This window comes from Undibacterium sp. TC4M20W (genome assembly GCF_049340245.1).
Lineage (GTDB): Bacteria > Pseudomonadota > Gammaproteobacteria > Burkholderiales > Burkholderiaceae_D > Undibacterium.
Genome location: NZ_JBMPPI010000018.1, coordinates 57,672 through 115,342 on the forward strand (window position 1 = coordinate 57,672; position 57,671 = coordinate 115,342).

At 51.1% G+C, this 57,671-nt stretch carries 42 protein-coding genes and 1 tRNA gene (2 of these 43 cut by a window edge); 22 read left to right on the forward strand and 21 right to left on the reverse strand.

What is annotated here, in order from left to right:
- A protein-coding gene (locus ACO0LL_RS19845) for a M3 family metallopeptidase (RefSeq protein WP_422952549.1) crosses the window boundary here: on the forward strand, positions 1 to 904 show its 3' end. The gene continues 1,265 nt to the left of window position 1, outside the view; the window shows 904 of its 2,169 coding nt (coding positions 1,266–2,169); its start codon lies off the left edge, out of view; the stop codon is at positions 902 to 904.
- A gap of 65 nt (positions 905 to 969) precedes the next feature.
- Here the strand turns inward: ACO0LL_RS19845 and ACO0LL_RS19850 are convergent, their stop codons facing one another.
- Positions 970 to 1,782, reverse strand: coding sequence for an AraC family transcriptional regulator (locus ACO0LL_RS19850; RefSeq protein ID WP_422952550.1), 813 nt, complete (start codon positions 1,780 to 1,782; stop codon positions 970 to 972).
- Between the two features lie 150 nt (positions 1,783 to 1,932).
- Here ACO0LL_RS19850 and ACO0LL_RS19855 point away from each other — a divergent pair, with 150 nt between their 5' ends.
- Complete coding sequence (locus tag ACO0LL_RS19855; RefSeq protein WP_422952551.1) at positions 1,933 to 3,153, forward strand: MFS transporter; 1,221 nt, start codon at positions 1,933 to 1,935, stop codon at positions 3,151 to 3,153.
- 205 nt (positions 3,154 to 3,358) lie between these two features.
- Here ACO0LL_RS19855 and ACO0LL_RS19860 read toward each other — a convergent pair whose 3' ends face one another.
- From ACO0LL_RS19860 to ACO0LL_RS19890, 7 genes are all read right to left on the reverse strand, one after another.
- On the reverse strand, positions 3,359 to 3,643 hold the full coding sequence (locus tag ACO0LL_RS19860) for an energy transducer TonB (RefSeq protein WP_422952604.1): 285 nt from the start codon (positions 3,641 to 3,643) through the stop codon (positions 3,359 to 3,361).
- Between the two features lie 190 nt (positions 3,644 to 3,833).
- Positions 3,834 to 5,603, reverse strand: a complete 1,770-nt coding sequence (locus ACO0LL_RS19865; protein ID WP_422952552.1) for a methyl-accepting chemotaxis protein — start codon at positions 5,601 to 5,603, stop codon at positions 3,834 to 3,836.
- Positions 5,604 to 6,137: 534 nt separating this feature from the next.
- Positions 6,138 to 8,990, reverse strand: coding sequence for a TonB-dependent receptor domain-containing protein (locus ACO0LL_RS19870; RefSeq protein WP_422952553.1), 2,853 nt, complete (start codon positions 8,988 to 8,990; stop codon positions 6,138 to 6,140).
- An 879-nt stretch (positions 8,991 to 9,869) separates the two neighbouring features.
- Positions 9,870 to 10,886 carry an AraC family transcriptional regulator ligand-binding domain-containing protein gene (locus tag ACO0LL_RS19875; RefSeq protein ID WP_422952554.1) on the reverse strand — a complete coding sequence of 339 codons (1,017 nt, stop codon included), beginning with the start codon at positions 10,884 to 10,886 and terminating at the stop codon, positions 9,870 to 9,872.
- 31 nt (positions 10,887 to 10,917) lie between these two features.
- On the reverse strand, positions 10,918 to 11,982 hold the full coding sequence (locus ACO0LL_RS19880) for an NAD-dependent epimerase/dehydratase family protein (RefSeq protein ID WP_422952555.1): 1,065 nt from the start codon (positions 11,980 to 11,982) through the stop codon (positions 10,918 to 10,920).
- A 337-nt stretch (positions 11,983 to 12,319) separates the two neighbouring features.
- Entirely contained in the window at positions 12,320 to 15,100 is a 2,781-nt protein-coding gene (locus ACO0LL_RS19885; RefSeq protein ID WP_422952556.1) for a TonB-dependent receptor, read from the reverse strand.
- A 574-nt stretch (positions 15,101 to 15,674) separates the two neighbouring features.
- Positions 15,675 to 16,232 carry a c-type cytochrome gene (locus ACO0LL_RS19890; RefSeq protein WP_422952557.1) on the reverse strand — a complete coding sequence of 186 codons (558 nt, stop codon included), beginning with the start codon at positions 16,230 to 16,232 and terminating at the stop codon, positions 15,675 to 15,677.
- A 269-nt stretch (positions 16,233 to 16,501) separates the two neighbouring features.
- Between ACO0LL_RS19890 and ACO0LL_RS19895 the strand changes: the two genes are divergently transcribed.
- The 4 genes from ACO0LL_RS19895 (at position 16,502) to ACO0LL_RS19910 (ending at position 20,986) form a co-directional block, all read left to right on the forward strand.
- A tRNA-Arg gene (locus ACO0LL_RS19895) sits at positions 16,502 to 16,578 on the forward strand.
- 188 nt (positions 16,579 to 16,766) lie between these two features.
- Positions 16,767 to 19,541 (forward strand): M16 family metallopeptidase, encoded by a 2,775-nt coding sequence (locus tag ACO0LL_RS19900; RefSeq protein ID WP_422952558.1) that lies wholly within the window; start codon positions 16,767 to 16,769, stop codon positions 19,539 to 19,541.
- A 111-nt stretch (positions 19,542 to 19,652) separates the two neighbouring features.
- On the forward strand, positions 19,653 to 20,156 hold the full coding sequence (locus ACO0LL_RS19905) for an HD domain-containing protein (protein WP_422952559.1): 504 nt from the start codon (positions 19,653 to 19,655) through the stop codon (positions 20,154 to 20,156).
- A gap of 56 nt (positions 20,157 to 20,212) precedes the next feature.
- Entirely contained in the window at positions 20,213 to 20,986 is a 774-nt protein-coding gene (locus ACO0LL_RS19910; protein WP_422952560.1) for a substrate-binding periplasmic protein, read from the forward strand.
- 22 nt (positions 20,987 to 21,008) lie between these two features.
- Here ACO0LL_RS19910 and ACO0LL_RS19915 read toward each other — a convergent pair whose 3' ends face one another.
- Positions 21,009 to 22,166, reverse strand: a complete 1,158-nt coding sequence (locus ACO0LL_RS19915) for a DNA polymerase Y family protein (protein WP_422952561.1) — start codon at positions 22,164 to 22,166, stop codon at positions 21,009 to 21,011.
- 345 nt (positions 22,167 to 22,511) lie between these two features.
- Between ACO0LL_RS19915 and ACO0LL_RS19920 the strand changes: the two genes are divergently transcribed.
- Positions 22,512 to 22,979 carry a thioredoxin family protein gene (locus ACO0LL_RS19920; RefSeq protein WP_422952562.1) on the forward strand — a complete coding sequence of 156 codons (468 nt, stop codon included), beginning with the start codon at positions 22,512 to 22,514 and terminating at the stop codon, positions 22,977 to 22,979.
- Positions 22,980 to 23,013: 34 nt separating this feature from the next.
- Positions 23,014 to 25,347, forward strand: coding sequence for a PAS domain-containing protein (locus ACO0LL_RS19925; protein WP_422952563.1), 2,334 nt, complete (start codon positions 23,014 to 23,016; stop codon positions 25,345 to 25,347).
- Here ACO0LL_RS19925 and ACO0LL_RS19930 read toward each other — a convergent pair whose 3' ends face one another.
- On the reverse strand, positions 25,348 to 26,367 hold the full coding sequence (locus ACO0LL_RS19930; protein WP_422952564.1) for a helix-turn-helix domain-containing protein: 1,020 nt from the start codon (positions 26,365 to 26,367) through the stop codon (positions 25,348 to 25,350).
- A gap of 129 nt (positions 26,368 to 26,496) precedes the next feature.
- Between ACO0LL_RS19930 and ACO0LL_RS19935 the strand changes: the two genes are divergently transcribed.
- Positions 26,497 to 28,095: a GMC family oxidoreductase gene (locus tag ACO0LL_RS19935; protein WP_422952565.1), complete on the forward strand. Its 1,599-nt coding sequence runs from the start codon at positions 26,497 to 26,499 to the stop codon at positions 28,093 to 28,095.
- Between the two features lie 14 nt (positions 28,096 to 28,109).
- Here ACO0LL_RS19935 and ACO0LL_RS19940 read toward each other — a convergent pair whose 3' ends face one another.
- Together ACO0LL_RS19940 and ACO0LL_RS19945 are read right to left on the reverse strand one after the other, a co-directional pair.
- Positions 28,110 to 29,681, reverse strand: a complete 1,572-nt coding sequence (locus tag ACO0LL_RS19940) for an amidase (RefSeq protein ID WP_422952566.1) — start codon at positions 29,679 to 29,681, stop codon at positions 28,110 to 28,112.
- A gap of 26 nt (positions 29,682 to 29,707) precedes the next feature.
- Positions 29,708 to 30,091, reverse strand: a complete 384-nt coding sequence (locus ACO0LL_RS19945; RefSeq protein ID WP_422952567.1) for a SirB2 family protein — start codon at positions 30,089 to 30,091, stop codon at positions 29,708 to 29,710.
- Between the two features lie 154 nt (positions 30,092 to 30,245).
- On the opposite strand from ACO0LL_RS19945, the gene ACO0LL_RS19950 reads away from it, so the two are divergent.
- From ACO0LL_RS19950 to ACO0LL_RS19960, 3 genes are all read left to right on the forward strand, one after another.
- Complete coding sequence (locus tag ACO0LL_RS19950; protein ID WP_422952568.1) at positions 30,246 to 31,082, forward strand: D-hexose-6-phosphate mutarotase; 837 nt, start codon at positions 30,246 to 30,248, stop codon at positions 31,080 to 31,082.
- Between the two features lie 189 nt (positions 31,083 to 31,271).
- A complete protein-coding gene (locus ACO0LL_RS19955; RefSeq protein ID WP_422952569.1) occupies positions 31,272 to 34,028 on the forward strand; it encodes a M16 family metallopeptidase in 2,757 nt (918 codons plus the stop codon).
- A gap of 67 nt (positions 34,029 to 34,095) precedes the next feature.
- Positions 34,096 to 36,807, forward strand: coding sequence for a M16 family metallopeptidase (locus tag ACO0LL_RS19960; RefSeq protein ID WP_422952570.1), 2,712 nt, complete (start codon positions 34,096 to 34,098; stop codon positions 36,805 to 36,807).
- 28 nt (positions 36,808 to 36,835) lie between these two features.
- Here the strand turns inward: ACO0LL_RS19960 and ACO0LL_RS19965 are convergent, their stop codons facing one another.
- Positions 36,836 to 37,489 carry a YcbK family protein gene (locus ACO0LL_RS19965; RefSeq protein ID WP_422952571.1) on the reverse strand — a complete coding sequence of 218 codons (654 nt, stop codon included), beginning with the start codon at positions 37,487 to 37,489 and terminating at the stop codon, positions 36,836 to 36,838.
- A gap of 194 nt (positions 37,490 to 37,683) precedes the next feature.
- Here ACO0LL_RS19965 and ACO0LL_RS19970 point away from each other — a divergent pair, with 194 nt between their 5' ends.
- Positions 37,684 to 38,883 carry a GIN domain-containing protein gene (locus tag ACO0LL_RS19970; protein WP_422952572.1) on the forward strand — a complete coding sequence of 400 codons (1,200 nt, stop codon included), beginning with the start codon at positions 37,684 to 37,686 and terminating at the stop codon, positions 38,881 to 38,883.
- A 186-nt stretch (positions 38,884 to 39,069) separates the two neighbouring features.
- Entirely contained in the window at positions 39,070 to 39,876 is an 807-nt protein-coding gene (locus tag ACO0LL_RS19975; RefSeq protein WP_422952573.1) for a substrate-binding periplasmic protein, read from the forward strand.
- A gap of 30 nt (positions 39,877 to 39,906) precedes the next feature.
- Here ACO0LL_RS19975 and ACO0LL_RS19980 read toward each other — a convergent pair whose 3' ends face one another.
- The 6 genes from ACO0LL_RS19980 to ACO0LL_RS20005 all read right to left on the reverse strand — a co-directional run bounded on the left by ACO0LL_RS19980 (position 39,907) and on the right by ACO0LL_RS20005 (position 46,063).
- Entirely contained in the window at positions 39,907 to 40,320 is a 414-nt protein-coding gene (locus ACO0LL_RS19980; RefSeq protein WP_422952574.1) for a hypothetical protein, read from the reverse strand.
- 147 nt (positions 40,321 to 40,467) lie between these two features.
- Positions 40,468 to 40,806 (reverse strand): energy transducer TonB, encoded by a 339-nt coding sequence (locus ACO0LL_RS19985; protein WP_422952575.1) that lies wholly within the window; start codon positions 40,804 to 40,806, stop codon positions 40,468 to 40,470.
- A gap of 516 nt (positions 40,807 to 41,322) precedes the next feature.
- A complete protein-coding gene (locus ACO0LL_RS19990; protein WP_422952576.1) occupies positions 41,323 to 42,228 on the reverse strand; it encodes a TraB/GumN family protein in 906 nt (301 codons plus the stop codon).
- 244 nt (positions 42,229 to 42,472) lie between these two features.
- Positions 42,473 to 43,117 (reverse strand): pyridoxamine 5'-phosphate oxidase family protein, encoded by a 645-nt coding sequence (locus tag ACO0LL_RS19995; protein ID WP_422952577.1) that lies wholly within the window; start codon positions 43,115 to 43,117, stop codon positions 42,473 to 42,475.
- A gap of 4 nt (positions 43,118 to 43,121) precedes the next feature.
- The gene (locus ACO0LL_RS20000; protein WP_422952578.1) at positions 43,122 to 43,910 is read right to left on the reverse strand and encodes a substrate-binding periplasmic protein; all 789 of its coding nucleotides are present in this window, start codon (positions 43,908 to 43,910) and stop codon (positions 43,122 to 43,124) included.
- Between the two features lie 122 nt (positions 43,911 to 44,032).
- Positions 44,033 to 46,063 (reverse strand): UvrD-helicase domain-containing protein, encoded by a 2,031-nt coding sequence (locus ACO0LL_RS20005; RefSeq protein WP_422952605.1) that lies wholly within the window; start codon positions 46,061 to 46,063, stop codon positions 44,033 to 44,035.
- 287 nt (positions 46,064 to 46,350) lie between these two features.
- Here ACO0LL_RS20005 and ACO0LL_RS20010 point away from each other — a divergent pair, with 287 nt between their 5' ends.
- From ACO0LL_RS20010 to ACO0LL_RS20040, 7 genes are all read left to right on the forward strand, one after another.
- A complete protein-coding gene (locus ACO0LL_RS20010; RefSeq protein WP_422952579.1) occupies positions 46,351 to 47,412 on the forward strand; it encodes a response regulator in 1,062 nt (353 codons plus the stop codon).
- On the forward strand, positions 47,405 to 48,202 hold the full coding sequence (locus ACO0LL_RS20015) for a hypothetical protein (protein ID WP_422952580.1): 798 nt from the start codon (positions 47,405 to 47,407) through the stop codon (positions 48,200 to 48,202). The genes ACO0LL_RS20010 and ACO0LL_RS20015 overlap by 8 nt, the downstream gene beginning before the upstream one ends.
- Positions 48,203 to 48,266: 64 nt before the next feature.
- Entirely contained in the window at positions 48,267 to 51,476 is a 3,210-nt protein-coding gene (locus ACO0LL_RS20020) for a response regulator (RefSeq protein ID WP_422952581.1), read from the forward strand.
- A 1-nt stretch (position 51,477) separates the two neighbouring features.
- Positions 51,478 to 51,843: a response regulator gene (locus tag ACO0LL_RS20025; protein ID WP_422952582.1), complete on the forward strand. Its 366-nt coding sequence runs from the start codon at positions 51,478 to 51,480 to the stop codon at positions 51,841 to 51,843.
- 81 nt (positions 51,844 to 51,924) lie between these two features.
- Complete coding sequence (locus ACO0LL_RS20030; RefSeq protein WP_422952583.1) at positions 51,925 to 52,407, forward strand: SRPBCC family protein; 483 nt, start codon at positions 51,925 to 51,927, stop codon at positions 52,405 to 52,407.
- Positions 52,408 to 52,449: 42 nt separating this feature from the next.
- Positions 52,450 to 53,592: a hypothetical protein gene (locus tag ACO0LL_RS20035; protein WP_422952584.1), complete on the forward strand. Its 1,143-nt coding sequence runs from the start codon at positions 52,450 to 52,452 to the stop codon at positions 53,590 to 53,592.
- 258 nt (positions 53,593 to 53,850) lie between these two features.
- The gene (locus tag ACO0LL_RS20040; protein ID WP_422952585.1) at positions 53,851 to 54,426 is read left to right on the forward strand and encodes an outer membrane beta-barrel protein; all 576 of its coding nucleotides are present in this window, start codon (positions 53,851 to 53,853) and stop codon (positions 54,424 to 54,426) included.
- A 60-nt stretch (positions 54,427 to 54,486) separates the two neighbouring features.
- On the opposite strand, the gene ACO0LL_RS20045 is transcribed toward ACO0LL_RS20040, so the two are convergent.
- Both ACO0LL_RS20045 and ACO0LL_RS20050 read right to left on the reverse strand, forming a co-directional pair.
- Positions 54,487 to 55,287, reverse strand: a complete 801-nt coding sequence (locus ACO0LL_RS20045; RefSeq protein ID WP_422952586.1) for a lysostaphin resistance A-like protein — start codon at positions 55,285 to 55,287, stop codon at positions 54,487 to 54,489.
- Positions 55,288 to 55,320: 33 nt separating this feature from the next.
- A complete protein-coding gene (locus ACO0LL_RS20050) occupies positions 55,321 to 55,518 on the reverse strand; it encodes a DUF1737 domain-containing protein (RefSeq protein WP_422952587.1) in 198 nt (65 codons plus the stop codon).
- Positions 55,519 to 55,782: 264 nt separating this feature from the next.
- Here ACO0LL_RS20050 and ACO0LL_RS20055 point away from each other — a divergent pair, with 264 nt between their 5' ends.
- Positions 55,783 to 57,671 carry the 5' portion of a bifunctional diguanylate cyclase/phosphodiesterase gene (locus ACO0LL_RS20055; protein ID WP_422952588.1) on the forward strand. 892 nt of this gene lie beyond the right edge of the window, so 1,889 of the gene's 2,781 nt are visible here — the first part of the coding sequence; its start codon is at positions 55,783 to 55,785; its stop codon lies beyond the right edge, outside the window.

The following is a 57,671-nucleotide window of genomic DNA, read 5'->3' on the forward strand; positions in this document are numbered from 1 at the left end:
ACGCACTGACTTGCCGGTGTATAACCCCAGCGTCAAGGTGTATGAGATATTTGATGCAGATGGCAAGAGCATGGCCTTGTTCATCGCGGACATGTATGCGCGCGACACCAAGCGCGGTGGTGCCTGGATGAATGCTTATGTAGAGCAATCCACGCTGTTTGGTACTCACCCTGTGCTTGCCAACCATCTCAATATCCCGCAACCGCCAGCAGGCCAGCCTACCCTGCTGACCTTTGATGAAGTACGCACGGCTTTCCATGAATTTGGCCATGCCCTGCACGGACTGTTCTCGAATGTGAAGTACCCGCGTTTTTCTGGCACCAATGTACCGCGTGACTTTGTCGAATATCCATCCCAGGTTAACGAGATGTGGGCAACCTGGCCTGAGGTATTGAAAAACTATGCCAGACACTATCAAAACGGCGAAGTGATACCACAGACCTTGGTAGATAAAATCACCGCAGCCAATAAATTCAACCAGGGTTTTGCGACGACAGAATACCTGGCAGCATCTTTGCTGGATCAACGCTGGCATCAATTGACACCGGCGCAGATACCAAAAGATGCCCTGGCCTTTGAAGCAGATGCATTGAAACAGTCGGGTGTTGATTTTGCCCCGGTGCCGCCACGTTACCGCAGCACTTATTTCTCGCACATCTTTGGTGGTGGTTATTCAGCCGGTTACTACGCTTACCTGTGGAGTGAAGTGCTGGATGCCGAGAGCGTGGAATGGTTCAAGGAAAACGGTGGCCTGAACCGCAAGAATGGCGACTGGTTCCGTCAGCAATTATTATCCAAGGGTGGCAGCATGGACCCGTTGGAGTCTTTCCGTAATTTCCGTGGACGTGAAGCAAAGATAGAACCATTGCTGATACGCCGCGGTTTGCAATCAGCCCCTAAATAAGCAGTGTAGACAGTGCTCGTTCAGTGCTGAAATAAGCACTGGATTTTTCTCACTGACGAGCCCGGTCAGTTTTCAGCAAAGAACTGGCTGGGTGTCTGGTCAAACTGTTTGCGAAACATGGTAGAGAAGGCGCTGGGGCTGTCATAGCCCAGTGCCAGGGCGATGTCGATGACTTTCTCGCCGCTTGCCAGCAATTCCAGCGCCCGTAGCAAGCGGGCCTGTTGCCGCCATTGACCAAAGGTCATGCCGGTTTCTTTCACGAACAGGCGCTGTATGGTCTTCACATCCACGGCCAGGCGTTGCGCCCAGTCAGCCATGGTGGAAGTATCATCGAGTTGCTGCTGAAGCAGCTCGCAAATTCTCAGCAGACGCGGGTCGGACGGCATTTGCAAATGCAAGGGCAACACGGGCAGGACACGTATTTCATCGAGGATCAATCGCATGACACGGCCATCGCGGCTGTCGGGTATATAGTGCAAATCGGACAACTCGGGCTGACTTAATTCCATGGCAGCGCGGATCAGCTCGCGTAATAAAGGCGAGATACCGACTGCCTGGGTAAAGCCCGGTAAACCGGAGGCCGCATCCGTTGCTACTGTCACGCTACGCATGTGCACTTCTCCTATGCAGCGTATCTCATGCGTCATGCCAGCCACCATCCAGATGGCGCGGGTGGGCGGCACCACCCAGCGACCGACCTCAGTCTGCACCACCATCACGCCACGTACTGCATAAATCAGTTGATGCCTGGCATGCAGGTGCGGCGCAATGTGCCAGTTGGCTGGATAGTCAGTAGCCCTGCCGCTGACAGGTGAAGGCAGCTCATCAATTTCTTGAAGCGCTTGAGCCAGGGCCTTGGGCTTGCGGGATGTATCCATGTCCTTTTCTCAAGGGTTGTTGGCGGATTGGCGCGAGACAGGCTATCCAGTACGGGGGATAATTCTGCCATACCGGTAACAAGGCAGCAGCACAGATAGCCCGTTTTACTGTCGGCAGCCTGGTCCCATTCTAAAGTGAAAGCCATCTCCATGACAATTTCCGCAACAACATCTGACACTGGCCAGCCCACCGCGCCCCCTGCAAAGAGCAAACCTGCTTTCGGCATCCTGGGTGCCATCAGCAGTGCGCACATGATCAATGACATGATGCAATCACTGATACTGGCGATGTATCCTATCTTGAAGGGTGAGTTCTCGCTGAGCTTCAGCCAGGTGGGGCTGATTACCCTGACCTACCAACTGACGGCCTCGCTGCTACAACCGCTGGTGGGTGTTTTTACCGATCGCCGGCCACAACCGTATTCACTGCCCTTTGGCATGACATCAACGCTGATCGGGTTGATACTGCTGGCCTTTGCTCCCAGCTTTGGCTTCGTGCTACTCGCAGCAGCCTTTGTCGGCATAGGATCTTCCATCTTCCATCCCGAATCTTCGCGCATTGCGCGGCTGGCTTCGGGCGGGCGGCATGGGTTTGCGCAGTCGGTGTTCCAGGTCGGCGGTAATATGGGTACGGCGATAGGCCCACTGCTGGCGGCCATCGTTATCGTGCCTTTCGGCCAGCGCAGCGTGGCATGGTTCGGATTGGCCGCCATACTGGGCATAGGTCTGCTGCTGCAAGTGAGCCGCTGGTATGCAGTACACCACATTGCTTTTGCTGGCAACAGGAAACCTGTTAACGTCGCACCTTACCCCCGCAATGTGGTCATGGGTGCTATCGCGATCTTGCTGATATTGATTTTTTCAAAGTATTTCTACGTTGCGGGCATCAGCAGTTTTTATACCTTTTACCTGATGGAACGTTTTGGCCTGACGGTACAAAATGCGCAGTTGCATCTTTTTTTCTTCCTGTTTGCCTCTGCCTTGGGTACGGTACTGGGTGGACCTGTTGGTGACCGCATAGGTCGCAAGCCTGTCATCTGGGTGTCGATACTGGGAGTGGCGCCGTTCGCGCTGATGCTGCCGTATGCCAATCTGTTCTGGACAACGGCGCTGACGATTGTGATCGGGCTGGTGCTGTCTTCAGCGTTCTCAGCCATCCTGGTATATGCGCAGGAACTCATGCCGGGCAAGGTGGGCATGGTGTCTGGCCTGTTCTTCGGTTTCGCCTTCGGCATGGGTGGGCTCGGTGCTGCGGTGCTGGGTATTTTTGCGGACAGGACAAGCATTGCCTTTGTCTATCAGACCATAGCCTACCTGCCGCTGCTGGGCGTGGTGGCTGCGTTGTTACCCAGGGAGGTACGACGCGTCTAGACTGGCAAGGACAGATTTACCGTTTCAAAACCTGCCGGTTTGCACGACCGCAGAACTGGGTTTCTTTGTCAGCCAGAGTGCTTCTCAAATTTTGATTCAGAATCTTGAATCATAAAATAGGAAGGGGACACGATCATGTGTCCCCTTCCTGTTTGTATATTCTGGTTTGTTGTTCAGTTAATCAAGCTACTGAACTCCAAACTGATTACTCAAGCTTCCAGACAAAATCGACCTTGGCCCATAATTGATCAGCTTTGCCATCCTTGGTGCCTGGTTTGAATTTGCATTGGCTCAGGGCTGTCAGTGCAGCCTTGTCCAGGCTCTTGGAGCCGCTGGATTTTTCTACTTTGGATTCAACGACCTTGCCATCTGCCGCAATCAGGAAACCCATGGTAACAGTGCCGGTTTCTTCATTCATCAATGCTGCTTTTGGATACTTGGGTGGTTCGCATGACTTGCTGTCCATGACAGGAGAAGTTTCTGCGGCCATGACGGAGGCACTGGCACATAACAACAAGGACGAGATGAGTAAGGATATTTGTGGTTTCATAGGACTCTTCTTATGCATTTTCTATTCAGTATAAAAAACTTCCAACAGATTTCAAGGCCAGACACTATTCTCAACAATTGCGGTTTTCAGTGATATGGATTGATCCCCTCATCACTGAAAACCGGCGACATCAGAATTCTTCCCATTCATCAGCGCTTGCAGAAGCCGCCTTTTTGGGAGTTGCCTTGGGTGCTGCTTTGCTTACCGTTTTAGCGGCAGGCAATGATTTGACGGCACTGCTTCTGGATTTGCTTTTGATCGAGGCCACAGGTTCGACACGGCGCACCGGCATTTGCGCCATCGGCGGAGCAATATACTGGCTGCGTTCACCTGCCTGCAGTTTAAAGACACTGACCACTTTCGCCAGTTCAGAAGCCTGGTCCTGCAAACTCTGGGCAGCGGCTGCAGCCTGTTCAACCAAGGCAGCATTTTGCTGGGTCATGCCATCCATTTCTATGATGGCGTGATTGACGTGCTCAATGCCCACGCTTTGTTCCTGGCTCGCTGCACTGATTTCGGCAATGATGTCGGTCACATGTTTAACACTGGAGACTACCTGGTCTATCGTAACGCCAGCCTGACCCACCAGCTTGGTGCCGATTTCGACTTTCTCGACCGAGGTACCGATCAGGGTTTTGATTTCTTTGGCGGCAGCAGCGCTGCGTTGTGCAAGGTTACGCACTTCTGCCGCAACCACGGCAAAACCACGGCCTTGTTCACCGGCACGGGCCGCTTCTACCGCCGCATTCAAGGCCAGGATATTGGTTTGGAATGCGATGCCATCAATGACGCTGATGATATCGACAATTTTCTTCGACGACTCATTGATGGAACCCATGGTATCCACCACCTGGGCAACTACTACACCACCCTGGCGCGCTACTTCAGATGCAGAAGCTGCCAGTTGATTGGCTTCACGTGCATTGTCGGCATTTTGTTTGACCGTGGTCGTCAGTTCTTTCATCGACGACGTGGTTTTTTCCAGCGAGCTGGCTTGCTGCTCAGTACGGGAAGACAAATCCAGATTACCGGTCGTGATTTCACTCGATGCCGTGGCGATAGTGTCAGTACCATTGCGTACCTGCGCAACGATATTCACCAGGCTGTCGCGCATGTTTTTCATTTCATACAGCAGGCTGGAATCGTCGCCATGCTTCAAATCGATAGGTGCAGTCAGGTCACCAGCTGCAATCTGGCCAGCAATAGTGGCAGCATAATCTGGCTCGCCACCAAGTTGCCTGAGTAAGCTACGGCTGATCACAAAGGCTGCAAAAACACCGGCAGCAACTGCCAGCACACCCAGTATTGTCATCATGCTGGTCGCAGCTTTAAAGGCTGAACTTGCCTCTTCTGCGGTCTGCGTATTGAGTTTATCTTCCAGCGTGACGAGCTCATCCAGCGTATCCAGCCATTTTTTCTGTACCGGGCGCAGTTTCTTGATCAGGGTGATGGTTGCAGCTTCTGCATTGTTTGCCAGACCCAGCTCCTGTGCTTTGGCAGGCAGGGCAGCGGCGGCGGTTTCGGTTTCCTTCAACTTCGCCAGCAAGGTTTTCTTCTCTGCAGAGACATTACCTTCTTCAGTTGCTATCTTGCTCAGTTTTTCGTCGGCGGCGGCATACTGTTTGGTTTGCTCGGCAATCTTTTTCAGTTCCGGCTCCATATCGCCAGCATCGTTGAGCAGGGTCAGATTTCGCAGGGAGACCATGCGGTCATACACGATCGCACGCATGTCCAATGCCAGACGGGTCTCGGCATTGCTGACGTTCACTATCTTTTCCAGCCGCCCCTGAATCTGCGACATTCTTGAAATGCCGACGAGGGTCACGGCAATTAAAAACGTCAAAACCAGAGCAAAGCCCAGTCCCAGACGCCTACTTACTGTCATTTTTGATAAATTCATTTGCTTGGCTGGTGTGAAAAATGGTTGAGGAAGATGGGAACAAAGATGTTACAAATTACTACTTCACTTGCTTATCATTGCCGGAAAAATTACCATCAGGCTACTTTATCTTATTAATGCATGATATAGCGTGCATTTATTGAAAGTACCGTGCTTATTCAACGGAAAAGCAATAGATAAAGTTAGAAATATACTCGAATTTTGCTCGGTAGCAAGGGCTTTTTGCGTGCGTTTTCGCTCAAAAAACTGACTACAAGCGGCAATTTATTTCCATTTAGACAGGTATAAAAGTTTGCTTATTTTTTACGCAGCTTAACTATACTTGCCACAGTTGTCCGACGACTGAATTTTGTTCACAAATTTCACGATTTCTCCATGGCAATATCGCTTTATTGAAAAATCATTACGCCTCTGAAGTAAAAGGAAAAATTTCGTTAAAGAAAGAAAATTTATTTTCAGGATTTTGGTCAAATAGCAAAATTTGAAAAAAAACCCGGACAAGTCCGGGTTTTTTTTATGACTGAAATTGGGGTATCAGTATTTGTATTGCGCTGTTACATAGAAGGTACGGCCCAGAGGGTCTGTATAGCGACCATCGTAACCAACCTGATTACCACCACCAGTATTGCGGATAGTGAATGGAGGATCAACGTTGAACAAGTTGCGGATACCGCCAGTGATGGTCAGGTTTTTGATGACCTTGGCTTGCAACTGGTAATCAAAAGTCGTGTAGTTGCTGACATCACGGTTCATATCTACATAACCACCAACGCTGCCATCAGCATTCACGGAACGGACATAGCCATCATCAGCAGATGCGACTTTGTCATGGTAACCGGAACGGTAGTTCATGGTAACGCTATGAGTGTATTGCTCTGATACTTTCAGAGAAGCGACCAGCCTGGAAATGATACGGAAAGTCACATCATCATAAGAATCAAAACGACCTATGCTGCTTTCTTTCTTGGCACCTGGTACGTCTTTTTCTGCTGTCAGCATATAAGTACCGGACCAGTTCACACTCAGCTTGCCTATAGGTGTCGCTGATTTGAGTGTCGCATCCCAATCCACACCGGAGTAACGGGAGCTGGCCAGATTCACAGGGCTACGGTTAGCTACCAGAACTTTGGATTTCTGGATAGGATCGTAGTACAGGGAAATGTATTGATCAGCCAGTGAAGGTGTCGTGAAAATCAGATCCTGAGACAATTTCTGGATTTGGTTTTTCAGTTTCACATCCCACCAGTCCAGACCCAGAGACAGGTTGCTGGTTGGTTCGAGGCGGAAGCCGAATGCTGCCTGTTTGGATTCTTCTGCTTTCAGTGCATCTGCACCTGTGCTTGGATTACCTTTTTTCAACAGACCGTATTCAGACGTGCCACGGCAGTATGGGAAACGTGGATCAGTTGCTTTGGTAATAGGGCAAGGGAAGAAGTTCGAAGAACCATCGTTTTTCAATGGATCAGAAATATCATTCAGCGTTGGTGCCTTGAAGCCTGTACCGTAAGAGCCGCGCAGCATCAGGCTTTGGACAGGCTGATAACGTGCCGACAATTTGTAGGTTGCCTTGGAAACCGACACACCCTGGGTACCAGGTTGTGAAGCATTGCCATTGACGTCATAGCTGACATTGTCTTTCTTGACGGCGTCGTAGCTGTCATAACGCACAGCTGCTGTGACATCCATGTTCTTGATGACAGGCATCAGCAATTCACCGAAAGCACCCCAGCTCTTGCGGGAAGCAACCAGACCCTGTGAACCAGTAGAACCACCGATGATCACGTCTGTCCATGCCGGATGTTGAGGGCCAGGACCTTGTACCAGCTCGCTAGGCGCATCATTGAATGACTGCTTGGTGGTATCCGCACCCAGACCCAGTTGTGCTTTGCCGCCACTCATATCAAAGAGTTCTTTGGATGCATGTGCGCTCAGGACATCAATCTTGGATTTGGTGACACTAAGGTTTTCTTGCAGTACCGCTGGTGCCAGGATGGCAGAAGCATTGGCATTGACGATGTAAGGATTATAAGCACCGGATTTGACCAGGGCATCAAAACGGTTAGCACTCATGTAACCGGAAACAGCGTCATCTTTCTCTGTATTTTCGGAATGCGTATAGCTGGCGCTCAAATCCCAACCCAGGTAATTGCTGTCTATACCCAGAACCAGATGACGGGCTTCAGTTTTATAATCATCAGCACGGCCACCTGCATCACGTGCGCGGTAATAGAAGAAAGCATCCGTCACGTCATTCGGATTGATACCTTGTCCAGCCAGCAGCGGCACAACAGACTTGTTATACGCACCGATGTAGTTCGGGTTGATGACCTTCTGACCTGTGACCGGATCTGTACTGAACGTCGTCAAAGGCTGGGCTGGCGCTGCATAGCGTGCCTTGTTAGAGAAGTTGGACATGACCAGTTCACCGAACAGGGTAGTGTCCTTGCCTATCTTCAGGTTACCGGAAGCAAAGAAACTGTCACGTTTCAGTTCTGGCAATAATTGTACTGTCGATGCATAGTCATAACGGCATACACCACCACGCTCGAAAGTGCTAGGGCCATTACATTTGCCAGTATTCACCAGGTCAGGCGAGAAGGTCGCATTATTGCCCTTGGAGTCATAGATGTCAGCATTGGCAGGTGTCGAGTTGATACTGGTCTGCCAGGTGGCGTACATCTTGCCATCTTTCATGAACTTCTGGACACCAGAATTGGCGAAGCTGCGCTGAGTTGCTTCCAGCGGCTTTTGTTCGTCATGGCTATACGCGAACAAGACATTGAAGCCGTCTTTTTCAGGATCACCAAAGCCTTTGGAAATAGAGAAGTTACCGCTACGGCCACCGCTTTGTTGCGGGCTGGTCAGGGTTGCTTCTACATTCAGGTCAGTCTGGTTCTTTTTGAGAATAAAGTTGACGACACCGGCAATCGCGTCTGAGCCATACAGTGTAGAAGCACCGTCAGTCAAAATCTCGACGCGTTCAACTGCAGACAAAGGAATACTGCCAAGGTTGACGGCACTACCTGTGCCATATGGTGCCATGCGGCGGCCATTCAACAAAACCAGGGTGTAGTCAGTACCAATCGCATGGATGGAGGCAGATTGACGACCGGCACCACCACCATTGACGGAAGTGGATGCAGTGATAAAGCCCTGCATGGCAGGAAGGGCAGCGACGAGGTCGGCCACATTATTTGCACCACTTTGCTCGATGTCTTTACGGCTCAGAGTTTGCACAGGCAATGCGCCTTCTTGTGCTATCCGTTTGATCGAGGAACCTGTGATTTCCACTTTTTGTACGTCTTGCGACATCGCTGGTTGTGCCAGCAAACCTGCACCGACCGCGACACCACCCAGGAACATCAGGCGTACGGATCGGGCCAACATTTTTTCTACCATGACTAAACCCCCAAAAATGTAACTAATGAGCGAGGCCGCCTGGACAAGATCCCGGTTGGTAACCAGAACCCCCTATTTGCCCACAGCAGCCAAATTTCTTTTTTAGATTTTTTCTGCCGGAAAATGATCAAAAGCAATTCGTCGCAATTTGTTCATCATTTGTCTGTTTCAATTACCGTTACATTTTCCGAAAAAAAATCTCCTTGTCATGGAACCATTTGAAAACTTTGATGTCAAGACTGCTTATTTCGTTTCGAAAACGTAAATTTTCTCGCCATCAAGTTAAATTGTTAAAAATGTGCAGGTCATAAAATTACGCAAGATCAACTGTTGTGTAATAACGTCGGCCTGCGATATTTATATTTAATTTAGCCAATTATTCATATCCAAGAATTTGCACGCGGCTAAAAGCTGAAATGACAGGATAAAAAATGGGCATTTATAGACCGTGCACCATTTTGGACTTTAAATGTTATTGCTTTTTTCATCATCTGAAATTTGTATGTACAATTTCGACTAATTTCGACAAATTGAAATGAGGAATAATCTTTCCGACAAGAACTATAGAGCGCCTCATTCAATGACTTGGGCTGTCTCTTAATGACAACAGGTTATGCGTCAGCTATAAAATGTTATGTGTTTTAATCACAATTTCCTTTCCCGGAACACCATCGTCAAATTGCAATATGCGTGTTTAAACTGGCAATAAGTCACCAAAAAGCCATAAATCCCACCTATGCTTAGTCGAAAATGTGTGCCAGCCTCAGCAATTGCGGAGGGACAGGCCGTTGGAAGCGCTTGAGACTTCATTGAGACTTTATTGAGACTTCGGGCAGATTTGCCAGTCCAACCGGCACTCTTGCAAACTCAATGCGTAGTGCTGACGAGGACATTCAAGTCATGCCGGTAGGCCGCAGGGGTATTACCAGTCCAGTCCTTAAATGCCCTGATAAAGGAATTCACTTCCTGAAATCCCAGGAGGTAAGCAATTTCCCCCTGAGAAACAGAGGCGGTACTCAGGTAATGCTGCGCCAGTTGCTGGCGAGTGGCGTTGAGTATGTCCTTGAAACTGGTAGATTCCTCACTCAGTTGTCGCTGCAGGCTACGCTTGCTGAGGGCAAGATGCCGGGCGACAGTCTCTACCGAATACTCGCCTGCCGGCAGGCCCTCAAGCAATACTGCCCTTACACGTTCACTGATCTTTGCCGTCGCATCCAGTGTAGATAGCCGCTTGCGCAAACCCGGTTCGAAATATCCCCACATGGCTTCATTGGCAGTAAGGAAGGGTCTGGCTGCATCATGCGCAGAAAATGTCAGCCGTATGAGCGCCCCTTTTTTTGGCGGGAGGCCAAAGTATGCGGCATAGTCATCCAGGTTTGCGGGCATTTCCGGCAGCATCACCTCCAGTGGAATGACACGATAGCGTGTCCCCAGGCGGATGAGTTGCGTGAGAAAGACCAGTTCTGTCATCGCCAGGCTCTTGGGAATATGGCCTTCATTGCCATAGCATTCCAGCGTTATGACAGTCTTGGCCTGCCCGGCCTGCACGTTCAGTGTCATTGGCCCGACCAGCTTCTTGAATGCAGACAAGCGCTGCATGGCGACATTTAGGTTGGGGCTGCACAAGCTCGCGAAAATCGGCGGGTCAAATGCTTCAACCGAAATGGCCGCGCCAACCAGCAGCGGCAGTGATGCTACTCCAGCCGAGGTCTCTATGGCTTGCCACAAGCCGAAATACTGGGCTGCCGTAATCGTGCCGTCCTTGCGCGTGAACAGGTCTGCCGGCAACTGCGCCAGACGCAGCAAGTGATCGGGGTTGAGGCCCATGTCGCTGAGCAGCAGTCGCCAGCCAGGCTGGACAGAGAAATGGGTCGCTCGTTTCATTTTTTTCAGTTCACCCTGCTCAGGTTGACGCTCAAGGCTTGGGAATCTGCCCACTGTCTATCATTTGCTGAAACATATCCTGAATTGTAACTTGCAAGGGACGGTAAGACATTCCAAGCTCATGGATGCTCTTGCCATTGTCTGCCCGCCAGACATAAGCAACATTTCTGGAAATCATTTTACGTGTAATGCTTTTATCAGCAAGAGGTGCGACCAGCCAGACCAGCCATTTTGGCAGGACACGGCGCGGTAGCGGATAGGCTTTATACTTAGGCAGCAAAGCCTGGGCTATCATGGGCAGGGAACTGTCATGCCCGGAAACAATGTGACGTCCTTTGGCATCTGGCAGATAGGCGGCGCGCAGATGGGCTTCGGCCACATCGCGCACATCGACTGCACCGCAACCTATATCTGGGATACCCGCTTTCATGCGTCCATCCCCCAGTTGGCGGACGAAATTGAAACTTTCCGAGGAAGTGGCTTGCGTACTCAAGCCGGGACCAAGAATGAAGCTGGGGTTGATGACAACCAGGTTCCAGCGAGTCTGCTGCTTTGCAATTTCCCATGCCACCTGCTCTGCCACGGTCTTTGAGTAGGAATAGGGCACATGTTGCAATGAAGAGCTGGTATTCCAGATGTCTTCGGTCAAAACCTGGCGGGGCGTGTTGGCAACATCTGCACAGTCGCCATAGATGGCGGCACAACTGCTGGTCAGCACCACGCGTGTTACTGAAGCGGTCTTGCTGGCTGTTTGAAGCACATTTTGTGTCCCCAGTTTTGCCGGATCGACGAGATCCTTCTGGGCATCGCTGACGTCCAGCCTGAATGGGGATGCGGTATGGAAAACGATTGAGCATCCCTGCATGGCTTCTGCATAAGAGCCCTCTTCAAGCAAGTCAGCCTTGAAATAACGTATGCTGCCCGGCAATTTAAGAGCCATCTGGTCCAGATGAGCAAGTTTTGCTACATCGCTGGGGTTACGGACGGCAGCATGGACGGTCACACCTTCTTCCAACAGCCGTTTCACTATCCAGCCAGCGACATAGCCGGTGGCGCCAGTCACCAGTACAGGTTTGGTCTTATCTATGTTCAGCATGCTTTGCTCTCACAGGTTTCAATGTTTCAATTCATGGGAATGCCTGCCATGCAACAGCTCTGGCGGCAGCTTTGATTGATATTTTCCCCTGTGGCGTGCAGACAAGCGCCATCAAAACGCGCCACATGATATGCAATGCGCGCCATGGACATGACAGCCATAGCCATAGCCATATCCAAGCCGCATACATATACACATACGCATGCCGCACGTCATAAATAAAAACCCCCACAAGCAAGCTTGCGGGGGTTTTGTCTTTCAACCTGCCTTGGTACTGGCATCACCGGTGCAAACTGGTGATGCTGGAACTCAGGCCATGCTGTCAGTTACGTCAACATTAGAATGTGTAACGTCCACCGATATTCCAGTAACGGCCAACTGCGCCGGACTGATGCAGGGATGGGTTGTAGTTGATACGGCCATAAGTCTGGACGTCCAACGGTGCCATCTTGTCGAACAGGTTAGTGATGGATGCTGTGAATTCCAGGTTTTTGGAATATTTCCATTTACCAAACATATCGACTGTTGTGAAGGAAGCAATACGGCAACCGAGGTAAGGCTTACCGTTGGCATCAACGTCCAGGCAATCGCCACCGATTTCATTGGTGTCGCTGATACTGGATACATGGTTCACGTTGCCGGACAATGTCCAAGGACCACGTTCCCAACCCAGGCTAACGCTGACTTTAGTACGTGGAGTACCGCCGTCACCAGACAAGTTCACGTCACCGTGAGTACCAGCAAATTCATGCGTAGTACCATCAGCATCAGTTCTCTTGAACTCGTTCATGTAGGTCACAACCAGACCGGCATTCAACTTGCCGTTGCTGCCCATGTCGTACTTCGCACGCATATCCAGATCCAGACCGGAAGTTTGTGTCTTACCAGCATTCAGGTAAGGCGCTTTCACCATCAGGATAGGACCAACCAGGCCAGGGAAGTTGGTTGTTGGTTCGCCGCGCACGATTTGTGCATCTGGGTAGCCAGCTGGGTTAGTAACGATCGCACCTGGGTCAGAACCACTGATTTCGCCTTCACGGACGATTTTCCACCAGTCCAGGGAGATGCTGAAGTTCTTGATAGGTTCTACAACCAGACCAAGGCTATAGCTCTTGGATGTTTCAGGCTTGATGTTTTTGTTACCGATCGTGATCGCGCCAACCTGTTGTGAAGAGCAATCAGCAGCCAGTTTAGTCACTGCACAACGGACAGGATCGCTGCCGATATTGGTAAATGCAGCTACAGCGGAATCACCGTTCTCTGCCGCGCTAGGAGCACGGAAACCTTCAGCATACGTACCACGGAATGCGATAGCATTAGTTGGTGTGTATTTGAAGCCAGCTTTAGGTGTAGTGGAACGACCATAGTCAGAGTATTTGTCTGAACGGGCAGCCAGTTGGAATTCCAGGGATTTCAATACCGGGATAGCCAATTCTGTGTAGATCGCGCTAACGTTGCGTGAGCCTTTGGCAGCAGAGTAACCCAGACCAGCGATGTCATTCGTGTTAGTGAATGGTGTTGCTTCGCTGTTGGTTTCTTCTTTACGGTACTCAGCACCTACCGCAATCGCCAATGGGCCGCCTGGCAATTGTGTCAGTTCGCGTGTTGCTTTGAAATCGACGGAAGTGCTCTTCGTCACGCCAGAGTTTTTCAACGTTGGAGAAACCAGTGCCAGTACTTCAGGTGTATTGATACGGCCTTGACCAATACGGAAAGTACCATTCGCCACTGCTGCTTTCAAAGCAGATTGACGATAGTAACCGTTTTGAGTCTTGTCTGTTTTGCTTTCAGCATACAGGAAGCCTGCATCGTAATCCCACTCAGCAACTGTACCTTTTACGCCAGCCAGGAAACGGGTAACTGTTGTTTCCAGATCGGCAGTACGTGGACGTGTTGTATCGATCCAGCGTGGACGCGCGCGGGCATCAGCAAATGGATTGTCTGGATGGCCGATAGGCAACAACAATTGGTCAGGACCTGAACCAGTAATGTTGACACGGGCATTGACCAGATCAAAACCAGAACCGGTCAAACCGGATGGTGTTGTCTGTGTTTTTGCCTTGCTATTGAACAAGCCCAATTCTGTGTAAGCTGTGGTTTTGTCATTGATGGCAAAAGTACCGCGTGCATACAGATTCAGGTTTTGTGTTTCTGGCTGAATAGTTTGGTAGGCAACTGGATCAAACAAGCAACCGCCGCCAGCATTATCCAAAGAAGTGCCGCCAACTGGATCCAGATTTGCCGCAGAGCAAGTACCTGGCAATTGTTGAACACCACGGCCAGCGATAGTGCCGCCAGTTGCACTTACTGGACGTACGGTACCCAGTGCATTGGAACCACCGGCATTACCGGAAGTGATGAAACCAGCGCGTTGATCGCGGCCACCCCATGGGCGTGCATCAGCCTGGCCGATGTAGTCACTACGGTCTTTTTGCCAGATTTTTTCTTGCTTTTTGGCATCAATCGTCATGAAGAGATTGTATTTATCTGTTTGCAGATTACCGAAACCGATCGCAGCGGATGCGCTCGTGGTACGGCCATCGCCACGGGAAGACTGGCCGATATTCGCGGAAACAGATTGACCTACATAGTTTTGACGCAGGATCACGTTAACCACGCCGGCGATAGCGTCAGAACCGTAAATCGCGGAAGCGCCGTCTTTCAGGATCTCGATACGATCAACTGCATCCAGCGGGATGGAGTTCAGATCGACGAAGCTGCGTTGACCGTCATCACCAAAACCATACGGTGCTGTGCGACGGCCATTGATCAGCACCAGAGTGGAGCTGACGCTCAGACCACGCAGGGACACGCCGGAAGCGCTACCAGCGAAACCATTAGTGAAAGAGCCACTGATACTACCGTTATTGTCAGCAGAAATACTGCGGACCACATCAGCGATAGAAGTTTTTCCTGATTGTTCGATGTCTTTACGGCTCAGGATTTGAGTCGTTGCAACACCTTCTGTTTCAGTACGCTTAATACTGGAACCGGTAATTTCAACTTTCTGTACACCTTCTTGTGCGAAAGTCGGTTGAGCCATCATACCCATGCTCAACAACAAACCACTGGAACAGATCAGTCTTACTGATCTTGAAATTGTTTTTTCTTTTATCACTATTGCGCTCCGTTCTTTATGTGTTCTAAACAAAATCCGGCAAAAACCAAACAAACTTTGCCAGATTGCAAAATTACCAAATAATATGGAAATTTTTTTTTACGCGTGGGAAATTTTGAGAAATTACTTTCAAAAAATTTGCCTCAGCATGAGAACATCTAAGAGATTCCATTGTCAATATTGATAGAATGCATGCAGCAAAAAAACAACAAGATGGAATTATGGCAACATAAAGACAAGGAGCAAGGTTTGCATTTGATTCTGAATACAGAGGGAAGTTCCGCAAAAAAGCGAAATTTTTAAAGGAATAGTGATTAATGGAAACATTATCACGAGAGTAATAATTTGCGCTTATCCCAGGCATTTGGGATAACAATTACTCAAGGAAATTTTGCACCAAAATGTATCAAAATAAAACAGTTTGTACCAGCAAATATCTTATTTTGACTATATTTAACTGAAATTCAGTGCAATTTCTAATTTAATTGGCTGGGAAATGCAGAAAAAACAAACAAAAAACCCCGGCGCACCGGGGTTTTTTGTTTGCCTGAATGACAGGCGAATACTGAAAAGCTTATTTTGTCGAGGCTTCGGCAGAAGCTGCTGCTGGTGCAGCTGCGGCTGCCTTGACTTCAGGCTCCTTGAATTTGGCACCACCAGCATTGGCCAGGTGAACAACTGCACGGGCAACTTCAATATCATCCAGATCAGGATTGCCACCTTTAGCAGGCATCAAACGCAGACCACCCAAAGCATTGGCGACTACCTTGTCGTAACCCTGGGCAATACGCGGGCCCCAGGCAGCAGCATCGCCGAATTTTGGAGCACCAGCCGCACCAGAGTCATGGCAATTTGCGCAAATGGTTTTATATACTGTCTCACCAGATTGCAAAGTCTTGGGACCGTTGGCATCCTTGAAATTGAAACCCTGGTCAGCCACCGGGGCGATACGGGCGGCAACGGCTTCTGGCGTCAGTGCAGACGAACCTGCGCCAACTTTTTTGTCATTCGATACATACTGTACCAGCAAGACAATGGCGATAATGGGGACCAGGAATCCGGCGAGGATAGCAACGATGAGTTGCTTAGGGGTCTTGATCGCTGATTCGTGTTCGTCGTGCGCGTCGCTCATGGTTTCCTCAATGCAAATGAATTAGATACAGAAAATCTGTTCGTCTATGCTGGCAGGCAATTGAACCGCGCACGCCAAAGCTTGGAATTATAGTGCGAAAGCGTCGTGTTTGGAACGAAAAGCAAGCTGCACGCGCCAAGAATGCGGAAAATCTGGCTGGTTTAACGACAATTTCCCTGCTTTGATACGTAAGGCCGGGCTTAATTTGGGTTAGAATGTTGCCCTTGCATTACCCCTGTATCACTTATGCATGACTATGCATAATCTACGCGCCAGTAGCTCAGTTGGATAGAGTACAGCCCTCCGAAGGCTGGGGTCGCACGTTCGATTCGTGTCTGGCGCGCCATGATTTTCTTGCCCTTTTCCCCTGCCCCCTGCTGCACTTGGCATTTTTGTATGTCCGGGTTGCTTTTCTTGATATATTTGTACTAAGCTTGACTGCTTTAGGTTTGCGTCACGGTTCCTGCCATGCCTGGTCATACAGGTGCCGCCCCTCATTGCTTGGTATTTACTATATTACATAAAGGTCGCTACATGAAATCATCGCGCATGCAACTCAGCAGCTTGAGTCTGTCCCTGGCACTGGCTTTTACTACCCTGGTGCACATCCCGCCCGCCATCGCGGCTGAAAATGCGGCGACGGCCAAAGCCGCGCTGCCTGCCGGTGTGCAGTTTGTGCGTCAGGTCGAAGGCATAGATGAATACCAGCTGGCGAATGGCATGCGCGTTTTGCTGGTGCAAGATGCCAGTAAACCAACCACGACCGTTAACATTACTTACCGTGTCGGCTCGCGTCATGAGAATTATGGCGAAACCGGCATGGCGCATTTGCTCGAACATCTGATGTTCAAAGGCAGTAAAGCCCACCCACGCCTGTGGGAAGAAATGTCGCAACGTGGCGTGCAATTCAATGGCACGACCTGGCTGGACCGTACCAATTATTATGAAACCTTCGCTGCCAAGCCTGAAACCCTGGCCTGGGCGATCAGCATGGAAGCTGACCGCATGGTCAATTCCCGCATTTCTGGTGAAGACTTGAAGACAGAATTCTCTGTCGTGCGCAATGAAATGGAAAAGAATGAGAATTCCGGCGTCGGCATCCTCATGCAGCGCATCATGTCCAGCGCCCACCAGTGGCATAACTATGGCAAAGACACCATAGGCGCGCGCACTGACGTCGAGAATGTCAACATCCCGCATCTGCAGGCTTTCTGGCGTAAATACTACCAGCCTGACAATGCCACCCTGATCGTGGCGGGTGCCTTTGATGCCAAACAGGCGCTGCAATTGATTGCCACCCAGTTTGGCAAAATACCGAAGCCAAAACGTGCACTGGAACCTACATATACATTAGACCCGGTGCAAGATGGTGAGCGCGATGTCATCGTGCGCCGCGTTGGTGATTCACAAGTGATCGCAGCGCTGTATCACACCGTGCCTGCTGCGCACCCTGATTATGCCGCGACAGAAGCGCTGGCCCTGATCCTCGGTGACACACCGAATGGCCGTCTGTACAAGGCCCTGGTTGAAACCAAGAAAACTGCGGATGTCTTCCCCTGGGCAGCCAATCTCGAAGAACCAGGCTTTTTGATGCTGGGGGCAAACTTGCGCACCGAGCAAAACCTGCCAGAAGCCAAGAAGATCTTGCTGGAAACCATAGAAAGCTTCGACAAGTCACCAGTCACTGAAGCAGAACTGGCAAGGGCAAAAGCCAAGCTGGATTCAGACATTGCCCAGGTCTTCAATGACCCTGAAAAATTTGCCGTGTCCCTGTCTGAAAACATCGCCTCTGGCGACTGGCGCTTGTTCTTCCTGTTCCGTGACCGCGTCAAGGCACTTAAAGTGGATGATGTGCAACGTGTTGCCACTACCTGGCTTAAATCCAGCAACCGCACCTCGGGCAGTTTTATCCCTACCGAGAAACCTGACCGCTCTCCAGCACCTGCCAAGGTTGCAGTCGAGGAGCAGATCAAGCAATTCAAACCCGGTGTGGCGATCGCCCAGGCAGAAAACTTTGTTGCCTCTGCCGACAATATCGACAAACGTACTGTGACAGGCGCACTCAGCAATGGCTTGAAGTATGCGCTGTTGCCCAAGACCACACGCGGTAATACTGTCGTGCTGTCCATGCATATCAACCTCGGTGATGAAAATAGTTTGAAGGGCAAAGCCGGTGCCGCCGAGCTGGCTGCTGCCATGCTCAGCCGTGGCACAGAAAAACTCAGCCATCAGCAATTTACCGAAGAACTCGACAAGCTCAAGGCCAAGCTGCAAATCAATGGCAATGCGACGATGGTGAATATCCAGGTAGAAACCATACGCGACAATCTGCCACGCGTACTGGAACTGGTGCGCGATTCCCTGCGCCAGCCCGCCTTCAATGAAGCTGAATTCACACAACTGTTGAATTCGCAACTGGCACAGCTGGAAGAGTCACGCAAAGAACCGCAATCAGTCGCTGTTGATGCCGGTAAAAAAGCCCAAAACATTTATTCCAGCGATGACCCGCGCTACTACCGCAGCATCGATGAACAGATTGCTTACCTGAAAACGGCCAAACTGGCCGATGCCAAGGCATTTTGGAAAGAATTTTATGGTGCCAATCATCCAGGCCAGGCGCAAATTGCCGTCGTGGGTGAGTTTGATGTCAACAAAGTAAAAGCGGAATTGCAAACTGCCTTTGGCGACTGGAATACGCAGAAAAAATTCACCCGCGTTGCCCGACCTTATCAGGCCACCAAGGCAGATGATAAACAAATCATCACACCGGACAAGGCAAACGCCTTCTTCTATGCCGGCATGCAACTGCCATTGGGCATCAAGCACCCTGATTACCCTGCACTGGTTTTGGGTAACTACCTGCTGGGTGGCAGCGCCAACTCACGTATTTTGAACCGTATCCGTCAAAAAGATGGTGTCAGCTATGGTGGTGGTTCTGGTTTCAATGCTTCTGCCCTCGATGAAGTAGCCACTTTTTCCGTAGGCGCTATTTATGCACCGCAAAACCGTGCCAAGCTGGAAACCGGCATACGCGAGGAAATCAACCGTGTACTGACGGAAGGCTACACACAGGCAGAACTGGAAGATGGCAAGAAGAGCCTGATCCAGCAATACCAGCTCGAACGCAGCCAGGACGCAGCACTGGCACCGACACTGGCGAACAATCTCTACCTGGGCCGCAATATGCAATACCGTGCTGAAGTAGAGAAAAAGATACAGGCACTGACCGTGGCACAGGTAAAAGAAGCCATGGCCAGACACCTGGGATACGAAAAAACCGTGCGCGTATTTGCGGGTGATTTTAAATAATCAGTTTTAGTCGTTTTTAAGAGGTGGGCTTGCACGTCATTCCGTGCAAGCCTTTTTTATTAGCCATCCTCACTGCTCATCATACTCAACACCACCACTGACGCTTACCAGTTGCTGTCAACACTTGGCGCAAAAGAACGCCTGCTCACCTATGTCAAACTGGTCGGTGAAGCAGCGGACTTGTTGATCGCACAATTTGAAGACATGGGTCTGGCATTCGATGCAAATCTGATACGCCTTAGTGCCGCCATCCATGACGCCGGGAAAATCCTGCATCCCAATGAACTCGATGGCCCCGGCTCACTGCATGAACCTGCTGGTGAAAAAATGCTGCTGGAACAAGGCGTGCAAAGTATCGTTGCCCGCTGCTGTGTGACTCACGCACAATGGCAAGGGGAAGGCTTGAGCCTGGAAGAATTAGCTGTCGCAACAGCAGACAAGTTATGGAAGGGCAAGCGCGAGGCTGAACTGGAAATGAAACTGATACAGGCAATCGCACTGCAAAAGCAAGTTGAGCACTGGGATATTTTCACCACACTTGACGATGTATTTGAAACCATTGCCGCTGGAGGCAGTGACAGACTGGAACGCAGCAGGTATGTAACTATCTCTTAAAGTTGCCCAGGCATACTTGCGCTACACTCAATTCTTGCCCACGCTAGCCTTATGCCATGAGTGTACGGTTGTTCCGTTTTCTTTTTATCATCGCAGCCAGTTTGTCAGGTGCGTCGTCTCTGGCCGCCGACAGGCCTGTCATGCAACTCGCCTCACTGGAGTGGGCACCGTATGTGGGCTCACATCTGCCCGATGAAGGCTTGACGTCAGTCATCGTCAAAGCGGCGGCCTTGCAGGCGGGGATGGACACCCATATCAGTTACACACCCTGGAGCCGTGCCGTGCAACTGGGGCAGAATGATCCTTCTTACGCTGGCTATTTCCCTGCATTTTATTTAAAGGAACGGGAAAAAACCTGCTATTTCTCGGCGCCGCTGGGCACCAGCGCCATCGGCTTGGCATCGTTGAAAGACAGGCATTTCGACTGGAAAAATTATGCTGATCTGAAAGGCCTGACCGTAGGCGTGGTACAAGACTATGCCAATGGTGAAGAATTTGATGCCCAGGTCAAAAAAGAACAATTGAGACTTGATGTGGCACCATCAGACATCAGCAATTTGCGCAAACTGATGGCAGGGCGGGTGGATGTGGTCGTCATCAGCAAGGATGTCTTGCGGCAGTTGCTGATCACTGAGACCAGTTTAAAGAACGGGCAGGAAAGCATTATTTTCCATCCCAAAGAAGTCATCAATTTTTCCCTGCACATCTGCTTCCAGCGTAATGAACGGGGATTAAAATATCAACAACTCATCAATCCTTATCTGGAAAAACTCAATCTCAGGAAAATTGAAAACCTGTATTTCCAGCAAATGCAGAGTGCACAACCGTAACATTCATTCCAAAGATTAGTAATCAAGTGTCATCAAACAGCATGCCCTGGCTGACTTGCCGCTCATTGCTGACATCCGCCTCTCTGATCAGGGCACTGGCCCTTACGCCCAGCAAGCGAAAGCGGTGTTCCAGCGCCACTCTGCGCAAACATTCTCCTGCCGTCCTGCGTATGACGGCAGGATCAGCCGTGGCAACAGGAATGGTGATGTCACGGGTAGAGATACGAAAATCGGTATAGCGTATCTTGATACCCACGGTTTTGCAGCGGTAACCCTTTTTTGTTAAGTCCCTTGCCAGGCGAGTGCAAAGGTCAGTGAATATCTCGGTCAATACCGCCTTGTCGTGAACGGCGTGCAAGTCGCGGTCAAAGGTAGTTTCCCTGCTGATGACCTTGGGCTCGGACTCTGTAGAAATCTCCCTGTCATCAATGCCGCGCGCCGCGTTATACAGCCAGCCAGCATAATTACTGCCAAAGGTCGTTTGCAGCAGCCCCAGGTCTGCATTGGACAACTCGCCCACAGTGTTGATACCCAGGCTAGCCAGGCGCTCAGTTGCTTTTGGCCCTATGCCATTCACTTTTTTAACGGGCAAGGGCCATATTCGCGTTGGCACGTCTTCCATATTCAATATGGTAAGGCCATCAGGTTTGTCCAGGTCAGAGCCTATCTTTGCCAACAGTTTGTTTGGAGCGACACAAATCGAGCAGGTCAGGCTGGTGGCTTCGGCGACAGCGTGCTTCAGGCTGCTTGCCAGTTCACGCGTTTCTTGCGGATGGTCGCTCAGGTCGATATAGATTTCATCTATGCCGCGATTTTCAATTTTGGGCGCAATCTTGCCGACCGCTTCTTTAAACAACCGGGAATAATGACGATAGGAATCAAAGTCCGTTGGAAGTAAATAAACATCGGGAGCCAGCTTTGCCGCCTTCATGATGCCCATCGCAGAAAATATGCCTAGCGCCCGCGCTGCATAAGTCGAGGTGGTAGCGACACCGCGCCCGACATAGTCCTTGATGCGCGAAAACTCATGCGTGCCATCCCCTTTGGGAATCGGACGATGTGAAGAGCCCCCGCCTATCAATACCGCCTGCCCCTTAAGCTCTGGATATCTTAACAATTCAACAGATGCATAAAATGCATCCATGTCCAGATGGGCAATCCGGCGTGGTTTATTATTCATGACAATCAACAATAGCCTTGTAATAAATCATGGCAAGCATGGTGCTTCCCATCATTGCATGCCGCCGGGTAGCAAGGCCATCGTACTGCGCACTGTATAAACATTTTCAAGAACTGCGCCACTTAAAGAACTAATAAGATTAAAAAGCGAAATTAAAAACAAGATCAAAAACTGGATTAAAAACAGGAATAAGCTATTTTATCCTGAATTGCACAAATAACTGAACATACATACAGCAAAACCCGATTTTTCATCAAACAGAGAATTACAGCCACATACTGTTTAAGCTAAGATAGACTCATCCTGCATTTGTCGCTTTTTCCTGCGTTTTCTAATGGATTAATGATGAAAAAACTGCTTTCCCTGCTTTTTGCATTGAGTCTGGTACTGGCTGTCAGCCCGGCCAGTGCTGCCCCACCTCAGGCTTATGATGAAACTGCCGACGCCCAGGCCGCGATCAACAAAGCGCTGGCAGAAGCCAAAAAAGTCGATAAAAAAGTCCTGGTCATCTTTGGTGCCAACTGGTGCAAAGATTGCCTGGAGCTCGACAAATCCATGCATGGCAAAAATGAGCCTCTGCTGACCACAAAGTTCATCACCGTCAAAGTGAACGTAGGCCAGTTTGACAAAAACAAGGAGCTGGTGGATTTCTATGGTAATCCTACCAAGAAAGGCATACCAGCTGCTGTCTTGCTGAGGCCAGACAATAGCGTGTTGTTTGCCTCCAAAGGTGGCGAATTGTCGAATGCGCGCAAGATGAGTGAGCAGGGCGTCTATGATTTTTTTGACGAAATCACTGCCCTTTACCGCTGAATAGCATAGACAGATATGGAAAAGACTACCAGGCATGTCTGAGTTACCTGCAATGTCAGCCGAGCTTGTACCAGAAGAAACTGAACTGGCGGCATTGCAACGCAGTCACGCCTTGTTGTCCAATTTTTCCCGCTGTCTTCCGGGCATGTTTTATCAGTTCCGCCGTTATCCGGACGCACGTTTTTGCCTGCCCTATGCCAGTGAAGCGGTAGAAACTTTTTTTGGTGTCAAGGCTGAACAATTACGTGAAGATGCCAGCTTCATGTTCGCCAAAGTGCATCCCGATGATTTGCCAAAAATGATTGTGGCCGTGCGCAAGTCCTTTGTCGATCTTAGCCCCTGGCACCAGGAATACCGCATCATTGCAGATGGCCAGCCAGATCGCTGGGTCGTTGGCGACGCCACCCCTGAACGCCTGCCTGATGGCAGTGTACTCTGGCATGGTTTCCTGAGCGACAATACCGAACGCAAACTCACTGAACAAAGACTGCTGGCCGCAGAGCGCCAGCGCAGCCTGGTCATGAAAGCCTCGAACCAGGGTTTGTATGACATCAATCTGCAAACCGGTGACGGCAGCTTCAGCCCCGAATATTTACAGATGCTGGGCTACGATCCTGGCGACTTTGCACACCCGCAGCAGTTCTGGGATTATTTCTGGGGCACGGGCGTACATCCCGATGATGTCGCGAATCTCAAACAGGCTTACAAAGCCCATGCAGCGGCACAAGGCGGGGCAGACTATCACGCCGAGTTCCGGCAAAAAAACAAGGCAGGTGAATGGCGCTGGATCATGTCACTAGGCAGCATTGTTGAATGGGACAGCAAGGGCAAGCCCTTGCGCATGGTTGGTACCCACATCGATATCACCGAGCGCAAACAGACCGAGGAAATGCTGAGGCAAAACCAGGAACTGCTTGAGTCCAACAAAAACCGTTATAAAGAACTGGCCAGGGAACTGGAAATCCTCATCACCAATGCCCCGGTGGGCATCATGTTTGTCAGCGATGGTGTCATCGTCAGGGCCAATAAGGCACTGGCAGAATTATGCCGCTTCCCTGATGCCCGCGCCATGATAGGTGTCAAAACCACTTTCCTGTATCAAGGGCCAGAGGATTATGAAGCCTTCAGTGCCCAAGTCACGCCTGGCCTGCTGGCTGACGAGCTGGTAGAACTGGAATGGTATTTGCGTCGCTTCAATGGCGAAGCTTTCACTGGCCGCGTGGCAGGCCGCGCGTTGCCGACAGAAAGCTATGTGCGCGGTGCAGTCTGGATGATAGAAGACGTGACTGAGCAAAAAGCCACGCTGGATGCTTTGCGCACCAGCGAACAACGTTTGCAAAGGCTGATGAATTCCAGCCTGATCGGTATCATCCAGGGTAATGAATCAGGCGAGATACTTGATGTCAATGACGTGTTCACCCAGTTCAGTGGCTACGACCGTGACTATCTGTTGAGCCGCAATAATCTATGGCATACCCTGTTGTCACCCCAGGACATGAAAATCTGCCAGCAAGCTTATCAAGACTTGATACAGACCGGCACCACCGCGCCTTTTGAAATCATGTTGCTGCAGGGTGGTAATGTAGGCGTGCCGATTCTGGTCGGTCTCAGCCATCTGGAAAATTCTGAACGCGGCTGGGTCGCCTTTGCGATGGATATCAGTGACAGACTGCGCATGAACCGTTTGAAGACGGAATTCATTTCTGTCGTCAGCCATGAATTGCGCACCCCGCTGACTTCGATACGTGGGTCCCTGAGTTTGCTGGAGTCCGGTGTCAGCGGCGTCTTGCCCAAACAGGCCGAGCACCTGATACGCATCGCCCACAATAACAGCAAGCGCCTGATCACCTTGGTCAATGATATTCTGGACATGGACAAGCTGGCCAGCGGCAAGATGATCTTCCGCTCAGAAGCACTGGACCTCGTTGCACTGGTACAAAATGCGCTGGAGTTGCATACATCGTATGCCAGTTCACTCAAGGTCAACCTGGTACTCGACCACCACCCGCAACAAGCCTGGATACTGGCTGACCATGATAGGCTCATGCAAGTCATGGCCAACCTGATTTCCAATGCCGCCAAGTTTTCCCGCGAGGGTGAAACAGTGTTATTGCGCGTATTTGGCAAAGGCCCGCGTTACCGTGTTGAAGTCCGGGACAGAGGCGTAGGCATCGCCCCGGAATTCCAGGAACACCTGTTCGAACCCTTCACCCAGGCCGATGGCACGGACACCCGGCAAAAAGGTGGCACCGGCCTGGGCCTGTCCATCACCAAAGCCATGCTGGAAAAAATGCACGGACAAATCGGCTTTGCCAGCACAGCCGGTCAGGGTTCAACTTTCTGGTTTGAGTTTGATGTGTATCGTTGATTAGAGAAGATTTTTTAGCCTGAATTCTGAAGGCGTCAAGTTCACTGCCCGTTTGAATGCACGGCGAAAGCTGCGGCTGTCTGAATAATGTAATTGTGCGGCGATATCGTCCAGGCTCATGTCGGTGTTACGCAAATAATGCCTGGCTTTTTCCATGCGCAGGCTTTCTGCGATCTGGAAATAAGAACAGCCTTCACGCGCCAGCAGTCTATGCAGGGAGCGCTCGCTGATGCCCAATGCACTCGCCAATTCCGGCACACTGCGGTAATCACATTGCAAGCCGACCAATTTGTGCAAGAGGCTTTGTCTGCCTGTCAGGCCGACAGCGGCCAGCTCTGCATCGCAGCGCATTTTGCTGTTGGCGGCGAGCTCAGGGTCAGGGTTGATCAAGAAGGTATCGAGTACCTTGTTGCTGACGATGACGCGGCTGACATCTGCGCCATAGACGACGGGACATCCAAAGAAATCTTCGGCAACGGAACGGCTGGCTTGCCTGTTACCACGCAACTCTACTTTGTCGATTTGCAGAGTCGCGCCACACAGGGCACGGCTGACGTTGATGGCGGTTGCCAGGTGATCTGCATCCAGGAAATCCTGTAACTCGCTATCATCAAACAGGGCGCGGGCCTTCAATACCGATGTGTGTTCGCCAGACTCCAGTTGCAATTGCACCATGGCACCGGCGATCAACTGGTACTCCAGGCCAAAATGCATGGCCTCTGCCAATGTCGCTTGTGCCAGCATGCCGCTCGCCATTGCGCCCAGTGCTGGCAGGGACTTGCAGGCGCCGGATAATATTCCCAGGTCTGCGCCACCATGATGCCGTGCCTGCAACAAACTCTCCCTGGCTTGCGCATAGCTGATGCGTACATCTTCAGGCGGGCGGCCTTCTGCATTCAGGCCCAGTGCCGGGAACATGTCGTGCAAACGCCAGTCACGCTCACGGCCTATCGCCAGCAGACCCGAAAACGGGTGAGCCGGAAATACTGCATCCTGTACTGAGAGCACTTTGTTGTTCATCTGCGCATTCGCTGCAAGCTGGCAGGATTTGTCCTTACGTTCTGGAGTCTGAAGATTTAATATCTTAAGCTACACCGGAACTCAGATTTCGGCAATATAGTATGAAAACCAATAATATTAAGAGACAATATGACAACTACATCACCTGACTACATCGTCGTCGGTGGCGGCTCCGGCGCTTGTGCCGTGGCTGGCCGTCTGACGGAAGACCCGAATCTGCATGTGACCATACTCGAATCCGGTGGCAAGGGGGATAGCTGGGTGGTCAATACCCCAGCGGGTGTGGTGGCGATGTTGCCGACCAAGCTGAATAACTGGGCATTTGAAACCGTGCCGCAACCCGGCCTGAATGGCAGACGCGGTTACCAGCCACGCGGCAAGATGCTGGGGGGCTCGTCGGGCATCAATGCCATGGTGTATATCCGTGGTCACAAGCAGGATTATGACCAGTGGGCCGCGCTTGGCAATACTGGCTGGTCTTATGACGAAGTCTTGACCTACTTTAAAAAGTCCGAAAACAATGAAACCCATGGCGGCCAATACCATGGTCAGTCTGGCCCGCTGCATGTCAGTGAATTGCGCAGCGACAATCCTTACCAGCAAATCTATCTGGAAGCAGCACGTCAGGCTGGCTTCAATATCAACACTGACTTCAATGGCGAAGAGCAGGAAGGCGTGGGCATCTACCAGGTCACCCAGCATAATGGGGAACGCTGGACTGCCGCACGTGGCTACCTGCATCCGCACATGGGCAAACGCAATAATCTGCAAGTGGAAACCGGCTGCCATGTGACGCGCATCCTGTTTGAAGGCAAGCGCGCCGTCGGTGTGGAATACCGGCAGGGTGGACAGACCAAGACCTTAAAAGCAGTCAAGGAAGTCTTGCTGGCGGCAGGTGCCTTCCAGACCCCGCAATTACTGATGCTGTCCGGCGTGGGTGATAGCAAGGCCTTGCAAGCGCTGGGGATACCAGTGGTACATGACTTGCCTGGAGTGGGCCAGAATTTGCAGGATCACCCGGATTTCGTCTTCAAATACCGCGCCAAGAGTCTGGACTTGCTCGGCATTTCTGCCGGAGGCAGCCTGCGTATGGTGAAAGAATTCCGCCGCTATCAAAGCCAACGGCGTGGCTTGCTGACTTCAAACGGGGCAGAAGGTGGCGGCTTTCTGAAGACTGATCCCAGCCTGACTGCGCCTGACATACAGCTACATTTTGTGCTCGCCATGCTGGATGACCATGCACGCAAATTGCATCTGGGTCATGGTTATTCCTGTCATATGTGTCTGTTGCGTCCCAAGAGCATAGGTGAAGTAACGCTGGCCAGCAAAGACCCCATGGCTGCGCCTCTGATCAACCCGCGCTTCCTGGAACACCCAGATGATATAGAAAGCATGGTCAAGGGCTTCAAACTCACGCGCAAACTGATGGATGCACCAGCCCTGGTAGCAGCCCGTACCAGTGACTTCCAGACCGCGAATGTGCATACTGATGATGAGATACGTGCAGTCCTGCGCCAGACCAGCGACACCGTGTATCACCCGATTGGCACTTGCAAGATGGGCGTGGATGCGATGGCTGTGGTCGATCCGCAATTGCGCGTGCATGGCATGACAGGTTTGCGTGTCGTTGATGCGTCCATCATGCCCACCCTGATCGGTGGCAACACCAATGCCCCCACCATGATGATAGGGGAAAAGGCAGCGGATATGATCAGGGCTAGCTTGTAGTCAAAACAGGCTGGCTATTTGACTTCTGCCGTTGCAGCCGTTGCGGTGATTGCCAGGCTGGGCGCGGGCAGGGCTGGTCTGGCCTGCTCAAAGGCATAGCCCATGTTCAGCAATTTTGCTTCCGACCAGGCACCGGCAAACAGTGACAAGCCAACCGGCAAACCCCTGACTGTACCCATGGGCACGGTCAGGTGCGGGTAACCGGCGATTGCTGCCGGGCTGCTGGCGCTGCCTTCGAGCACGTCACCGGCCTTGTAGTCGATGAGCCAGGCGGTGCCGGTCGTTGGTGCAATCAGGGCATCAAGCTTGTATTTTTTGAGTACGGCATCTATGCCCTGCTTGCCAGCGCGCAGTTTGATACGGGCACTGGCCTGGCGATAGGCGGCATCGCTGAGCTTGCCTTTGGCCTGTGCCTGCTCCATCAATTCCTGCGCGAAATGGGGCATGACCGTGTCGGCATGTTGCTTGTTGAAAGCGATTACGTCTGCCATCGTGCGGGTTTTGACGGTGGCTGGGGTTTTGGCCAGATAGGCGTTCAGGTCTGCCTTGAATTCATACAGCAAGACCGTCAATTCATCTTTATCCAGCTCTTCCAGATAAGGCAGGTCTATCTGATCTACGACGGTAGCGCCTTGCGCAATCAGGGTGACCAGGGTCTGGTCGAACAGCATCTTGGTCGCGGTGTCATAACCATCTACCAGTTTGCGTACTATGCCCAGACGCTTGCCCTGTAAGGCGCTGGTTTGCAGGCCTGCGGTATAGTCCTTGCTGCGGTGGCGGTTGGCGGCACGGGTGGCCGGGTCTTGTGCATCGCTGCCAGCCATGACATTCAATAACATCGCGGCATCCCGCACGTTCAGGGTCATGGGGCCAGCCGTATCCTGGCTATGGCTGAGCGGGACGATGCCGGTGCGGCTGACCAGGCCTATGGTGGGTTTCAAACCGACCAGGCCATTCACCGATGCCGGGCAAACGATGGAACCATCGGTTTCTGTACCGATGGCAGCAGGAATCAAACGCGCGGCCACGGCAGCACCTGAACCAGCGCTGGAACCGCAGGGGCTGCGCTCAGGCGCATAGGGATTGCGGGTTTGTCCACCGGCACTACTCCAGCCACTGGTTGATTGGGATGAACGCAGATTCGCCCATTCACTGAGATTGGCCTTGCCAAGAATGATGGCACCGGCAGCGCGCAAGCGGGCAACTACAGGTGCATCCTGCGCTGCCAGATTGTCTGCCAGCGCCAGTGAACCGGCGGTGGTCGCCATGCCGCGCGCGGCGATATTGTCTTTCAAAAGCAAGGGCAAACCTGCCAGGCTGCCACGTGGTATTTTTTGCTGATCTACTGCCAATGCGTCAGCCCTGGCTTGCGGATTACGCGTGGTCACCGCCTGTATGCCCTGGTTATACATTTGTATGCGCGCATCATAGCTATCAAAAATTTGCTGTGCCGTGGTTTTACCGGCCTGCAAATCTTGCGCCAGTTCATGCAGAGTCTCGCTGGCAAGGACTTGCTGACCATATAGCAGGGGCAGGGCAGCAAGCAGGCTGAGACTGAACTTTGGTTTGCAAAAATAGATGCTCATGAAAAATATCTCTTACGTCTCATTGATCAGAATGGTATGACTTGCTTGCTCAGTGCAACGCTGATGATATAAGCAAAAACCAGGATGGCAGCGATAAAAGCAGCAGTGCGTATGGCGGGTGTCTTGCCACGTTTCAAGGCGACTGTGCCAAGAACGATATACAGTATCAGGGCAAATAATTTTGCCGTCAGCCAGTTTTGCTGAAAGGGATATTGCCCGCTCAATACTGCCAGCGTCAGGGCACTGGCCAGCAAGAGCGTATCTATCACATGCGGCAACACTTTTACCCAGCGCTTATCCAGCATCGCAGAGCCACGCATTTTCCAGATAGCGCGTAGCAGGAACAAGCTGCCACTCAAGCCCACGCAAGTCAGATGCAGGTGTTTAACGGCAAGATAGCTGATGAGCATGGGTTTTACTTCCGTGACATTTTTGTGCCTGCCATACTAACCGAAAGCCAGCTTTTTTGTCGTGGTAAGCGCGGTAAGTAAGAGCAAGCCCATACCATTTGCGCAACTATCCATTACACTGATGCATATCAATATTTACTGAAAGAAAGCCTGCATGAATTTCCTCAATCTCACATCCCAAGACGGTGCCACTGCAAAAATTGCCAGCCAGGGCGCGCATCTGTGTTCCTGGATACCTGCGGGCGGGGTTGAGCAATTATTCATGAGCCAGACCTCGGCCTTTCAGGATGGTGTCGCCATCCGTGGTGGTGTGCCGGTGGTGTTCCCGCAGTTTTCGAATCAAGGTACTTTACCCAAGCATGGTTTTGCCCGCACTTCTGAATGGAAGCTCTTGCAGTCTGGCTTGCTGGACAATGGCGCAGCCCAGGCCATCTATGAACTCAAAGAAAACATCGCCCGCCTGACCATCTGGCCCTATGTCTTTCGCGCAGAACTGCGCGTCAGCATACTCGGCAATAGCCTACAAATCGTGCTGGACATACACAATACGGGCGATACCAATTTCAGCTTCAGCACAGCCCTGCATACTTACCTGGCGGTGCAGGATATTGCAGATGTCAGCCTGCATGGCCTGCAGGGTCTACATTACCGCGATACCGTTACAGGGGCAGATCATTGTCTGGAAGCTGAGCCCTGCCTGCGCATCAGCGGTGAAACCGACCGCATCTATGGCCATGTTCCGGCCCAGCTTGAATTGCGTCAGCCACAACAAAATACCCTCATACGCAGCAGTGGTTTTGCCGATGCCGTGGTCTGGAACCCCGGTGCAGGTGCAGCCAAGATCAATGACCTGCACGCTGGCGGTGAAAACAATATGCTGTGCGTGGAGGCAGCGACGATATTACGCCCCATCATGCTGGCACCAGGTGATAGCTGGAGTGGCAGCCAGACGCTGGAAGTGAAGTCCGCACACAATCCGGCGCGCAATTGACAAATGACTATATTTAACACATAGTTACAATTGAAATGGCCTGAAGCCATTTAGTGCCGTTCGGCAAATGTCGTCTATCTTTATTACAAAATAGCTGCAACTTTAACTATTTTCATAAATCATATCCGTCAGGTGTAATCCGCCCGGCGGATTTATTATTTTTGTACCCTGACATCATAGAAGGATTTTATGCAACAACTACGCTCTGGCATGCAGCTTACTCTCAAACCCGTCTTGCGCGCTCTGGTGCTGGGCGGTGCTATTCTGTTTACCGCCCCCGTCACCCTGGCAGACACCCTGCCCAAAGGTGTCAGCCAGGTAACCAGCGTTGAGGGGATCACAGAATACCGTCTGCCCAATGGCCTGCGCGTATTGCTGATGCCAGATGCATCCAAGCCTACCGTGACGGTGAATGTCACTTACCTGGTTGGCTCACGCCATGAAAACTATGGCGAAACCGGCATGGCGCATTTGCTGGAACATCTGATGTTCAAGGGCACACCGACCAATCCTAAAATCACGGAAGATTTCAATAAACGCGGCATGCGCATCAATGGCACGACCTCTCTGGACCGTACCAATTATTTTGAATTGTTCCAGGCCAGTGATGAAAATCTGAAATGGGCATTGGAGATGGAAGCTGACCGCATGGTCAATTCCAATATCGCCAGAAAAGACCTCGACACCGAAATGACGGTCGTGCGCAATGAATATGAGCGTGGTGAAAATTCACCGGGCGCAGTACTCATGAAACGTCTGCAAAGCGTGGCTTTTGACTGGCATAACTATGGCAATTCGACCATAGGTAACCGCAGCGATATAGAAAACGTCAAGATAGAAAACCTGCAGGGTTTTTACCGTAACTACTACCAGCCAGACAATGCCGTGCTGCTGGTAGCGGGTAAATTTGAAGCTGAAAAAGCCTTGCAATGGATTAGTGCCTCCTTTGGCAAAATCGCTAAGCCAACACGCAGCCTGCCGCAGTTCTGGACCACAGAACCAACCCAGGATGGCGAGCGCAGCTTTGTCGTGCGCCGCAAGGGCGATGTGCAGATGGTGATGATTGCCTATAAGGTACCAGCTGGCCTGCACCATGACCGTGATGCACTGAACTATGCAGGCAGCATACTGGCCAGTGCACCGCATGGCCGCCTGCACAAACAACTGGTAGAGACAGGCAAGCTGGTACAAGTATTTTCCAGCAGCATGGGGCAAGTTGAACCTGGCCTCAGCATCATCGGTGCCGTCGTCAAGAAAGGTGAATCTGTCGATGCAGCCAGAGATGCGTTGCTGGCAGGCATAGAAGATTTCAAGAAAAATCCACCGACCAAGGAAGAACTGGAACGCCTGAAACGCGACAATGCCAACTACTATGAAAAACTGCTGAACAACCACGAATCCATAGGCGTCAGCATGTCTGAATATATCGCCATGGGCGACTGGCGCTACCTGTTCAAGGACAGGGATGATGCAGATAAAGTCAGCGCTGAAGAAGTTACTGCCGCTGTGAAAAAATATCTGGTGCGCGACAACCGTACCGTCGGCACCTTCATCCCGGAAGATAATCCACAACGCGCTGACGTACCCGCCGCACCAACTATTGCTGAAGTCATGAAAGACTTCAAACCCAAGGCAGCGACACTGACAGGCGAAGTGTTTGACCCGTCACCAGCAAACATCGACAAGCGCACGCAAGTCAGCAATATCGGCAATCTGCAAGTGGCCTTGTTGCCTAAAAAGACCCGTGGCGAAACCGTGAATGTGTCCCTGAATTTGCACTGGGGTGATGAAAAAACCCTGTTTGGCAAATCCACCGTCATGGGCTTTACTGGCGGCTTGTTGAGCACCGGTACCAGCAAATATTCACGCGCGCAGCTGGCAGATGAAATGTCCAAGCTGAAAATGAGTGGCGGCCTGTACTCATTCCAGACCACCAAGGCGAATTTGCCGGCAGCACTAGAACTGGTGGCGCATGTCTTGAAGGAAGCCAATTTCCCGGAAAGCGAATTCAAGCAATTGAAAGAAAGAGCTTTGGTCAACACAGAAGCGTCACGTAATGAACCATCTGCCGTTGCCAGCCGCGCGATGGCCCAGCATTTCAATACCTATCCAAAAGGCGATGTGCGTGCTTCCATGACACTGGATGAAACACTGGAATCCATACGTAATGCCAAGCTGGAAGACGTCAAGGCATTCCATAAAGATTTTTATGGCGCATCCAAAGGTGAATTGTCCATCATTGGTGATTTTGATGTGGACAGTACCAAACAAACTGTTGCCAAAGTATTTGATGGCTGGACCAGCAAGTCTCCTTACTCCCGTCTGGTCAGCAAGCGTGAAGACATTCCTGCTGTGCGCAAGACTTTCAATACACCAGACAAGGAAAACGGTGTTTACTCCAGCCGCATGAACCTGAGCCTGCGTGAAGATGATGCGGATTTCCCAGCTCTGCGTGTGGCCAATTATATTTTTGGTGGTGGCGCCGGCATGAACTCACGCGTTATGGAGCGCATACGTCAAAAAGATGGTCTGTCTTATGGTGGTGGTTCGAATCTGACTGCAGGTGAAATTGACCCGGTAGGTAGTTTTAGTATCAGCGCCACGGCAGCACCGCAGAATCTGGAAAAACTGGAAATCGCCGTCAGGGAAGAACTGGCGCGCGCGCTGAAGGAAGGCTTCACTGCCGATGAACTGGCCAAAGCTAAATCCGGACTCTTGCAGCAGCGCGTACAAGGCCGCAGCAACGATGGTGCAGTCGCCAGCGGCTGGAACGGCAATCTGTATCTGAAACGTACATGGGCCTGGTCACAAGCCATGGATGACAAGATACAGGCGCTGACAGTAGAGCAGGTGAACGATGCCTTCCGTCGTTATATAGACCCAGCCAAAATGAGTGTCTTTATTGCTGCGGATGAAGCCAAGGCCAAGGCGGCTGTTGCGAAATAAATTTGTTTGTCATCAAACCGGGAATCAGTGATTCCCGGTTTTTTTATTTTCCGTCCAAGCCAGCTTCATGTACAAATTCAAAATCGTCGTTGTTGCAGTCACATTTGTCAGTTACCTGCTAGCCGGATACAGCGTTGCAAGAACTACATCAGCCTTGCCTGAAAATATCGTGCGAGTGACCAGTGCTGAAAATATCAGTGAATACCGTTTACAAAACGGATTGAAATTTTTGCTTATACCAGACACTTCGGCCGCCACTACTACCGTCAGCATGACTTATCTGTTTGGCTCAAGACATGAAGGTGCAGGACAGACCGGATATGCACATTTGCTTGAACACATGCTATTCAAGGGCAGCAAAAATTACCCGCAGCTGTTCAAGCAAATGAGCGACAAAGGCATGCGTTCCAACGCGATGACATTGGCTGACCGCACATTCTATTACGCCAATTTCGAAGCAGATGACAGTGATCTCGACTGGCTCTTGAGCATGGAAGCAGACCGCATGCAAAATGCACGGATACTGAAATCTGAGCTCGATACAGAAATGACGGTAGTACGGAATGAACTTGAGCTCAGGGAAAATAATGCCTACGACAACCTGAAGCGCAGGGTACTGTCTGTGGCCTTTGACTGGCATGGGTATGGTCACAGTGTCATAGGCGAAAAAAGTGATATCGAAAATGTCAATCTGGAGTCACTACAGCATTTATATCACCAATATTACAGGCCCGATAATGTGGTGCTGATGGTGGCAGGCAAATTTGATACTGCCAAGGTGCTGCAAGTCATCGCACGCCAGTTTGGCAAAATACCTGCGCCCGCTTCAGCCCTGCCCCAAATTCCTACCATAGAGCCAGCCCAGCAAGGCGAGCGCCAGGTCATTCTCAGGAAGAAAGAAAATGCCGATGCAGTCGTGCTTGCTTATCATTTGCCTTCCGTATTACACCCGGATCATGCGAGCCTGAAATTTGCGGCCAGCATGATGACTGCAGGCCGTGAATTGCGAAATATCAGTAGTGAAATTTTCCCTGCCAATAATAGCGTCAATTTTGACCTGCAAGGCACAGCCCAAAATGGCCTGATTCTGTTTAATTCCTCCATTGCACCTGGCAGCGCCAGCGAAAACAGTTCCAGGGATTTGATCAAGCTGGTAGAAAATTTTGGAAAAAATGCGTGGTCACCGAAAGAGCTGGATTTTTTCAAGAGCAGATATGTGAATAGCTTTTCATCTATGATGAATGATCCACAAATGCTGAGTTTCAGACTATCGGAATACATAGCAGCAGGAGACTGGCGTTTAATGTTTGTAGAAAAAGACCGTATAGCCAGTATGACGACAGAGCAGATACAACAAGCAGCGCTACGTTATTTTATAAGGGAAAACCGTACTACAGGCATCTTGCTGTCAGAAGAAAAGAGTACTGACAGTAATATCCCGCCAGTTCCCCTGGCCAGTGAAATACTCAAGGACTTTGTGCATCACGACGAATATGCCGCAGTTGCTGAAATCAATACCTCTGCTGAAAATATCCTGCGAAACTCGCGCAGGATCAAAATAGGGAATATAGAAGCGGCCCTACTGCCAAAGCTCTCGCGTGGCCAAGAAGTTTCTGTCGAACTGGTCTTGCACTGGGGTGATGAAAAAACGCTGGCAGGAAAACGCTGGATAGAACGCATGACTGCAAAAGTATTGCCAAACGGGACCAATTTTTACGGCAAAGAAAGTCTGGAAGCCGAACGGGAAAAAGCACATATCCGTGGAAGCATCACCAAATTTACAACGGACAGAGCACATCTTAAACAAGCACTGCAGTTGATGATGCTGAATTTAAAACAACCGAATCTTGCACTTGCCTACAATGCCATCAGCGGGGAAAGGCTGTCATGGGAAAAACGCGGCAATACGCCCGAGGGAAAGGCCAGGGATGAGCTGTACAAGCACTTCAATAATTACCCGCAAGGTGATGTACGCGCACTGGAAACCTCACAACAGGTTATTTCTGCCTTGAAAGCAGTCAGGGCAACCGAGCTCATCGACTTCCACAGGGAATTTTATGGAGCCAGCAATGGTCATCTTGCCATCGTTGGTGATTTTGATCCGGAAGAAGCGAGGATGGTCCTGGAACAAGAGTTCAAGGAATGGGAAAGCAAGTCGCCCTACCAGCTTGCACGGCAAAACTATGTCGAGAAAGAGGCACTACGTCATTTCCTGGATACCCCGGGCAAAGAGAACGGGGTTTTCTTGGCTCAGCAGGATATTCCCGTCGGTATCAACGACAATGACTATATTGCCTTGCATGTTGCCAACTACTTGCTGGCAGGCCATCCCGTATTATCCAGATTGGGCAAACGGGTACGTCTGAAGGAAGGCTGGACTTATGGCGTTACATCCAGTCTCTCACCTTATTCCACAGATGCGATCAGCAATCTGGAAATCCAGGCCAGCGCCGCCAGTCAGAATATAGACAAACTCAGGCTGGCAATACTGGAAGAATTGCAGACGCTGGCGATGCATGGCTTTACCCAAAATGAATTGGAAGTTGCCAAATCTGCTTTGGGCCGCTTGAAGCTGCAAGCCAGACACAGCAATGAATACCTGGCATCAGAGTGGAGTGGTCTTTTGCACCGGGGTTTGGATTATTCCTGGCAAATCAAGCGGGACCTGGCACTGCAAGAGCTAAGTCTGGAACAATTGAACCAGATCACTAAAAAATACTTGCAGCCAGATCGCTTTAGCATAGTGACCACGGGCGATGCCAAAAAAATCCCGAAATAAGCCAGACGGGTTGCCGCCTTGGTACTCATCAGCCTTTCCAGCTTCTTTGCAAGCCAGTGTCAGTATGTATCCAGCCACCCTGGGCGGTCTGGCGGTAATAAAAGCCGACGCCGCCCTGGCGGAAGCTTTGTATCAATTCACCCAGAATTTCTTCATGTAGCTGGGGAATGCGGATGTCGGCGGCCTTGCCTTCCATGTGCAGGGATTTGCGGGCTGCGGGTACACCTTGTTCTATGAGGCGAGTATTTGAAGCCTTGGTGCGGTAGCCAGACAGGATTTCCAGCGGTCTGGTCATGCCAAAACGGGCGATGTAGGCCTGGGTGGCCCACAGGGTTTCCAGCAGCTTGGGGTCGATGGGAGCGGTTTCCTTGCCATTGACGTCGCGCAGGATGTGGCACAGTTGCTGGTAGGCAGATTCCAGCACTTCGCCGTCTTTCCAGTACAGTATCTTGCTGCGCTCGCCTGTGGCGGGGCGTATCAGGTCCATGGTGCGGGGCTTGACCCAGAATTCTATGTCCAGCGCCTGTGAGTCGAACAGATCAGGCGGTGGTGTTGGTTGCGCATGTTTTTCATTGCCAACGTTAGGAATATCAGCAGCATGCAGGATGGCATGCGGACCAGCTAATGCGGTGGTGCCGAGCAAGAGCCCCTTCTTTAGTAATTGGCGGCGCGTCAATGTCATTCTGTGATTTCTGGGATAGATGAAATAAAAACCAGCTTAGTGTATATCGTCATGATAATCAAAGCATTGCGCTTTATCCGGCAAATTTACGCTTGGTCACACAGAATTTGCATTCTGTCTTTTTGGCTTGTGATCTCCGCACAAAACAACATTACACTAGAAGCATCCAATAACTCTTATTACAAAACGATATCATGATCAAATCTTTAGGAAGTCTGGCGCTGTTGGCAGTCTTGCTCGGTGGCTGTGAAGTCAAGGTCAATGGCGATGCCATCAAGGGTAGTGGCAAACTGCTTACCCAGCAGCGTGCGGTGACTGAATTCAGCGCCATAGAAAATTCCGGCTTCTTTGATGTGATCGTCACGAATGGCGCAACGCCGGCAGTGGAAATCAGTGGCGACGACAATCTGGTGCCAGAAATTGAAACCGTCGTGGAAAACAAGGTCCTGATCATACGCAGCAAGCGTAAATCCTATAGTTTTACCTGGACTAACCGCCCCGGCACGATCAGGGTCACGGTAAATAGCCTGAACCGTATCAATAATAATGGCAGCGGCGATGTAGATGTACGTGAGCTGCAGGCAGACGTACTGTCTGTAAACCTGAATGGCTCCGGCGACCTGAAGATCAGTGGCAAGGTCAACACTCTGAAATTGATGTCCAACGGCAGTGGCGACATGGATTTGCAACAACTGCAGACCGGCAAGGCTGAGGTCGAATTCCATGGCTCTGGTGATACGCATATGAATATTGTGAGCCAGTCACTGGATGCAAGCCTCAACGGCAGTGGCGGTTTAAGTGTTGATAATCTGCAATCTGTTCCCGTCAAGCTGGTGCAACATGGTTCTGCTGACGTCAAACTGGGAGGAACGATCAAGGCGCTGGAACTGGACATGTCTGGCTCTGGCGACATACAGATCGAGGATATCAGGGCAGAACAGGCCAGCATACGCAGCAATGGCCCGGGTGAACTGAGCCTGAGTGGTGAGATTACTGTCCTGACCCTGACCAGCAGCGGCTCTGGCGATGTCAATGCAGATCATTTGAAAATCAGGGATTTGCAGATCGTCAACAATGGCCCGTCGAACCAGAGTTATCGCGGCATCACAGGCACATTCAAGCTGGAAAATTCTGGCTCTGGTGATTTTGATGTCGAATTCCAATCTGAAGCCGCGCTGGAAGTACTGATGAATGGCCCGGGTGAAACCCGCCTGAAAGGCACAGCCAAAAGCCTGAGCGCGAAACTGACTGGCAGTGGTGACTTGCATGCCCGTGATTTATTGCTGGACAGTGCCAGTATCAAGGTTACCGGGCCGGGTGAGGCTGAGGTCAATGTCAAGAAAGCGGGTGGTTCCCGCATTGTCAAGATAGACAGGAATGGCGTAGCGAATTAAACAAGTTAATCTGAGTTCAAAAGGGTTCATGCCTTGCGTGAACCCTTTTTGCTTTTGGGGGCATAGCAATGGTTTGCCATATTTAACAAGCTTTACACACCAGACCGGCTTTTGCGGACAGCCGCCAACAGTCAAAGCAGATAATTTGCGCTAAGATAAGGCGTATGCTTTCCAACCCTGTCGATAATGCCAAGTTATACACGTTTATTGTGTTGCATCTTGCTGGTTTGCGCCGGCTGGGTCAGTGTGGCACATGCACAAACAAAACCCGGAGTGGTGTTGTTGATGAGCGAAGAACTGGATGGCAAAGGCAATGTCATTCCCTTGACTGTTGAAGTCGTGGAATTGCTGCGCTACCTTGAGCAACATACCAGACTCAAGTTTGAAGTAAGGCGCTACCCCTGGAAAAGAGCAGTAGAAAATGCAGCCATGGGTGAAGGCCTGATCTTTGGAATGTCCAAAACCCGTGAACGCCTGCGCAGCTTCAAGTTCAGCGCCCCCATCTTTAGCGACCAGGCTGTGCTGGTGACACTCTGCAATGCCAGGTTTGCTTTCAATTCTATCAACGATCTGAAAGGCAAGACCATAGGCATAGTACGTGGCACCAGCTATGGAGAAGAATTTGACCGCCTCAGCAATGACTTGTTCAAGGTAGAAGATGACACCGGCAATAACCTTGGGCGTTTCAGAAAATTAAGCATGCGCCGCATGGATGCCTTCTTGCTGTATAGCTCAAGTGGCAATATAGGCAGGCTGGAAAACCATATCAACCAGCAATACGCGGCAGAATACGGTGATAAACAAACAAACAGCGAAGCAAGCGGCAAATCAAACAGTAAATTGTTTTGCATATTGCCGCGACCGGTATCATCGGTAGATATCCATATTGCCATGCGCACTGATGGCAACATCAGCCTGCTGCAAAAAATCGACAAAGCCATCATGCAAGGCCGCCAGAGTGGTGAACTGGCACGTATCTATGCGCCGAGGTGAGTGCGGAGATGAGTGCAGAAGTGGGTGCTCTTAGGCTATGCGGGCACCCTTGTATTGATGGCGTAATACCAGACGGCTACTGGAGATCAGGCTATTCAGACCCAGTATCAGTTGTATCAGTACATGTCCTGGCAAACCCCAGACTTGTCCCTTGGGTGGCTTACTGCGGGTCACGGCAGTCAATACCGGCGTTACCCATTGTGCTTCTTCTGTCAGGTCCAGCATGACATCACCGTCAGAGTTGGTATGCAGGTAAAGCTCGCCGCCATGTAGCAAGCTCAGGCAGATGCCTTGGCCGGTAGTTGGCTTGTCACCCAGGGCTTGCTGTAATTCGCGGTGCTGCAAATCCATCCAGGCTTCAACATCCAGTGCAGTTTCAAGAGATATCCACGGATGCTCTGGCAGAGTTTGCGCCAGGTCAGATTGCTGCTTGTCATTTAACATCATTTTGCTGTATTCGTTTCCATGCCATGAGGCTGAAACAGCATTCTGACACAAATACCCGCAACGACTCCATCAACAGCAGTTGTACGCTTGCGCAAGCCAATTAAACAATGAAGTCTTGCGCAAGCTTTCAGGCAATTACTGCAATTATTTCAGCGTCCAGGCGAATGCCAGGGTATTCCAGCCTGGAGTCGCACCGACCTGGAAGCGGCATGCCTTCAGCGCACGCAAGGATGCCTTGTCGAGTTTGCGAAAACCACTGGAGTCAATAATTTTTGCATCGATCACCGTGCCTTTGTCATTGAGCAGGTAGTTGAGCTTGACCATGCCCTGCTCTTCATCATTCAATGTACGTTGATCGTAGCTCGGTGCCTCGCAACCAGATGCGGCAAACGCCTCATTGGCTTCCATGGCAAAGGCAGGCAAGGTGGCCAGGGCAAAAGCCAGCGTAGTGACAAAGGCATACAGGCGGAAATGTGGGGACATAATAAACTCCTCAGGTTATATCAATGAATTTGCAACTGCGCCATGAGGTTTGCGACAATACTTGCGACGATATTTTCGACGGTACTCACCGAGGTTTTTACATCGCTGAATCAAGCTGATCACGGGCAGATGAATGCAATATACGTGAGCAGCACTACGCTCAAAAATCAATAATTCGTATAGGCATTATTTCCAAAATACATAATGCTAAGGACGCATTTATTTGGTGCGGCAAGCAGATTTGATTTATCTGAAAAATTCTCTACGCTTGTGCAAATTCAATTGAAAAGCCCGCCAATATTGCGTTCTCTCTTCATGTTGGTGCAAAAAAATTTATCTGATGCCAGTAAAATATTTTTCATATTTTTTGTAACAGATGCACATTTGGAAGTCCCTTTGTCTTTTCCGGGCCTGAGGGGATGCGGGAAAAAAACCATTACTGGATTAACACTGCAAAAAAACAAAAAAAGCGCAGAGTTGCAAGCTCTGCGCCTTTTGCAAATTGGATGTAGCAGTTTATTTGATCTGCTTCACTTCCAGGCCCTGTTTTTCCAGCAAATCGATGATGCTATTGGCACCCGACAAATGTCCTGCACCAACCACGATAAAGAGTTTCTTGCCTTCTCCGAGCAAGCCCTGGATTTTTTTTGTCATGCCCTGATTGCGGTCATCCAGTAATAATTTCATGAGCTTTTTCGAACCGACATCTTTGCTGGCCGCATCTTGCAGGATTTTTGCGAGACCTTCTGCATCGCCACTTTTCCAGGCAGCGATCATGCCTGCGGTTTCACGCAGGGTGTCACCACTTTTCAAGCCCGCCAGTGTTTGCGCCAGCATGGCGTCAGCATCTTCGTCGCTCAGACCACCCAGCACACTGGCTTGAAATGCCGTGCTTTCGAGTTCAATGATATCTTTCTTGTCCTGTTTGGCACGCAAGACATAATGCAGATCGACTCCTTTGGAGGCATCATAGCCTTGCTGCCTGAATACACCTATGCTGAGTGCGGTGGCGACTATCGTGGGTTTGAGGCTCTGGAATTGCGCAGCCGCCGGGCCGACCATGGATTGCAAGCTTTCAAAGGTGCTCTTTTTGATATGGTTTTCCAGTTTGTCTGGTGCCGCATAGGTAAAGAAAGGCATGGCTTTTTCTGCGGCCTTGGTATCAGTAGTATCGACTTCAACGACAAGGGTGTCAGCCTGTTTATAGGCGGCATCAACGGCCTCAGGCAGAGGATAGAAGCTGGCTTTGGCGAGGTGGATGGAACCAAACAGATAGGCAGTATTTTTATCTGATTTAACTTCCCAGAAAACACCTTTGGCAGGCGTCTCTGCCTGGGCAAAGGCACTGCTGGTGGCAATGGCAATACCAAATGCGGCCAGATATTTGAGTATTAACTGAGTAAGCGTAGGCTTGAATGTCATTATCTTAAGTTCCATGTAATTATTTGGTCTGACCCTGGTCTGGATCTGAGCTGCTTCCGATATCGCGCCAGGCGGCAAAGGATACCAGAAAGCTCGCGCACTACTAATAAACACGATTTTAAACTCAATCGATTACTGGAAAGGAGTTACGCAAAATTGTCCCAGCAAGGCGTAGCGACGAAGACAGTACTTTAGTACGGCAAGGAGCTGCAACGCAGCTGGGGCGGTTTTGCGTAAGTCCGGCTTAATACAAAGTGGCACGCTGCCTTGCGGGCAACTCACTATCATATTTATCGCCATCAACTTCAGCATTGGTCAGAGCAGCCAGTATCGTGCCTGGGCTAGGTAAGCCGGGAGTTTTTTCACTGGCGCTTTGCCACAAGTGTGAGCGGATAATGGCGCGCGCGCATTGAAAGTAAACGGTATCAACAGCGATGCGCAGCACGCATTTGGGTGCTTTGCCATCAACGGCAAACCTGTCCAGTAAAGCAGGCTCAACAGAAATGCTGGCCTTGCCATTCACACGCAAGGTCTCGCCCACACCGGGAATTAAAAACAATAGCCCAACCTGTGGGTCAAACAGGATATTACGCAAGCTATCAACGCGGTTATTGCCGCGACGCTCAGGCAACAACAAGGTTTTTTCATCTTCAACCACGATGAAGCCAGGAGCATCACCGCGAGGCGATGCATCTAGTCCATCAGGGCCGCGTGTCGCCAGTACCGCAAAGGGTGATGCTGCTATCATGGCCTGGTAGTGAGGGTGAATATAAGGCACTTCCTTTTTGATGGATGCAGCACCAACGGTATCAAACAAGGCTTGCAGTTGTTCGCTCGTGGTGATCAGGTGGGGCGTGGATGACGATGGTATTGATGGTGAGTTCGGCATGAAATCAGTTTTTTCCTATGACGGGTGCTTTGCGCCAGTCGGCGCGGGCTTGCAACAAAGCACGTTCGATGAAACCTTCTTTATGCAATTTCTCCAATTGCTTGTTGAAAGCGGACAGATGAATGGCGCAGGGGCTTTGTGCAACAAAACCAAACAGGTTTTGTGAGTCTATCAAAAATGGTTGAAGAGGTACGAGCTTGTCATCGATATTCGCCGAGGCCATATAAGCCTGACCGACATGGTAACCTGTGATCACATAATCAAAGCGGTTTGCCAGCAACATGGTAAAGGCGGTTTCCAGATTGTCTGTCTCGCTGATCTGCAGGCGGTTATCCATGTATTCATCAAATGCAGAGCCAAAGCGGTTGCCGCGCGCGATGCCACCACGCAAACCTGCCAGGTCTTCCCATTTTGCATAGGGCATGGGGCGGTCTTTTTTTACAAAGGCAGCCACAGGATTATTCAGCACCAGTTCACTGAACAATAAAAAACTGCGGCGCTCCGGGGTATTTTTGAGGGTGGCAATGATGTCGATGTTGCCATTCTGGGCGGCATTCAATACCCGCTTCCACGGCCCCAGATAACGCAATTCATAGGGCAGCCCCAGGTCAGTCAGAATGCGGGTGACGATGGCAATACTGGCACCCTGAAACTGTTTGCCATCATGCCAGTGCAAGGGAGGATAGGCAGGGTCTGCTGAGACGATCACACGTTCACAAGCCGCCCGCGCCTGTGCTGGCTGCATGAGCAGGTTGCAGGACATTATCATCAGCAAGGCAAGCAAACGGTGCATAAATCCCTTTTGCAAAATACTACTTATCTTTTGGGACGCAAACTATGCTAACTATTCTTGCGCCTCAGGCAATATTAACATTTTTGCCTGACCATGAGCTCAAAATGCACCAAATCAGCGCATTATTCCCTGGGTTTGCTCAATAAGGCTTTTAAACCAGCCAGCCTTTCCTTGGGTGTCATGACTTCGCTTTCTGCGGGCACGGCATCACCTTCATCAAGTTTCATTTCCTTGATAAAACGGGATGGATCGCAATGCACCTGCACACCCGCACGTTTGCGTTTTTTGCACCAGGTGATGTGCAGGCTGCGCTGCGCGCGGGTAATGCCTACATACATCAGGCGGCGCTCTTCTTCTATACGCGCGGCATAAGTCTCTGGCGGTGCATCAGGGTCGCCCTTGTGCGGCAAGATACCCTCTTCTACGCCAACCAGAAATACATGCGGATATTCCAATCCCTTGGATGCATGCAGGGTGGACATGCGCACGGCATCTGGCTCTTCGTCCTTGCCTTCCATCATGGTCATCAGGGCGACCATCTGGGTCAGGTCGAGCAGGCTGCGGTGATCGTCATTGCCGTCCTTGCCGCCACTACCCTTGGTTTTCAGCCACTGGGTAAAGTCGAGTACGTTCTGCCATTTGCTTTGTGCAGCACGGTCTTCAAAGCTGTCGTAGAGGTAGCCTTCGTAATTGATTTCTTTCATCAGGTCATCCAGCAATTCGCTGGCATGACTTTCCCTGTGGGCATGGGCCTCGACCTGGTTGATGAAGGTGCAGAAATTCCGTAAAGGCCGTAACTGCTTGTCGGGCAACTTTGCTTCTATGCCACCTTTGAAGACGGCGGCAAACAGCGAACATTGCCATTGTCCGGCAAATTCGCCCAACACCTCCAGCGTGGCCAGGCCGACACCGCGTTTGGGGGTGGTGATGGCGCGGATAAAAGCCGGGTCATCATCTTCATTGGCGATCAGACGCAGATAGGCAATGATGTCCTTGATCTCGGCACGGTCAAAGAAACTCTGGCCACCAGATATCGTGTAAGGAATACGTTCACGCCGCAAGGCCTGCTCGATGACACGTGCCTGGTGATTGCCTCGGTACAGGATCGCGTAATCAGAATATTTGGCCTGGCGCTCAAAGCGATGCGCAGAAATCATGATGGCGACTTGCTCGGCCTCCTGTTCATCATCCTGCATGCCCAGTACCTTGACCGGGTCACCGAGGCCATGCTCAGACCACAGCGACTTTTCAAACAGCTTGGGATTATTGCCAATAACGGAATTGGCCGCCTGCAGGATGCGGGTGCTGGAACGGTAGTTTTGTTCCAGCTTGATGATTTCCAGATTCGGAAAGTCCACCTGCAGGGTCGTCAGGTTTTCTATGGTGGCGCCGCGCCAGGCATAGATAGCCTGGTCATCATCACCAACGGCAGTGAACATTGGTTTTTTGCCGACACCTGTAACCAGCAATTTCACCAGTTCATACTGGCAGGTATTGGTGTCCTGATATTCATCGACAAGCAGGTAACGCAGGCGGCGCTGCCATTTGTCGCGTACCTGTTCATTGCTGCGGAACAGCTCTACCGGCAGGCGTATCAAATCATCAAAATCCACTGCCTGATAGGCTGACAGGGTAGCGACATAGCTGCGATATACCCTGGCGGCAATCGCCTCGTCTTCGTCCTGCGCCTGCTTCAACGCAAGCTCAGGATCGACCAGGCCATTCTTCCACAGGGACATGGCAGTCTGTATGCGCCGTATCAATTGCTTGTCGGTGGTGATTGCCAGATCCTGCACCAGTGAAAAACAATCATCACTATCCATGATGGAAAAGCGGTCTTTTAGACCCAAAGCCTGTGCTTCCTGCCTGAGTATCTTCACCCCCAGCGAGTGGAAGGTCGAAACCGTCAACTGCCTGGCCTGACGCGGCTCGGCCAGCAGTTTGGCGATACGTTCCTGCATTTCCAGCGCGGCCTTGTTGGTAAAGGTCAGGGCGGCGATATGTTTTGGATCATAGCCATGCAGTTCTATCAAGTTGACGATTTTCTGGGTAATCACCCGCGTCTTGCCCGAGCCAGCCCCGGCCAGCACCAGGCAAGGGCCATCCATATACTTGACTGCATTACTTTGGGGGGTGTTCAGGCCATGCGACATAGGGGAAGACAAAAAGAGAGGCGGGTTGATCTGCAAAAACTTGCAGGCGCTATTGTAGCCTGCAATAGCCAGGGCACCTTTAAGATCGGACACTTACTTGAGGGCTTATTTGCATGATTAATCACACGACTACTTACGCCATATGTGAACATCCGCACAGATCAAGCAGCAAGCCAACAAGCACAATCACATACTGACAATAGGAAAATTGTTGCCAAAAAGATAGAAATAAAGGCTAGACAATTGATTAAGCTAAGACTATTCTTTTACTCAGGGGGATGGCTTTTATGAAAGACCAGAAATCTGCTCGTATCCTTTTGGTTGACGACGAAGCAAGAAATATACGCTTGCTGGAAGTACTCCTGCGTGCTGAGGGTTATTCTACACTGAGTGCGGGCAATGGCGCTGACGCGCTCAAAATTGCTGCTTTTTCCCAGCCTGACCTTATCCTGCTCGATATCATGATGCCGGGCATGGATGGCTATGCCACCGTAGCCGAACTCAAGGCCAATCCCCTGACCCAGCCTGTACCCGTCATCATGCTGACTGCACTGGATGACCGTGCCTCCAAACTGCGCGCCCTGCAGGCAGGTGCCGAAGAATTCCTGACCAAACCCATAGACAGTGCCGACCTTAGCGTACGGGTACGCAATCTCTTGCGTCTCAAGGAGTACGGTGATTTTTTGAATGACCATAATCGTATTCTGGAAAGCCAGGTGGTACAGCGCACCGCCCAACTGGAAGACGCTTACCGAGATACTGTGTTTACACTGGTGCGTGCGGCTGAGCACAAGGATGAAGAAACCGGCCATCATGTACGCCGCATCAGTTACTACTGCCGCGCGCTGTCAGAAGCCATGGATTTACCCGGCGAATTTCATGATGCAATTTTCCAGGCAAGCCCCATGCATGACATAGGCAAGATAGGCATACCTGATCATGTGCTGTTAAAACCCGGCAGTTTTAATCACGACGAGTGGAATATCATGCGCACCCATTGCGCGCTGGGTGCCAGCATACTGTCCAGCGGCACTTCACCATATACCGAGATGGGTGCAGAGATCGCCCTGAACCATCATGAGCGCTGGGATGGCAGCGGTTATCCAAACGGGCTCAAGGGTGAAGCCATCCCCATTGCGGCCAGGGTCATGCAGATTTGCGATGTGTATGATGCCTTGCGCAGCCGCCGCCCCTACAAACCGGCACTGGATCATGAGCACACCATGAACATCATTATCAAAGGCGATGGCCGTACCGAGCCTGAGCATTTTGATCCGGCAGTATTGTCCTGTTTTGTCGCAGAGGCCCACCGCTTTGCTGCTATTTACGAACTGCATGCCGATGCCTGAAACCCAACTTCCCGCTATCCTGCTGATTGATGACGATGCCGGTTTGCTGCAAGCATTATTACGATTGCTCAGTTCTTTGCAACACCCTCTGCTCAGCGCTGACAATGCGCGGGAGGCGCAAGCCATCATGGCAGAGCACCATGTAGGCGTACTGATCTGTGAACCGCGCGACAGGGCTGCTGCTGATTTTTTAATCAATACCAAAGAAAAACATCCGGATATCGTGCGTTTGATCTTGACTGCCTATCCCGATCTGGACAGTGTGCTGAGAGTCGTCAACCAGGCCCATCCGTTCATGGTGGTGACCAAACCCTGGCTGGATGAAGAATTGCAGGCAACGGTGAGTCTGGCATTGAAACAATATGCAGTGAACCGTGAACGTGAACGACTGTTGAAAGAATACAACGGTATTCTGAATAATGCAGGCACTGCACACGCTTTCCGTACCTTGGATGCACTCATGTATTCCATCCACAAGGACATGACGGCAGATGCGATTGATAATCTGCCTATGGGAGCCTGCCTGATGGTCGATGGTGTTGTCAGCAAATATAATAGTACTGCCATCCGCATGCTCAGGGAGCTTGATCAGACACAGATCAATATAGGTGCGCAAATTGAAGAGTTGCCAGCAGTCTTGCAAAACGCCTATGCAGCTGAACGTAAACGTCGCGTACAAACCCGTCTGGACGGGCAACACAGGCTGGATTATTTTGTACTGGACCTGAGTGTGGGTACCCTGATTGCATTTGCTCCTGAACCCAGGTTGGGCAGGCCACCAGATCATTAGCATAATGTTCAAGAAGTTTTACATGAAGTTCTAGTCCAACTATGTCCACCATGGAAAATGCATCATGAAAAAAATCAGTACCGAATTCAGACTGCTCGCAGGGCTTATGTTCGGGCTGGTCTTACTTTTATCCGCTGGCTGGCAAATGTACCGCTCACTGCAAGACTATCGTGAAAATTCCTTATGGGTGACTCACACCTACCAGGTGCTTGATCAGTTAAATGACGTCAGGTCAGGCGTGCTGGAACTGGAAAGCATACAACGCCTGTATTTCATCACTGGCGATGATGTGTTTACCGGACAGCGCGACAGCAAATCCAGGCAGGTACGTGAGGCAGCAAAAAGCATCGCCGAGCTGACCACGGATAATCCACGTCAGCAACTGCTGTATAAAAACCTCGTGCAAAAACTCGAAGAAAGACTGAACGCACTGGACAATACCTTGCAGGTTTATCAGGTAGATGGCTATGCAGCAGTGCGCAGGCAACTGATCAGTGGTACCCCGCGCATCATCATGGAAGCCCTGCTGGCGCAAATCAACAGCATGGAAGAAGAAGAACGCGTACTGCTGCAACAACGCAAAACCAAGGTCGATAGCAATTTTTTGCAGGCGCGCAACATCGGCATATTGGTACTCGTCATTACCCTTGCTGGTGGTGCCCTGCTGTGGTGGCAATTCAAGCGTGATGTCAACCAGCGCATACTGGCAGAAGAAGCCGTACGTGACAGTGAATCCCTGCTGAAGCAGGTGCTCGACATTTTGCCGGTCGGTGTCCTGATCTCTGACCGTGACGGCATGCTGACGACCATCAACCCCGGTGCCAGGATCATCTGGGGCGGCAGCCGTTTCGTCAGTACAGATCAGTACGGCGAATATGCAGGCTGGTGGCCAGACAGCGGCAAGCGTATCGAGTCTGATGAATGGGCCATGGCACGCACCCTGAGAACAGGTGAAACCATACTCAATGAACTGGCTGACATACGCTGCTTTGATGGCAAGCGTAAAACCATTTCGAACAGCACTGCCCCCTTGCGTGATGTGGCAGGCAAGCTGATCGGTGGCTTGTCGGTGAATGTGGATGTGACCGAGTTCATTTATACCGAGCGCAAACTGCGTACCGCTGCACATTATGATGACACACTGGTCAAGGCACAAAACATGTTTGCTGCCAGCTTTGAGCGGCATAAAATCTTTGATGGATTATTGAACCTGCTGGCCGAACGACATGGCTACCTGATGTCGGCACTGTATAGTTTCGACGAATGGTATGCACGCTTTCGCTGTGAGGCCAGCTATGGTCTGGCCAGCGATATCCCGCGTGAATTTGAGCTGGGCGAGGGCATGCTGGGCCAGGTTGCCCTGACCGGTAAAACCAATTCGCTTGATGCCAGCCGCCTGAGCCTGCAAACCGGGCTGGGAAATTTCAGCCCCAGGCATGTGTTGATGGTACCGGTGTTGTACCAGGATCACCGTCTGGCAGTCATGGTGCTGGCAACCACCAACGATATCATTGCTGGCGAACAGTTATTTCTGGAAAGGCTGGCCAGCCAGCTCGGTGTCGCCCTGCATAATCTGCGGCAATACAATGACCTCAAACTGCTGGCAGAACAATTACGCAGCAGTAGTGAAGAAATCGCTGCCAAGAATCAGCAACTGGAACAGGCAAGCCGCATGAAATCTGAATTCCTGGCGAATATGTCGCATGAATTGCGCACCCCGTTGAATGCGATCGTCGGTTTTTCTGAAATACTCAAGGACGGCTTGCTGGGCAGCTTGTCCGTCCAGCAAAAAGATGCCTCGGCAGATATCTTCAATAGCGGTAAACACTTGCTGGCACTGATCAATGACATCCTTGACTTGTCGAAGATAGAAGCCGGCAAGATGCAGATCAATCTGGAACCTACGGACATCGGTTCACTGGTGCAATCCAGCTTGCAGGTGGTAAGGGAGCAGGCCAGCCTGCAGAGTCTGCAGGTCACTTCCAAGATCCAGGAAAATCTGCACGATATCTGGCTTGATGAAGTCAAGGTCAAGCAAATCATTTACAACCTCTTGTCAAATGCCGTCAAATTTACTCCTGAGGGTGGCCGTGTACATATCTCGGTACGCCGGATTGATGGCTATCTGGTAGCAGGCGGGCGCTTTGAACATTATCTGGAAATCATGGTCAGCGACAGCGGCATAGGCATACCAGAAGAGTCACAAGTGCTGTTGTTCAAACCTTTCACCCAGATAGACAATAGCCTGTCGCGCAAACATCAGGGCACCGGCCTGGGCCTGGTCATGGTAAAACGCATGGCCGAGCTGCATGAAGGCACTGTCACCCTGACCAGCATTGCTGACAAGGGCTCTACCTTCACCGTCTTGCTGCCATGGCGTACCGCCAACCTGCCACTCAAAGCCAGAGCGCAAGCTGCTACGGGCACCAATGCCAATGTCGATGCTGATGACAGTAGCACTGTCATCAGTACCAGCAGTACCAGCAGTAAAGTCGCCAGTAACAGCCTGATTCATGCGCAGGGCGAGTTGCTCGCACTGGTCATAGAAGACGATGACCAGGCCGCCGAAGTCTTGCGTGTGCAACTGGAAAGCGAAGGCTTCCGCATCGTCCGCGCTACCACGGCAGAAGCAGCGCTGGCCATGGCAGAACAGGAACATCCCGACCTGATTACCCTGGACATTTTATTGCCGGGCATGGATGGCTGGGAGTTTCTTGAAAATTTCAAACAGCATCCCTTATTTTCCTCAACCCCGGTAGTCATCATCTCCATCGTGGCCGACCGTGGCCGTGGCCTGTCTTTGGGCGCAGCCCATGTCATGCAAAAACCCATCGCCCGGGAAAACCTGACTGCTGCCCTGAGTGCCATGGGCTTTGGCAAAGACTCTGCGGCTGCACAAAAAACTGCCCTGGTGGTCGATGATGATCCCAAAGCCGTGCGGCTGGTAACCACGCAACTTGATATCTTTGGCTATAAAACCCTGGCCGCCCTGGGCGGGCAGGAAGGTATAGATATGGCACATCAGCATAAGCCAGACCTGATCGTGCTGGACTTGATGATGCCTGAAATTAATGGCTTTGATGTGGTGGAGGCCCTGAAAAGTGATACAGTCACAGCAAGTATCCCGATTATTATCCTGACCGCCAAGCAGGTAACTGCCGACGACAGGATACGCCTGAATGGTGATGTCAAAAAAGTCATGGAAAAATCTGATTTCAATCACGGCCGTTTCATCGGTGAAGTAAGGCGGGCCATGGCGGGCAGGGGCAAGTAAGATGGCGCGTGTACTGATCATTGAAGACAACCCGGTCAATATGAAGCTGGCGGCATTCCTGTTGCAGAATGCCGGTTATGAAGTATTGCAGGCCGTCGATGCCGAGGCAGGCTTGCAAGTTGCCAGAATAGAATTGCCTGACCTGATCCTGATGGACATGCAATTGCCTGGCATAGACGGGATGACCGCTACCAAGCAGCTAAAAGCTGCCGCTGGCACTGCTCACATCAAGATCGTTGCGCTCACCGCCTTTGCCATGAGTGGTGATGAAGAGCGCTTCCGCGCTGCCGGCTGTGATGCCTATATGGCAAAACCTATACGCTACCAGGCATTTTTAACTCTGGTTGATTCCATACTCAAGACCTGAATCCACATTCATGGACCAGGGAAGCAAGAGCAGGCAAGGGCAAGCTGGAGTAAACTAGCGGCATCAGAATAAAGGTGCTCCATGAAATTTGAACATTTAGTCGAAATCAATGACCTCGGCAATGCTGCGGTAGAGGTGATCACTCGCGAACAATTATGGCGTGGCCTGGTCTTGCGGGCAGAAATGCCAAGGTTGTTTGTCTCTTATCTTGATGACGCCAGTATCATGGACCGCAATGAAGCCAGCATGACGCGCACTTTGAAATACGGCGCGCTGGAAATCACTGACCGCGTCAGCCTCGTCCATCTTGAGCATGTACATTACGATGTCGCGGCGCAAAAAGACATCCCGCAGTCTTCATTGCGCATGAGCATAGAAGAACCACAGCCAGATGCGCTGTTTGTCCGTTTTGCCTATGACAGTGGCAACGCTGAAGCAGAAGATGCTGAAGCGAAAATGTATAACGAATACCGCAAGTCGGCGTATCAGGAAGCCGATGTAGAGACCGTGCGCATCATCCGCGAACTGGCAGAAAGCGGGCGGCTGGATGCGCTGCCGTCCTGACCGCATATGATGGATTGCTGATCCACCTGCATTTCAGGGATAATGCGGCTCAGTAATCCCGTCATCACTTATCTTTACACCAAGGCCCCCATGACCAAGCGCACTACTCCTGCAACCAAGAAGCCAGCCCTGGCCGCTCTGGACTTACCTGCCCCGGTACAAACCGCACGTTTGAAACGCAAGCAATTTGCCAGCACGGGTGACGTGCATATCCAGGGTGATGCCGTGATTGCCACCCAGTTCATCGTTGGCGGTGATTGCCTCATTGATGGCGATTTGGAGGCAGAAGAAGTGTTTTGCCTCGGCAAGCTGACGGTCACGGGTGATATCCGCGTGCAATCCCTGTATGTGGGCCATGCGCTGGATGCAGGTGGCAATATCGATGTTGAATACCTCATCAAGACCGGTTGCAGTGCCGACTGGATGGCTCGCATGCTGGAACTGGACCAGCGCAAACCAGCCGCCGATGGCAGCAGCTATATGGATATCCTGGTACATCCAGCCATACTGAAACGCTATGATCATCATGATGCCTTTGGCGGTTTTGGCGATATCCAGGCACTGGGTTATGTTGCCTGTGCCGACCTCGATTGCCATGGCAATGTACAACTGGATGATGTGCTTGAAGTGGGTGAAATCCAGTTTGTTGGCGGCCATTTGTCGGCAGCTGCCATCCACGTTGCTGGCGATTGCAATTGCCAGGGTGAGTTGTTCAGTGAAACTGATATCCAGGTTGAGGGTGCGCTGTTTGCAGCGAATCTGATCTGCCAGGGCAACCTTGATGTTGCCAGCATCCATAGTCAGGGTGATATCAGTACCTGGGGTTATCTGCGTGCTACTGGCGAAGTCAGCAGCCTGCGCGGTGAAATTCACAGTGGGCGCTGGATTGCTACCAAGGGCAGCATCTATGCCGCCAAATACATAAAGACTGGCGAATCCCTGGTTGCCGAAAAAGGCATCAGTTGCGGTGCCGATTATGGCATCCTGGCTGCCACCAGCCTGCCGCGCTCACGCTGGGCCACGCATGGTTTCGTCTCTGCTGCCAGCAAACCGCGCCTGCTGTTGTCCGGCCAGTTTGTCGAAGGCAAAAAACTCAAGCATATCGATGCGCTGGAAAAAAAGCGTGAAACCGAACTCGACTGGGAAGTACCACGCCGCCTGAAGCGTGAAATGCAGCCAGTCTGATCTCCACATCACCGGCCCCGGCATTCTCGCCGGGGGCAGGCAGGGCTCATCTGCGGCCCGCAGCTCTTCTACACGAAACCTGACAAGGCCTGAGCAGCAATCAGGGCTTGTCTTGTCCTCACGCTTGCCACTATACTTGCGCCCCTCGTTCAATCTGGTAGCACAGCTTTCATATTCATGTGATGTGATGTGATGTGATGTGAAAAGCATGCTGGCATGTTTGCATGGGGTTTCTTCTTATTCAAATCACTATTATTTATGAAAAAAATTCTGCTCGCCTGTGCAGTCAGCCTGCCTATGATCGCTTGCGCCCAAGCTGACCAAAAACCATTGCGCCTCGCCCTGAGTATGGGCCTGAGTGCTGGTGGCGACACGATCACGACGGTCAGCTACACCGATGGCACACGTTCCAACGTCTCGGCTGGTACTGGCCTGATTTTGTCTGCCGGTGCAGATTACCGCTACAACCAGTATTTCTCCGGTCAGGCCAATATCGGCTACCACGCCCGCTTCACGCCTGAAGCAAGTAATGGCGATGCAACTTTCTCCCGCATCCCTGTCGAATTACTCGGCTACTATCATATCAATGAGCAATGGCGCGTAGGCGCAGGTGCGCGTTTTAACAGAAACGTCAAACTCAGCGGCAGTGGCGCTGGTTCACAGTACAACCGTAGCTTTAATAATTCCAACGGTGCGATACTTGAAGCAGAGTATCTGTTCAACCCGCAATGGTCAGTCAAAGTCCGCGCCGTCAAAGAAGAGTTTGAAACGACTTATGGCAAACAGAAATTCAGCGGCAACCACTTTGGCCTGATTGGCAGTTTTTACTACTGATTTTGCTGATTTTGCTAATCCTGTACAGAAGCCGAATGGCTTCTGTATTTGTAGCAAGTTCTAGCCCAGGTCTTTCACCACCAGCATGCGCCGTAACAGGTAAATACCTATGCTGGTGGATACCAGGGCCGCAATACAAAGCGCTGTCGATGGATGCCAAGAGCCGCTGATACCTCGCGTCGCTGCCCATCTGTACGCATACAGGGCGACGCCATTCGACCCTGCATGCAAAGCGATGCCCGGCCACAAGGAGCGCGTTTTATCATACAGCCAGGCACAAACCAGGCCTAACACCGAAGCGCACAGGAATTGATAGATATTCATGTGGGCCATGCCAAACAACAACGCTGACATCAGAAAAGCCAGCTTGCGCGAATATTGTTGCAAAAAACTGCGCAAGACCAGGCCGCGGAACAACATCTCTTCCAGCACAGGCGCAACCAGGCAGGCAATGATGATGGAATGCACACCATTGCTCATCATCTCATCGAATATTCTTTGCTGGCCAGCAGGCACAGGTTGCCACTCTTCCAGCGCGCCGCCGATGAAACTCAATGATAATTCCAGCCCCGGTATCAGCAGCATGACCGGCACCATGATCAGGCACAGACGAGCAGGCGTAAGCGCTGCGGCGGAATGGAATAGCTCTCTATAGCTCATGCCCTTGTATTGCAACACCGCTGTAAATAGCACGCCATTCGCCAATACCATGATGACGCCATCGACTTCATCCATGCTCACACCAGTGATGAACCTGCTGTCGTGTACCAGCATATTCAACAATACCTCAGCCCCGAGCAAGAAAATGATCAGGAAGAAGGCTTCCAGGGCAGTCGGGAAATTCTCATGTTTTTGATTCATTGCTATGGCGTATAAGTCTGCTCAGGGCCGCGCCTAGAGGCTGGACAAGTCCAGGTCTTGTGAGAATTCACCATCGACTTCCTTGATGATGGCTTGTCCGGCGATGGTTTGCTGACCATTAAAACTCAGCGTAGGCCCGCCATACAGGGTCCAGCCCTGATTCAGGGCGGCGCTGACGCGCACGCAAAAAGTCTTGTCGTCCGGACCAGTCAGGTAACGGTAGAGTTTCATGATGAGTGCACTCCAAACTGCAGGATCATAGGGAGCGCACATTATATTCCATGATGGCAGCCTCGCAGGGCCTGCACAAAAAAGCGGCAAAATCTATTTACCGTGTATTAATTTTTTTCAATACGGCAATATTAGTCTTCAGGTTACAATTACTCACAATTAGCTTTCTGCAAGCCTCCTCAACCAAACTGTTTTAATTCACTGAAATTTGTTGAATTTGTGCAAACATTACAAAAATTTTTACAGCGATGGCAACAGCGAGGAGTGTATACCCGTTTATTCCTGCCCCTATTTTTCCTGATCATCGCCGTTAGCGCCCTGCGCTACTACCTGATGATCAACAGTGAAGTCGCCGATGCAAAACAAAGAATCTCTACAGAATTAAGGCATAGCTCTCACTACCTGATACCTACCCTCAGCAACCTGTCAGCACAAAGCGATAGCGAAGCCATACGCCAGCTACTGATACAGGAAGTAGAAGCCAGCCCGGTACTCTGGCGCATTACCTGGCAATACAAGCTGGGACAGATACAGGGCCAGGATCAGCTTGCAACAACAGCCAGTCCCCCTGCCTGGTTCAACCGCCTGCTGTCCCTGCATGCAGAGCGCACATCCAGGCAGGTCCAGCTGACAAATGGCGACATCGGCACACTCAGCCTGGAAACCAGCATCGCCAGCGAAAATACCCATATCTGGCAAAAAGTCATGAGCCAGGCCAAGATCTCGCTGCTGATTATTTTTACTATTTATTTTTTGCTGGGCCTGATCCTGCGCTCGAATGTCAAAACCCTGCGCAGGCTGGCGGATGCTACTGACAAATTCAAGAAAGGCCAGCATTCGATACGCATGTCAGTCACTGGCACGGCAGAAGCGCGTGCGCTGGCGACCACCTTCAACGGCATGGCGAATGAAGTGCAGACCCTGCTTATGACCTTGCAACGCAGCCAGCGCGCCAATAGCGAGCAATTGCATTTCACCTGGCAATTGCTGCACGCCCTGCCTATTCCCATCTTCTTTCAAGACCAGCACGGCGTCTGCCAGCGCATCAACCGCGCCTGGGAAGAGTTGTTTGCCCTGAATGCTGCCGATGTCGTTGGTCGCCCCATGCCAGTGCTGGCAATCGACAATGACGCCACGCCGTCCCTGCAAAATGAACATGGCAAGCTGGTCAGGGAAATCCAGATACAGGCTGCCGGTCAGATACTGGATGTCATTTATTATCAGGCCAGTTTCACCAATGTCGATGGCGAAGCCACAGGCAGCATAGGTGCCCTGATCGACATCAGTGAACGCAACCAGGCACAGGCCACGCTGGCGGCAGCAAATGAAAGAGTGGAAACCACTCTGGCATCTATCGGTGATGCCGTCATCAGTACAGATGTCGATGGACGCATACTGATGCTCAACAAGGTAGCGCAGCAAATTTGCGGGTGGAACCGCAAGGAAGCACAGGCGCACGAACTGGCCGACGTGTTTGCTTTAATCGATGTCCAGCAGCGCGACAAACTCAGAGAATTTTTGCAGCAGATTTGCCAGAGCAGCGAAATCCTACAAGCGAATAACCAAATCCTGACGGCACGTGGCGGCCAGCAATTTGAAGTCGATTACACGGCCGCACCGATCAGGCAAAGAGATGGTACGGTCACAGGCTGTGTGCTGGTGTTCCGCGATGTCAGTGAAAAACGCCAGTTGATGCAACAACTGAGCTGGCAAGCAGGGCACGATATCCTGACCGGGTTGGAAAACCGTGCGGCGCTGGCAGAACGCTTCAGCACGGCAATCCAGACTGCGCATGATAAGGAAACCTGGCTGGCAGTTTGCCTGCTCGACCTTGATCACTTCCAGGCCATCAACGAAAGCCATGGCCAGGAATTTGCCAACAAATTATTGCAGCAAGTCGCGCGCCGCCTGGAAGACAATGCGGGCAACGAACATCATGTAGCACGTCTTGGTGGTGATGAGTTTGTCGTGCTATTGCAAAACCAGCATGACATCGCCGGTGTGGAATTAAACCTCGCATTGTTGCTGGCAGAACTGGCACAAGCCTATGAGATAGAACAGCAAAGTATCAGCCTGTCAGCCAGCATAGGTGTGGCAATTTATCCACGTGACGATGTGAATGCCGATACCCTGCTGCGCTGTGCCGACCAGGC

What these genes read in the sequence shown, in the direction of transcription:
- ACO0LL_RS19970 (WP_422952572.1), top strand. Translation starts at nt 37,684, where the DNA reads ATGATCAAATCTTTAGGAAGTCTGGCGCTGTTGGCAGTCTTGCTCGGT.
- ACO0LL_RS20050 (WP_422952587.1), bottom strand. Translation starts at nt 55,518, where the DNA reads ATGAAACTCTACCGTTACCTGACTGGTCCGGACGACAAGACTTTTTGC.
- ACO0LL_RS19925 (WP_422952563.1), top strand. Translation starts at nt 23,014, where the DNA reads ATGTCTGAGTTACCTGCAATGTCAGCCGAGCTTGTACCAGAAGAAACT.
- ACO0LL_RS20025 (WP_422952582.1), top strand. Translation starts at nt 51,478, where the DNA reads ATGGCGCGTGTACTGATCATTGAAGACAACCCGGTCAATATGAAGCTG.
- ACO0LL_RS19975 (WP_422952573.1), top strand. Translation starts at nt 39,070, where the DNA reads ATGCCAAGTTATACACGTTTATTGTGTTGCATCTTGCTGGTTTGCGCC.
- ACO0LL_RS19950 (WP_422952568.1), top strand. Translation starts at nt 30,246, where the DNA reads ATGAATTTCCTCAATCTCACATCCCAAGACGGTGCCACTGCAAAAATT.
- ACO0LL_RS19980 (WP_422952574.1), bottom strand. Translation starts at nt 40,320, where the DNA reads ATGTTAAATGACAAGCAGCAATCTGACCTGGCGCAAACTCTGCCAGAG.
- ACO0LL_RS19850 (WP_422952550.1), bottom strand. Translation starts at nt 1,782, where the DNA reads ATGGATACATCCCGCAAGCCCAAGGCCCTGGCTCAAGCGCTTCAAGAA.
- ACO0LL_RS19990 (WP_422952576.1), bottom strand. Translation starts at nt 42,228, where the DNA reads ATGACATTCAAGCCTACGCTTACTCAGTTAATACTCAAATATCTGGCC.
- ACO0LL_RS20005 (WP_422952605.1), bottom strand. Translation starts at nt 46,063, where the DNA reads ATGTCGCATGGCCTGAACACCCCCCAAAGTAATGCAGTCAAGTATATG.
- ACO0LL_RS19995 (WP_422952577.1), bottom strand. Translation starts at nt 43,117, where the DNA reads ATGCCGAACTCACCATCAATACCATCGTCATCCACGCCCCACCTGATC.
- ACO0LL_RS19960 (WP_422952570.1), top strand. Translation starts at nt 34,096, where the DNA reads ATGTACAAATTCAAAATCGTCGTTGTTGCAGTCACATTTGTCAGTTAC.
- ACO0LL_RS19965 (WP_422952571.1), bottom strand. Translation starts at nt 37,489, where the DNA reads ATGACATTGACGCGCCGCCAATTACTAAAGAAGGGGCTCTTGCTCGGC.
- ACO0LL_RS20040 (WP_422952585.1), top strand. Translation starts at nt 53,851, where the DNA reads ATGAAAAAAATTCTGCTCGCCTGTGCAGTCAGCCTGCCTATGATCGCT.
- ACO0LL_RS19920 (WP_422952562.1), top strand. Translation starts at nt 22,512, where the DNA reads ATGAAAAAACTGCTTTCCCTGCTTTTTGCATTGAGTCTGGTACTGGCT.
- ACO0LL_RS19910 (WP_422952560.1), top strand. Translation starts at nt 20,213, where the DNA reads ATGAGTGTACGGTTGTTCCGTTTTCTTTTTATCATCGCAGCCAGTTTG.
- ACO0LL_RS19955 (WP_422952569.1), top strand. Translation starts at nt 31,272, where the DNA reads ATGCAACAACTACGCTCTGGCATGCAGCTTACTCTCAAACCCGTCTTG.
- ACO0LL_RS19855 (WP_422952551.1), top strand. Translation starts at nt 1,933, where the DNA reads ATGACAATTTCCGCAACAACATCTGACACTGGCCAGCCCACCGCGCCC.
- ACO0LL_RS20045 (WP_422952586.1), bottom strand. Translation starts at nt 55,287, where the DNA reads ATGAATCAAAAACATGAGAATTTCCCGACTGCCCTGGAAGCCTTCTTC.
- ACO0LL_RS19890 (WP_422952557.1), bottom strand. Translation starts at nt 16,232, where the DNA reads ATGAGCGACGCGCACGACGAACACGAATCAGCGATCAAGACCCCTAAG.
- ACO0LL_RS19865 (WP_422952552.1), bottom strand. Translation starts at nt 5,603, where the DNA reads ATGAATTTATCAAAAATGACAGTAAGTAGGCGTCTGGGACTGGGCTTT.
- ACO0LL_RS20030 (WP_422952583.1), top strand. Translation starts at nt 51,925, where the DNA reads ATGAAATTTGAACATTTAGTCGAAATCAATGACCTCGGCAATGCTGCG.
- ACO0LL_RS20015 (WP_422952580.1), top strand. Translation starts at nt 47,405, where the DNA reads ATGCCTGAAACCCAACTTCCCGCTATCCTGCTGATTGATGACGATGCC.
- ACO0LL_RS20010 (WP_422952579.1), top strand. Translation starts at nt 46,351, where the DNA reads ATGAAAGACCAGAAATCTGCTCGTATCCTTTTGGTTGACGACGAAGCA.
- ACO0LL_RS19870 (WP_422952553.1), bottom strand. Translation starts at nt 8,990, where the DNA reads ATGTTGGCCCGATCCGTACGCCTGATGTTCCTGGGTGGTGTCGCGGTC.
- ACO0LL_RS20020 (WP_422952581.1), top strand. Translation starts at nt 48,267, where the DNA reads ATGAAAAAAATCAGTACCGAATTCAGACTGCTCGCAGGGCTTATGTTC.
- ACO0LL_RS19940 (WP_422952566.1), bottom strand. Translation starts at nt 29,681, where the DNA reads ATGAGCATCTATTTTTGCAAACCAAAGTTCAGTCTCAGCCTGCTTGCT.
- ACO0LL_RS19930 (WP_422952564.1), bottom strand. Translation starts at nt 26,367, where the DNA reads ATGAACAACAAAGTGCTCTCAGTACAGGATGCAGTATTTCCGGCTCAC.
- ACO0LL_RS20000 (WP_422952578.1), bottom strand. Translation starts at nt 43,910, where the DNA reads ATGCACCGTTTGCTTGCCTTGCTGATGATAATGTCCTGCAACCTGCTC.
- ACO0LL_RS20035 (WP_422952584.1), top strand. Translation starts at nt 52,450, where the DNA reads ATGCGGCTCAGTAATCCCGTCATCACTTATCTTTACACCAAGGCCCCC.
- ACO0LL_RS19915 (WP_422952561.1), bottom strand. Translation starts at nt 22,166, where the DNA reads ATGAATAATAAACCACGCCGGATTGCCCATCTGGACATGGATGCATTT.
- ACO0LL_RS19875 (WP_422952554.1), bottom strand. Translation starts at nt 10,886, where the DNA reads ATGAAACGAGCGACCCATTTCTCTGTCCAGCCTGGCTGGCGACTGCTG.
- ACO0LL_RS19945 (WP_422952567.1), bottom strand. Translation starts at nt 30,091, where the DNA reads ATGCTCATCAGCTATCTTGCCGTTAAACACCTGCATCTGACTTGCGTG.
- ACO0LL_RS19935 (WP_422952565.1), top strand. Translation starts at nt 26,497, where the DNA reads ATGACAACTACATCACCTGACTACATCGTCGTCGGTGGCGGCTCCGGC.
- ACO0LL_RS19880 (WP_422952555.1), bottom strand. Translation starts at nt 11,982, where the DNA reads ATGCTGAACATAGATAAGACCAAACCTGTACTGGTGACTGGCGCCACC.
- ACO0LL_RS19860 (WP_422952604.1), bottom strand. Translation starts at nt 3,643, where the DNA reads ATGGCCGCAGAAACTTCTCCTGTCATGGACAGCAAGTCATGCGAACCA.
- ACO0LL_RS19985 (WP_422952575.1), bottom strand. Translation starts at nt 40,806, where the DNA reads ATGTCCCCACATTTCCGCCTGTATGCCTTTGTCACTACGCTGGCTTTT.
- ACO0LL_RS19900 (WP_422952558.1), top strand. Translation starts at nt 16,767, where the DNA reads ATGAAATCATCGCGCATGCAACTCAGCAGCTTGAGTCTGTCCCTGGCA.